The sequence below is a fragment of the Endozoicomonas sp. 8E genome, assembly GCF_032883915.1.
In the GTDB taxonomy this organism is placed as follows: Bacteria; Pseudomonadota; Gammaproteobacteria; order Pseudomonadales; family Endozoicomonadaceae; genus Endozoicomonas_A.
Genome location: NZ_CP120717.1, coordinates 345857 through 403527 on the forward strand (window position 1 = coordinate 345857; position 57671 = coordinate 403527).

At 50.3% G+C, this 57671-nt stretch carries 24 protein-coding genes and 1 pseudogene (2 of these 25 running past the window's edge); 7 read left to right on the plus strand and 18 right to left on the minus strand.

The features are described 5' to 3' along the window. The 3 genes from P6910_RS01435 to sbcD all read right to left on the minus strand — a co-directional run. Positions 1–185, minus strand: partial view of a type II toxin-antitoxin system prevent-host-death family antitoxin gene (locus P6910_RS01435; RefSeq protein WP_317144511.1) — the 5' portion only. It extends 49 nt beyond the left edge of the window; only the first 185 of its 234 coding nucleotides appear in the window; it begins with the start codon at positions 183–185; the stop codon falls past the left edge of the window. Between the two features lie 145 nt (positions 186–330). Continuing rightward, a complete protein-coding gene (locus P6910_RS01440) occupies positions 331–3993 on the minus strand; it encodes an AAA family ATPase (protein WP_317144512.1) in 3663 nt (1220 codons plus the stop codon). After that, the gene (sbcD, locus tag P6910_RS01445; protein WP_317144513.1) at positions 3990–5234 is read right to left on the minus strand and encodes an exonuclease subunit SbcD; all 1245 of its coding nucleotides are present in this window, start codon (positions 5232–5234) and stop codon (positions 3990–3992) included. Before sbcD ends, P6910_RS01440 begins: the two co-directional genes overlap by 4 nt. 290 nt (positions 5235–5524) lie before the next feature. On the opposite strand from sbcD, the gene nagB reads away from it, so the two are divergent. Next, positions 5525–6325, plus strand: coding sequence for a glucosamine-6-phosphate deaminase (nagB, locus tag P6910_RS01450; RefSeq protein WP_317144514.1), 801 nt, complete (start codon positions 5525–5527; stop codon positions 6323–6325). A 32-nt stretch (positions 6326–6357) separates the two neighbouring features. Here the strand turns inward: nagB and P6910_RS01455 are convergent, their stop codons facing one another. Beyond that, positions 6358–7200: a DUF5718 family protein gene (locus P6910_RS01455; protein WP_317144515.1), complete on the minus strand. Its 843-nt coding sequence runs from the start codon at positions 7198–7200 to the stop codon at positions 6358–6360. Between the two features lie 445 nt (positions 7201–7645). Between P6910_RS01455 and P6910_RS01460 the strand changes: the two genes are divergently transcribed. Continuing rightward, positions 7646–8488: a hypothetical protein gene (locus tag P6910_RS01460; RefSeq protein ID WP_317144516.1), complete on the plus strand. Its 843-nt coding sequence runs from the start codon at positions 7646–7648 to the stop codon at positions 8486–8488. 111 nt (positions 8489–8599) lie between these two features. On the opposite strand, the gene pntB is transcribed toward P6910_RS01460, so the two are convergent. From pntB to P6910_RS01475, 3 genes are all read right to left on the minus strand, one after another. Next, positions 8600–10000, minus strand: a complete 1401-nt coding sequence (gene pntB / locus P6910_RS01465) for a Re/Si-specific NAD(P)(+) transhydrogenase subunit beta (protein ID WP_317144517.1) — start codon at positions 9998–10000, stop codon at positions 8600–8602. 21 nt (positions 10001–10021) lie between these two features. Beyond that, positions 10022–11554, minus strand: a complete 1533-nt coding sequence (locus P6910_RS01470) for a Re/Si-specific NAD(P)(+) transhydrogenase subunit alpha (protein WP_317144518.1) — start codon at positions 11552–11554, stop codon at positions 10022–10024. A gap of 663 nt (positions 11555–12217) precedes the next feature. Beyond that, positions 12218–13813: an isocitrate lyase gene (locus P6910_RS01475; protein ID WP_317144519.1), complete on the minus strand. Its 1596-nt coding sequence runs from the start codon at positions 13811–13813 to the stop codon at positions 12218–12220. A gap of 697 nt (positions 13814–14510) precedes the next feature. Between P6910_RS01475 and P6910_RS01480 the strand changes: the two genes are divergently transcribed. After that, positions 14511–17591, plus strand: a complete 3081-nt coding sequence (locus P6910_RS01480) for a DUF4116 domain-containing protein (protein WP_317144520.1) — start codon at positions 14511–14513, stop codon at positions 17589–17591. A 176-nt stretch (positions 17592–17767) separates the two neighbouring features. On the opposite strand, the gene gorA is transcribed toward P6910_RS01480, so the two are convergent. From gorA to P6910_RS01495, 3 genes are all read right to left on the minus strand, one after another. Further along, complete coding sequence (gene gorA, locus P6910_RS01485) at positions 17768–19135, minus strand: glutathione-disulfide reductase (RefSeq protein ID WP_317144521.1); 1368 nt, start codon at positions 19133–19135, stop codon at positions 17768–17770. A 777-nt stretch (positions 19136–19912) separates the two neighbouring features. After that, positions 19913–21232: a dicarboxylate/amino acid:cation symporter gene (locus tag P6910_RS01490; protein WP_317144522.1), complete on the minus strand. Its 1320-nt coding sequence runs from the start codon at positions 21230–21232 to the stop codon at positions 19913–19915. Positions 21233–21762: 530 nt separating this feature from the next. Further along, complete coding sequence (locus tag P6910_RS01495) at positions 21763–23448, minus strand: NAD-dependent malic enzyme (protein ID WP_317144523.1); 1686 nt, start codon at positions 23446–23448, stop codon at positions 21763–21765. A 481-nt stretch (positions 23449–23929) separates the two neighbouring features. Here P6910_RS01495 and P6910_RS01500 point away from each other — a divergent pair, with 481 nt between their 5' ends. Continuing rightward, the gene (locus P6910_RS01500; RefSeq protein WP_317144524.1) at positions 23930–24262 is read left to right on the plus strand and encodes a metalloregulator ArsR/SmtB family transcription factor; all 333 of its coding nucleotides are present in this window, start codon (positions 23930–23932) and stop codon (positions 24260–24262) included. Positions 24263–24467: 205 nt separating this feature from the next. Next, positions 24468–25613 (plus strand): pentapeptide repeat-containing protein, encoded by a 1146-nt coding sequence (locus P6910_RS01505; protein ID WP_317144525.1) that lies wholly within the window; start codon positions 24468–24470, stop codon positions 25611–25613. Between the two features lie 8 nt (positions 25614–25621). Here the strand turns inward: P6910_RS01505 and P6910_RS01510 are convergent, their stop codons facing one another. From P6910_RS01510 to P6910_RS01520, 3 genes are read right to left on the minus strand one after another with little or no spacing between them, the layout of a single operon-like run. Continuing rightward, positions 25622–47392, minus strand: a complete 21771-nt coding sequence (locus P6910_RS01510; RefSeq protein WP_317144526.1) for a VCBS domain-containing protein — start codon at positions 47390–47392, stop codon at positions 25622–25624. A gap of 18 nt (positions 47393–47410) precedes the next feature. Continuing rightward, positions 47411–48940 carry an HlyD family type I secretion periplasmic adaptor subunit gene (locus tag P6910_RS01515; RefSeq protein ID WP_317144527.1) on the minus strand — a complete coding sequence of 510 codons (1530 nt, stop codon included), beginning with the start codon at positions 48938–48940 and terminating at the stop codon, positions 47411–47413. Between the two features lie 57 nt (positions 48941–48997). After that, positions 48998–51175 (minus strand): type I secretion system permease/ATPase, encoded by a 2178-nt coding sequence (locus P6910_RS01520; RefSeq protein WP_317144528.1) that lies wholly within the window; start codon positions 51173–51175, stop codon positions 48998–49000. Between the two features lie 202 nt (positions 51176–51377). Here P6910_RS01520 and P6910_RS01525 point away from each other — a divergent pair, with 202 nt between their 5' ends. Continuing rightward, positions 51378–52196 (plus strand): hypothetical protein, encoded by an 819-nt coding sequence (locus P6910_RS01525; protein ID WP_317144529.1) that lies wholly within the window; start codon positions 51378–51380, stop codon positions 52194–52196. A 90-nt stretch (positions 52197–52286) separates the two neighbouring features. Here P6910_RS01525 and P6910_RS01530 read toward each other — a convergent pair. Then, positions 52287–52421: pseudogene (locus P6910_RS01530) on the minus strand (phosphate transport system regulator PhoU); the annotation flags it as partial. Positions 52422–52542: 121 nt separating this feature from the next. Here P6910_RS01530 and P6910_RS01535 point away from each other — a divergent pair. Continuing rightward, positions 52543–53739 (plus strand): hypothetical protein, encoded by a 1197-nt coding sequence (locus tag P6910_RS01535; RefSeq protein ID WP_317144530.1) that lies wholly within the window; start codon positions 52543–52545, stop codon positions 53737–53739. 158 nt (positions 53740–53897) lie between these two features. Here the strand turns inward: P6910_RS01535 and phoU are convergent, their stop codons facing one another. From phoU to P6910_RS01555, 4 genes are all read right to left on the minus strand, one after another. After that, the gene (gene phoU, locus P6910_RS01540) at positions 53898–54623 is read right to left on the minus strand and encodes a phosphate signaling complex protein PhoU (RefSeq protein WP_317144531.1); all 726 of its coding nucleotides are present in this window, start codon (positions 54621–54623) and stop codon (positions 53898–53900) included. A 48-nt stretch (positions 54624–54671) separates the two neighbouring features. Then, positions 54672–55571: a phosphate ABC transporter ATP-binding protein PstB gene (gene pstB, locus P6910_RS01545; RefSeq protein WP_317144532.1), complete on the minus strand. Its 900-nt coding sequence runs from the start codon at positions 55569–55571 to the stop codon at positions 54672–54674. 91 nt (positions 55572–55662) lie between these two features. After that, positions 55663–57327 carry a phosphate ABC transporter permease PstA gene (gene pstA, locus P6910_RS01550; RefSeq protein ID WP_317144533.1) on the minus strand — a complete coding sequence of 555 codons (1665 nt, stop codon included), beginning with the start codon at positions 57325–57327 and terminating at the stop codon, positions 55663–55665. 15 nt (positions 57328–57342) lie between these two features. Beyond that, a protein-coding gene (locus tag P6910_RS01555; protein WP_317144534.1) for an ABC transporter permease subunit crosses the window boundary here: on the minus strand, positions 57343–57671 show its final stretch. It continues 1945 nt past the right edge of the window; the window shows 329 of its 2274 coding nt (coding positions 1946–2274); the start codon falls outside the window, past its right edge — the gene reads right to left on this strand; it ends in the stop codon at positions 57343–57345.

A 57671-nucleotide genomic window follows, 5' to 3' on the forward strand; every position in this document is an offset into this window, starting at 1 on the left:
AAAGAAATAACACTATCCTTCAAGAGTTCTTTCGGATCTTTTGGTGCATCTTCCTGATAAGGCTTGATAACCAGTGTTGGCTTTCCGTGAGAAGTGATAACAACCTCATTACCTGATTGCTCAACTGCTCTCATAATTTCGAGAGCCTGTGCTTTGAATACTGATTTGGAAACTTCAGTTTTCATTATTTTTGCCTATAGTCATATATCTATAGTCATATTTTAGTCGATAGATTGAAGTCCGTAAATTATGGTCAGGAATAATGGCAATACCTCCCACGACTTTTCTCAGGCTAATGTCTGACTCTTAGCCGAAGGCTAATGCCGTCTATCAGACGACGGCATAATGTTTCTCCAGAGAGCTGTACCCCAGCCCTGTCTCTTTCCTCACTTCAATACGTGTGGGAATCCTTTCTTTCAGTGATTCAATATGTGAGATGACCCCTACCATCTTTCCTGAAGCGTTCAGGTTATCCAGGGCATCCAGTGCTATTTCCAGTGTCTCCTGGTCCAGTGTGCCGAAGCCTTCGTCAAGAAACAGGGAATCAATGCTGGTTTTGTGACTGACCAGATCGGACAATGCCAGTGCCAGTGCCAGACTGACCAGAAAGCTCTCTCCTCCCGAGAGAGTTTTGATATCCCGGGCGGTATCCCCCTGCCAGGTATCAATGACTTCCATACTGAGGGCTTCGCCCGTCTTTCTGTGTAGCTGGTAACGACCATGCAGTCTTTGTAACTGCTGGTTGGCCAGATAAATCAGATGGTCGAGTGTCAGTCCCTGGGCAAATTTACGAAACTTGTCGCCTTTTGCCGAGCCGATCAGACTATTGAGATGTTCCCATACGGCAAACTGCTGTCTCTGCTGGCTGATTTCATCTACCCATTCAGACAACTGCTGACGTTTTTTCTGGTCTTCGGTGAGTGCCTGTCGAATTTCACCCAGTCGTTGATTGTTCAGGCTCAGCTCTGCTGTCTGTTGTTTCAGACAAGTCAGGATCTCTTCAGAGGCTTGTTCAGTCAGGGCCTCTTTCAATAGTTTTTCCAGAGAGGTTTCTGCCAGCTTGAAACGTTCGCTACTGCTGGCAATGTCCCTGTCCAGAGTGCTTTTCAATGTTTCCAGTTCGCTACGTTGTTCAGGAGCAAGCAGAGCCTGCTCAAACTGTTCGCTGGAATCAAAGGGGCTGTCTTCCAGGGTGGTCTGCCAGTGTGCTTCTTTTTCCTCCAGTTCTGACCGGTGAGTTTTCTGGTCATTGAGATGTTGCCGGATAGAGCCGGACAGCTCGCTGTCAGCGCGCATTGCCGTTTGCAATTCCGTTTCTGCGTTTTTAAGGTTTTGTTCAGCGGTGACTATGGCCTGCTCGATCCTGCTGCGTTCCTCGGTCACCTTCAGTTCGCCAAACAGCGTGAACCGCATGTCTTTGCGATCAGCCTGCTCTCTGTCAATCTGATCCAGTTGCCGGTTTAATTGATCGGCCTGCTGTCGGGACTGAAGCAGATTGTGCCCAAGCATTTGCATTTCATGATTGAGCGTTTGCATTGCCTGCTGTTGTTCAAGGCTCTGCTGATGGCATGTTTGCCAGCGATCTTTCAACGCTTTCTGGCTCATAAGCCAGCTGTCCTGGGTTTCCAGTGCCGGAAGCGCCGTTTCCATTGAGTGATGAAGGGCTGATTCCAGCTGGTTCAGTTCCTGTTCGTGCCGGGAGAGCTGCTGCCTTAGTGTTTTGATCTGTTCTGACACTTGACTCAGCTGTTGTTGCAAGAGAGCCAGTTGCGACTGTTTCTGATCAAGCTGCTGCTGTTCCCGGGTAGCTACCTTCTCGGCACTTTGCAGTTGCTGGTTGATTGCGTCCAACTGTTTGACCTGGTCATTAATGGCTACCAGCCTCTTTCTGGTGCTGTCCAGCCAGCTATGAACCGATTCAGTGTCAGAGATATTCAGTTGAATTTGCAGTGACTGACAAAGCTGCTGCCACTCTTTCTGCGTCGATGCCTGCCGGTCCTGTAACTCGAGAATGCGTTTTTCTGAAGTGTTGCACAGCGTTTTCAGTTCTGCTTCCAGCTGCTTTTTCCGGGTTCCCTGTTGTTCCAGTTCTGCCACAAGCCGCTTCTTTTCTTCCTGCCTATGTTGAGTGGAATCGACGTCTACCAGTTGATAACGCTGCACAGCAGGGTGTGCTGTTGAACCACAGAGTGGGCAGGCGTCGCCTTCTTTCAGGTGCTGACGATGTTCACTGAGACTAGCAATTTTTTGCTCTTGAAGTAGCAGGGTTTCCAGATCTTTCAGATGTTGAGCTTCTTTTCTGTACAGGTCCCTTTGCTGATTCAATTCTGCCTCAACAGTGGTGAGTCGCCGTTTGTTTTCGTCCAGTGTCGTTTTTTCTGTACGCAGGCTGGTTTGGCCTTCCAGATGATGCTCAAGCAGAGTTTTCAGCTGCTGGCATAAGGGTACTTTCTCCATCAGGGCGTGTTGTTGTTGCCTGAGTAAAGGCTCTTTCTGACCCTGAAGCCAGTGTTGTCGCTGAGCCTGTTTTTGCTCCAGCAGATCTTGAGACTGGGCTAACTTTTCCTTACTGACTTTTTGCTGTTCCAGCAACTGCTCGTGCCGGGTGCTGTCCTGCTTGTTCCGGGTATGGTGTTCCTGCAGCCTGTGTTTAAGCTGATTAATCTGCTCTATCAGAGACTTTCTCTGCTCAAACTGCGAATGCCAGAGAGGCAGCTGTTCTGCCAGCTTTTCATGATGAGTATGTTGAGCCAGATATTCAGAGGCCTGTTTTAGAGACTGCTGAAGCTGCTGGCGATTCTGTTGCAGTGTTGAGTGCTGCTCTTCCTGACTCTGAAGCACTTTACCAAGCTCTTTCTGTGCTTCATACAGCTCGGCCTGATTGCGTTGGGCCTCGGCTATTTTAAGATCCAGAGGAATGATCTGATCGGCGATCAGTTGCTCGGTTTCCACTTTTTGCTGTTTGACCTGCCTGAGGTTTTCCTGCGCACTTTTGCTGGCCTGCTCTTTTTCTGTCAGGGTTTGCTTGAGTGTTTGTTCTTTCTCAAGCAATTCATCCACCTGTTTTTGACGCTGAGCCGCCGCTGCCTTCAGAGACAATAACTGATCATAGACCGGCTTTATTTCCAAGGCAGGAATCGATTCCTCCAGCTTTTTCAGCGTTTCACGGTTGGCTTCCCGCTGTTCCAGATTTTGCAGGTGTAACTGACGGGATGTTTGCTTTTCTTGCTCAAGCTCAGCTTTCTTTTCCAGCCAGGTATGCTGTCTGTTCAGTTCATCCATCTGGCTCTGTATCTTACGGTTGAATTCCGTCAGGTCGCTCTGTTCTTCAGCGAGCTTTTCCAGAACACTGTCGTCCAGCAGCTGAACGCCTTCGGTTCTGGCCTGAAGCAGGTTGAGTGTTTCCTGCTCTGCCCGTGCCCGCTCAAACACCCGGCGGGAAATTTCTCCGTAGATATCCGTGCCTGTCAGTTCTTCCAGAAGCTCGGCCCGGTCATTGGCGCTGGCCTGGAGAAAAGCGGCAAATCCCCCCTGGGCCAACATCATGGACTTGGTGAAACGACCAAAGTCGAGGCCGGTAATGTCACTGACGATCTTTAGTTTGTCCTGGATGCGGCTGGTAATGATGGCGCCATCCAGTTTCGCCAACTCTACCTGTGGGCTTTGTAATTTACCGTCTGCCCTGCCTCTGGCCCGCCGCTGGGACCAGAAAGAACGATAACCCTGTCCCTGAACTTCAAACTCCACTTCCGCCAGTGATTCTGACGTATGACGTGTCATCAACTCGTTATCGCTGGCAGAAACCGTGCTAAGTCGGGGTGTCTGGTGATAAAGAGCCAGGCAGATGGCATCCAGTAGCGTAGTTTTTCCCGCACCTGTGGGACCGGTGATGGCAAAAAGACCGTTGTTGCGGAAGTTGTCTTCGGTGAAATCAATTTTCCACTCACCTTTGAGCGAGTTGATGTTCTTCAAACGCAAACTGAGGATTTTCAAGCTATCAACTCCTTCTCGTCCTCAAGTCTGGCGGTTTTGTTGTCATCATCCGGTTCATCCAGAGTGGCAAGGATTTCATTAAACGCCCGGTTGAGACTGGCTGTGCGTTGTTCATCAAGATCTTCGTCGTTCAGTCGCCGGGCAAACACTTCAGCGACATCAAGTTCGTCAAGTGTCTCTTTGCATTCGCTTTGTAGAGCAGCACTGTTGATTTCACGCTTTCGACGGACTCTTAATACTTCCAGATTTCTGCCCTCCAGCATGATCTGTATAGGCTTTTGCAGATCGGTGAGGTAGTCGTCAGTGCTGACTTCCAATTCCAGCCAGGTGGTGAGTGGAGAGTCGTCATTGATCTTGTCCAGCGCCTGCTGAATGGTCTTCAGGCTGCCTTTCAGGCTTTTCAGGGAACGAAAGGTGGGCACTTCCAGTTCTTTGATTTCTGGCGCAGTGCCAGGCTCAAGGTCAACCAGCACGACCTGTTTAGGGCAGGACGTTTCATCAAAGCTGAGCGGAATAGGGGAGCCTGAGTAACGGATATGTGCCTGATCCGAGACCTTCTGGGCGCGGTGAAGGTGCCCCAGGGCTATGTAGTCTGCCGGAGGGAAGGCGCTGACCGGAAAAGCCGACAGGGTGCCAATATAAATATCTCGCACCGACTCAGACATTTGTCCACCGACCGTGGTCAGGTGCCCTGTAGCCACGGTTGGCAGGTTTTTGTCAGAGGCCAGTTCGAAGACTTTCTGATAGTGTCTGGCAATCGCGTTCTGCAGAGCCTGTTGTTTATCGGTGTCACTGTCACCCGCCTGACTTTCCAGAACATCTCTGGGACGGATAAACGGTATAGCGCATACCACTGCGCCGGGTTCTCCCTGATGGTTCTTCAAAGTTACTATCTGGTCTTCCGGGTTTTCTGTAACGCCACCCACAACATGGGTATTCAGGCAGGCCAACAAATCTCTGGACTCATTCAGGGTTGAGACCGAGTCATGGTTACCACCGACAATAATCAGCTGCTGGCAGCAGGTTTTCTGCAGGTTGACAATGAACCGGTTGTAGAGTGTTCGGGCATAGCTGGGCGGCGTTCCGGTATCAAAAATATCACCGGCAACAATGATGGCATCCACAGAATTCTCGTCAACGGTTTCCAGCAGCCAGCGAATAAATGCCTGATGCTCAGGCTCTCGGCTCTTGCCTATGAAGTGCTGGCCAAGGTGCCAGTCAGAGGTGTGGAGAATGCGCATGTATTGAAGATTAACCAGAAAGAGAGGTGGACTGTACAGAATATACTTTTTGAGTCAGGACTGTCAGTTTTATTAGGGGGGGCGCTCGTGGCTTGGGAAAGTAAAGTATCCTGCTGCTCGAACTGTTTCAGAGAAATTCGTATCTTTTGGACGAAACATTGATCTGTGAGATAGGCCGATCTCTGTAGAAATGATAGTGTAACCGGTTACATCATGCCGAAAACAGGGTGACAAATGTTCATCGTCCGGCTAAACAGAATTCAGAAGGTCGACAACCGGAAGATTAAACTATGCGCTTAATTCCTCTATCCGCTAAATCCGACGTGGGCAAATGGGCCGCCAGGCACATTGTCAGACGGATCAACAAGTTCAAGCCAACGGCTGACAGACCCTTTGTTCTGGGTCTGCCAACAGGCAGTACACCTCTGGCTACCTACAAGAACCTGATTGAGATGAACCGTGCCGGCGAGGTGAGCTTTGAGCATGTAGTGACTTTCAATATGGACGAATACGTGGGCATTCCCGCCGATCATCCAGAATCTTACCGCACCTTCATGTTCAAGAATTTCTTTGAACATATTGATATCCGTCAAGGGAACATCAATCTGCTCAATGGAAATCCGAAAGATCTGGAAGCCGAATGCCAGCGCTATGAAGACAAGATCAAATCCTTTGGCGGCATTGATCTGTTTATGGGTGGAGTCGGTCACGATGGCCATATTGCCTTTAACGAGCCAGGATCTTCCCTGTCTTCACGTACCCGCATCAAGACCCTGACTGACAGGACCCGTCAGGCCAATTCCCGTTTCTTCGAAAACGACATCAATCAGGTACCCAAACTGGCTCTGACCATTGGTGTGGGCACACTGATGGATGCCCGTGAAGTCATGATTCTGGTAACCGGTGCGGATAAGGCTTATGCCCTCCATGCTGCGGTAGAAGGTTCAGTGAACCATCTGTGGACCATCTCTGCCATGCAGATGCACCCGAGAGCCATGATCGTCTGTGATGAAGATGCCACCATGGAACTGCGAGTGAAGACCCTGAAATACTTTGCCGAGCTGGAAGCTGAAAATATTCGCGGCCTGTGACTTTCGGGTGGATTCTGTGCCAGGGTAATTGGTTAACAGACTCGCTGGATCAGGGCAGAAATGCCGGTATCAGAGAAGTCACTCAGGGCAGCCATTTCCAGAATCTCTTCTTCGTGGAAGAGTTCACCGTCATAAACGACAACAATGCTGGTATCGCCTGACTGCAGGAAATGGGATTCGCCATATTCAGTGTAACGGGTGGCTCCGATGCTGATCAGCGCCTGTTCCGGATATTCAGCTTTGGCCAGAAGAGAGGCAATATCTTCTGCCGGTCCGTTATCCTGCTGGTGATTCATGCGGTCAATAATCCAGTCCAGCAGCTTCTGGTGAAAATAGCTATAGCCCAATGTCGGGCTGTCTTCACCGTAACGAAAGATATTGCCATCTTTTTTGTGGTAGCTGGCGATACGGAAGCGATCCAGTGTGCCGCCCTGTTGCAGGGTATCGAGTTCAAGAAGTGTACTTGCGATGCCTTTGGTGTGGGCACCCCAGTTTTTCTTTTCACTGATTTTATGGGCATTGGGTTTGCGAATAGAACAGTCGTTGTATGCTGCGAATTGTTTTGGAATCAGATCCGCCACCACTCTGTTACCCGTGTTTTCATTAAGGGCGTATTCGATGTTGCAGATCAGTGCCACTTCTGGTTCGATCTGAAGACAGCCTTCGGTTTCAGGCATAGTGATTTTGTCATTAGACAATGGATAGGTAGATAAAAAACCGGAGTTTTCAGAAGGGACATAGAAAGGAAAAATCGCCTTGGGCTGATTGTCTTCAGAGACCTTTAATGCCTGAAAATCAGAGGCTTCCCCCGCCTGTTCCAGGTGACCGGCAAAGTTACCGGCAACCCCCAAACCGATCATATTTCTGTAAGGCATGATTACTTTTGATCTTAAATTTTAAAATCTGAAGTCTACTCCGACTGAACCCTGCCTGTATATACCCATCCATCATGAATACTTCCTGTGTCAGTTGACAGCGATTGGACTTATATCCCGTTACGACAAATCACAACTGAAAGGTGGCTTATCAAAATATTTTTCACGGTAAAAAAAGCAGTTCTAGAAATGAGTATCTATAATTGAGCGGTGGTCTAATCCGGAAATTTCATAAAGTGTCGAGCTTCTCATTCTACCGCTCTTCGACTGACACGTTCTGTTGTCAGACGGAGATGAGCTGGTAAGAAGTAAACATGTGACGTTCGTTTATTCTTATACAGATCGATAAACGATGGCGCCAGTGTTATTGATGCGAACTTGATTCTGGTTAAAGCGACTTAATGATATTTCAGGGTTATCACATCAGAAGAGGCTTTTTTTAATCATGAAAGTTTTACTGGTTGTTCCCGTTAGTATATTTCTTTCCGGTTTTGCGTCTGCAGCAGATGTGGTGTTCAGAGATGAAACTGTAGGGATCGGTTACGGTTTCAGTGCCAAAGCTGATGGCTTTGAATACAGTGCACTGACACATTTCAGGAAGGTGAATGGCTTGTCGGTCACACTGGATTCTGTCGAAAAGTCTGGTGTTTACATTCCCGTCAATACCATTATCGGTTTACAGAATGTAAATGATGATGTTCATCCCACTGATGCCAAGCATCCTATGGGTAGTGTAGGTTGGTCTTTAGACAGTCCCGATGTGTATAAACCTACTTATACTTTTAGTGTGTTTGCAGGAGGTAGATTTTATTATCCTGATGAACAGCCATACCTGATTACACTGTCTGTAGATGGCAGGGAGTACGGTCCTGTGAAAACAGACAGTCAAAGTAGCTGGTCACCCACGTTCTTTAATAATGTGCCATTCGCAGAAAGTAGCAGACTGACTATCGTTCTGTCCCCGCTGCCTTTACACCCGTTATCTTCGCTACCGGAAGGTTCAGTACCTGAAGGTTCAGTACCCGAAGGCTCAGCACCCGAAGCCTCAGTACCCGAAGCCTCAGTACCCGAAGCCTCACCTGAAACCTTAGTTTCTGAAGCCCCAGTGTCTGAAGCCCCAGTGTCTGAAGCCCCAGTGTCTGAAGCCCCAGTGTCTGAAGCCCCAGTGTCTGAAGCCCCAGTGCCTGAAGCCCCAGTGCCTGAAGCCCCAGTGCCTGAAGCCCCAGTGCCTGAAGCCCCAGTGCCTGAAGCCCCAGTGCCTGAAGCTCCAGCGCGGGGAGCAATATGATGAGTATTAATTATTGCGGGTCGTGATTTCGGGCAATTAAAAACCCTGCTCTTTCGACGTCTGTTTTTACCCGGATAGAAGAATGGCTTTCTATCCGGGCGGGCGTACCGATCAGAACTGTTTAAGAATACCTTCGACGGTGCCGTGAGCATCTCCGAAAAGCATACGAGAATTGTCTTTAAAGAACAGAGGATTTTGGACACCTGCATAGCCTGTAGCCATAGAGCGTTTGAATACCACGACTCTTTCTGCTTCCCAGACACGAAGTACGGGCATGCCTGCAATCGGGCTGCCCGGATCTTCAGCTGCCGCAGGGTTTACAGTATCGTTGGCACCAATCACCAGGACAACATCCGTTTCAGTAAAGTTGTCGTTAATCTCATCCATCTCTTCAACGATATCGTAAGGCACTTTTGCCTCGGCCAGCAAAACGTTCATATGACCTGGCAGACGACCAGCCACCGGATGAATACCAAAGCGTACCTTAATGTTCTGGGCCAGCAACTTATTGACCAGTTCTCTCAGGGGGTGCTGAGCCTGGGCGACGGCCATTCCGTATCCGGGAGTGATGATCACGCTGGAAGCGTTTTTCAGCATTTCAGCGACTTCTTCTACATTGATCTCGGTGTATTCGCCCTGTTCTTCACCTTCCGCTACAGTACCACCTTCGGTGCCAAAACCACCGAGAATTACCGATATAAAGGACCTGTTCATGGCTGTACACATCAGGTAGGAGAGAATCGCGCCTGAAGAACCCACCATGGCACCTGTGATAATCAGCAGGTTGTTGCCCAGCATAAAACCAGTAGCAGCAGCGGCCAGGCCGGAGTAAGCATTGAGCATGGAAACCACAACCGGCATGTCAGCACCACCGATGCCCATAACCAGAGTGATACCAAAAATAAAGGCCAGACCGGTCATGATGATCAGAGCCAGAATGCTGTGCTGCTGTACGTAGACAATCCCCATCACAATAGCCAGAACAATCAAAGCCAGGTTGGTCCAGTGACCACCAGGCAATGATACGGGGCGGCTGTTGATGTTTCCATTCAGTTTCAGGCAGGCAACAACCGAACCACTGAAGGTGATTGCACCGATGATGATGCCGATGAAAATTTCAATGCTGTGAATCAGTTGATCAGTAGACGACATCAGCTTAGAAGTCGCCTTGAACAGTGATTCTGAAGATTCAATGGCGCTTGAAAAGCCGATCAATACCGCTGCCAGCCCACCAAAACCATTCAGGATGGCGACCAGCTGGGGCATTTCGGTCATTTCCACTTTCCTGGCCAGGAAGAGGCCTGTGGCTGTTCCCGCAATCATCATAATGGTGACAAAAGTAAAGCCTTCGAGGTGTGCATAACCCAGTGTGGCCAGAACGGCGATGACCATACCGACCATGCCATAGAGACTGCCGCTTTTCGCAGACTCCTGACGACTCAGGCCTGCCAGACTCATGACAAACAGCAGCGCTGCCATCAGGTAGGCGGACGATAATAATCCTTGTGACATTCCTGTTTACTCCCGCTGCGATTAATTATCTCTGATGAACATCTTGAGCATCCGCTGGGTCACAGCGAAACCACCTACAATATTGATCATGGCCACCAACAGGGCGATGCCCGACATAGCCAGAATAATATTGTTGTCACTCCCCATTTGCATCAGGGCACCGATAACAATAATGCCGCTGATGGCGTTGGTCACACTCATCAGAGGTGTGTGCAGGGCGGAAGTAACATTCCAGATGACGTAGTAGCCGATAATGGACGACAGAACGAATACAGTGAAGTGTTCCAGAAAGCTTGCCGGAGCTGAATGGGCAACCCATCCGAAGATGGCGGCCCCTGCAGCGATCAGGGCAGGTTTCAGCCAGGGGCGGGAAGGCTTCTCTTTCTTGACTTCATCAACCTTTGGAGTCGGTTTCGCTACCGGAGCTGCACTGACTTTAACAGGCGGTGGAGGCCAGGTAATGTTGCCCTCTTTCACGACAGTGAGACCACGGACTACTTCGTCCTCAAAGTCGATGACCAGGTTGCCGTCTTTCTCAGGTGTCATCAGTTTCAGCATATTCACCAGGTTGGTGCCGTATAACTGCGATGACTGGGTTGGCAGTCTGCTGGGCAGGTCGGTGTAACCGATAACAGTGACGCCATGCTTGACCACAACCTTGTCTTTTTCTGTGCATTCACAGTTACCACCGGTCTGGGCAGCCAGATCGACAATAACACTGCCCGGCTTCATGGCTTTAACCATGTCTTCCAGAATCAGCTTGGGTGCCGGGCGACCGGGAATCAGGGCGGTGGTGATAATGATGTCGACCTCTTTGGCCTGTTCCATGAACAGGGCCATCTCGGCATCAATAAAGGCCTGGCTCATTTCCTTGGCATAGCCGTCGGAAGAGTCTTGCTCCTCCTCGTAATCCAGCTCAAGGAATTCAGCGCCCATGCTTTCTACCTGTTCCTTAACTTCAGGACGAGTGTCGAAAGCCCGAACAATAGCACCCATGCTGCCAGCAGCACCCAGGGCAGCGAGACCTGCAACGCCGGCACCAATGACCATGACCTTGGCAGGTGGTATTTTGCCAGCAGCGGTAATCTGACCATTAAAAAAGCGGCCAAAGTGATGTGAAGCCTCAACAACAGCCCGGTAACCGCCAATATTAGCCATGGAACTCAGGGCATCCAGTGACTGGGAACGGGACAGGCGGGGTACGCTGTCCAAAGCCAGCACGTTGATGTTGCGCTGGCTGAGTTTGTTCATAAGCTCTTCATTCTGGCCGGGCCAGATAAAGCTGGCGAGGGTAGCGCCGTCTTTTAATAGAGCTATTTCGTCGTCTGTAGGTGCGTTCACTTTCAGGACGATATCGGAACTCCAGACTTCTGAGCGTTCTGCGATTTGAGCGCCAGCTTCTTTAAAAGCTGCATCATCAAAGCTGGCTTTGATACCAGCTCCACTCTCGATGATGACGTCATAACCGAGCTTTTGCAGCTTGCCTATCGTATCAGGCGTAGCGGCTACCCGGTTTTCGTTTTCCTGAATCTCTCCAGGGATCCCTATCCGCATGTCGGTCACCTAGTGTAGCTATAAAGTGTGGCTATAAAAATGTTCTGGCAGACGTGGGCTGCCGATCAGCAGTTGTGCCTTCACCGTCGTTCTTCATCGTACCCGGACAGAGCACGACAATGGCTAAAAGCTGTCTGTCTATACGGGAGTCGACGCTTGTCAGAACACTGTGTTTCTTCTGACCCTTATTTCATAACCTGGGCCTCTGTGATCCGGCTCAATCCGGACTTCATCCATGAGAGGTACTCGGACTTGAGTACTGATCACGTATAGTATGTGATTTTAAGTTAAAAGGGTAATTAACTATATGGGTGGTGTGTTTTCTGTGTAGAAATCTTTCGGGTTTTCGGTTTTTACGTGCATTCATGTTAGATTCTCTGTGGATGTGTGAAGGTTGTTATGGATAACTTTGAAATGAGAATATTTGATAATTTATTCTAAATAATGAATAAATTTTCTTTTTAAAAAGGGTGTTTCGCGTAAGAGTTTGGTAGGTTGTGTTAAGGTTTGATTTCAATGTCCAGCTTCTACGGACACTGTCCGGGGTGAGCTGATCCTAAGTCTACTCAATGAATCAGGGCTTTGCTTAGTCAAAATAAATCAGGGCAGCCAGAAGCTGCCCTGAAGGGTTGCGTGATATTTCACGCGGGGGAGGCGAACTATTTAGCCGAACTGGTTCATAGTATTGTCTTCACCAGCCGCTTTCAGTGCAGCATCACCAGAGAAGTATTCTTTGTGATCATCACCCATGTCTGAGCCAGCCATATTTTGGTGTTTAACACAGGCAATACCCTGACGGATTTCTTTGCGCTGAACGTTAGCAACGTAGCCCAGCATGCCCTGATCACCAAAGTACTCTTTAGCCAGGTTGTCGGTGGACAGCGCGGCAGTGTGGTAAGTTGGCAGAGTGATCAGGTGGTGGAAGATGCCTGCTTCACGGGCTGCGTCAGCCTGGAAGGTACGGATCTTCTCATCAGCCGCCTGGGCCAGTTCGGTTGCGTCGTACTCTGCACTCATCAGTTGAGCACGGTCGTAAGCAGAAACGTCTTTGCCTTGTTCGCTCCAGGCATCGAATACCTGCTGACGGAAATTCAGAGTCCAGTTGAAGGACGGTGAATTGTTGTAAACCAGCTTGGCGTTCGGGCAGGTCTCACGAATCTTGTTAACCATCTCGGCGATCTGGCCAACGTGAGGTTTTTCGGTCTCAATCCACAGCAGGTCAGCGCCGTTCTGCAGAGAAGTGATGCAGTCCAGAACGACACGGTCAACACCGGTGCCCTGACGGAATTGGAACAGGTTGCTGGGCAGACGCTTGGGACGAACCAGCTTGCCGTTACGGTTAATGATCACATCACCGTTTTTCATGTTCTCTGGAGTGACTTCTTCAACATCCAGGAAGCTGTTGTACTGGTCACCCAGGTCACCAGGCTGGTTGGTTACTGCCAGCTGCTTGGTCAGGCCAGCACCCAGGGAGTCGGTACGGGCAACGATTACCCCGTCATCTACACCCAGTTCCAGGAAGGCGTAGCGAACAGCACGAATCTTGGCCAGGAAATCTTCGTGAGGAACGGTTACCTTGCCGTCCTGGTGACCACATTGCTTCTCGTCGGAAACCTGGTTTTCGATCTGGATACAGCAGGCACCGGCTTCAATCATTTTCTTGGCCAGCAGGTAAGTGGCTTCTTCGTTACCGAAACCAGCGTCGATGTCGGCAATGATGGGTACAACGTGTGTCTTGTGATTATCGATCTGGCTCTGGAGATCTGCTTCTTTAGCGGTATCGCCAGCCTTGCGGGCAGAGTCGAGTTCACGGAACAGGCCGCCCAGTTCACGGGCATCAGCCTGACGCAGGAAAGTGTAGAGTTCTTCAATCAGGCCAGCTACAGACGTTTTCTCGTGCATGGACTGGTCTGGCAGAGGACCAAACTCGGAGCGCAGTGCAGCAACCATCCAGCCAGACAGGTAAAGGTAGCGACGATCAGTGTTGTTGAAATGTTTCTTGATAGAAATCATTTTCTGCTGACCAATGAATCCATGCCAGCAGCCCAGGGACTGGGTGTATTTTGCCGTGTCAGCGTCGTAAGCCGCCATGTCTTCGCGCATGATCTTGGCGGTATAGCGGGCAATATCCAGACCGGTCTTGAAACGGTTCTGCGCTTTCATGCGAGCAGCGTATTCGGGATTGATCGCTTCCCAGGAAGAGCCCTGAGTAGCTTTCAGTGAAGCAATTGCGTCAATATCATTCAGGTAGTTTGACATAATCAGTCCTTCCGTTTTCACGACGTTATCAGCGTGTTTTGATGATCAGCATTTTTAGTCAGAGACGTGCCGATCAGGTGACTGCATTCTGTGATTTGTGAACATTTGTGACAATCCTGTTGTTTTTATCTTTGCTATTTATTTTGTGAATAGTGGTGTTTTTTTACACGGCCTGAGAGAAGTGTTGACACTGAATAGCATTATTTTTCTGTTTGATTATTATAATAAAAACAACCGCTTATGTTTTTTTTCTTTGGGAGGATGGTAAAATATACGACTATAATATTATATGTGTCGGGTGTTTGATTATCTTGCAGGGATTTCTTGATAAAACTCCTTTTTCTGCTTTCGTTTGTGATTTTTTGATAATTGATATTTCAGGCGGGGGGTACTCCTTCAGCAGATATCAAAAAGTCACTCAATACCTGCTGTATAGAGCGATGCGGCAAAAGTCTCCTGTGGGTGGTGCTTTTCTGCACTAAGCACAGCCTCACGAAAGGCTGCGCGAGGGAACAAGAGCTCAAAGCTGCGAGCCGATGGCCAGAAATTCCATACAAGGCTGAGTCCCGAGGGCAATCTTGTCACTTACCTGCATGGTTCAGCTCGGATGTCTGGAACTTTTTACTGATTTGATAATCAAATCTAAGAATCAATGAAGATTTAGAAAATAACTATTTGTAACAAGGAGGTCAGCAAAATGAATGTTTCGGAGAGCCCATTTTTTCCCCCTGTTGATCAAAATTCTCAAGGTGCCCGGAAGGTTCATCCCCGGCAGGAGGATCATTCCAGCTATCCATCAGCTCAATCCTGGGGCAAATACCTTGTTAAAGAGGTTTCGCAGGGGCGCGAACAAGACGACTTAGCCGTCGGAAGTATGCCTCATCCTTCTGCCATTAACGAACATCCTATGGAATGGTCTTCTGTGCAAGCCTGCCCAGCTTCCACACCTGACTTACCACAAGGCAATCTTGATCATGAATTAAAAGAGTTTCTGAAAAGGTTTGCAGAGTGTATGAGCAAAGGGCAACCATTGCCGGTCAGTGACTATAAAGCATTCATCAAGTACTTCGGGAAGTTACCGCCCAATGCTGACCCTGATCAGCTTGATTCTGAAGATTACCTCCTGAAAATTAAAGAAGATCCTTATTATATAGAGCAGGTACCCCAGGAAAAGTTAACACCAGATTTGTGTGTGCAGGCATGCACGAAATTTAATTATGGGAATTTGCAGTATGTGCCTGAAAGGATTAAGACCGATGAATTCTATCGGGCTCTGGCACTTGAAGAATCTAATGCGCTTAACTACGTGCCTGAGAAGATAAAAAGACAATGGCTGGATGATGGTTTTTTTGACGTGCTGTTTGAAAAAGATGATGACGTTATTTGTTACATTCCCCGAGACGCAAAAACCGATGCCCATTTTGAAATAGCCTGCAGAAAATCGCCCACTGCGCTGAGCAGTTACCCGAAAAATAAACCCATTAGTGATCACCTGTTAGCCATTGCAATCGAACGCTTCGGGTCCCTGCAGTATTGCCCGGACCATAAGAAAACAGCAGAACTTTGTGAATTAGCCTGTCGATGCAATGGGTTAGCATTAAAGTACGTTCCTGAAAAACTGAAAACTGCAGCATTATGCCAAATGGCCGTTGATAAAAATGCCGACGCTTTTGAATTCATCCCGGAAGCGGTCAAAACATTCGAAATGTATCTGGCAGCCTCTAAAAGTGATCGCGTACTCAAGAAGCTTCCCGAATTTCTAACACAAGCACAACGAACGGAAATATATCGTACTGCCTGTACTTTTGGCATAACAGTATTGAATGATATTCCAAAGCAATTTATTACCGAAGAGTTCCTCAAGTCAGTCTTTACCAGCAAGGAACATGTAAACACCCCTCTTGCCTGTGCCGCACACATCAGACTTTCACAATTTGTTGAAGATGATAAAGTGTTTGAACTGTATTCCTTAGCCCTGAGCCTCTCACCTGATGCGCTGGAGTTTGTGCCCAAATACATAAGAAAGGGAGCAATCCTTCATGAGGCATTAAAACATGATGTGTCGGTATTGAAATATGTTCCTGTGGAAAACCTGAATTTTATTGAATGTTGTCTCAAAGCATCAGTTACAAAAGAGATGATGGATACATCGGATGCAAGCCTGGAAAAATGTCAGTTAAGATTAATAAAGCTTAACAAAATGCCTTATGTGCCAACCAATGTTCAGTTGATGTTTTTGTCGAATACCGATTCGACACTAAAAGAAAAACTCAGGTTAATTGAATCATTAGATGCTCCGAGTTACACCTTCCCGGAACAGGTATTAGCGGCACCACTGGTTTGCCAGAAGTCTCCTTTGCAATTCAGGTGTACCAATCTGTTTTTGTTACCTCTTATTTCAACTGCTCACCAGGTCACCGGATTTGCGCTGCCCAGGGCCGGTGATGGGGAGAACATCAACCGATACATTGCCGGGAATATGCCTTCATCGTTTGGGCTGCAGGATATACCTGAAGAACTGTGTCCGGCAAACGGCTCAGCAACACGGATTGTCGGTGGACGGACAATTCAATGTCTGAAGGCCGGTAGCCAGGCCGCATATTTTAAATTCCAGAGAGCCGGGGAACCCCTTGAAACATTGGCCAGGGAGGGGCTGCTTTATCAAGTCATCGCTGCTACTCCAGAGCTGGCATTCAAGAGCGAGTTGCCAAAGTACCAGGCTTTTATGCAACTCCCACTGGGCGAAGGTCTGCGGTGTTTGATTAGCCAGTTTGATGATCGTGTGGAGATTGTTGAAAGGCATGGTCAACAGTATGTCAATGTCTTTTCCTATACAGCACCTGCCGCCTATGCCCGGTATGCCCATTCGCCAGAAGCAGACGGTGACTGCCCCCGGGAGCGCCCGGAGCAGGGCATCCTGAAAGCCTGTCACGATGCCGGTTACATGACCAGCATGGGGCTGGTGCCGACCAGTATGCTGCAGTGCCTGCACGAAACAGATTACGGTCGGGGCTGGGTCGCCTTGCATGCGGCCATGAATCGACTGCATGACAATATTCACCCTGGCAAATTGGCGGCGTGGAATACTCTTGCGACTGACAAGATTGACTTTGGGCACTGCGGCATACGTGACTTGGGCGATTATGAAACCTTTGGCGATATCCAGAGCTGTTTACGGCAGAAAGACACCCTCGATCACTGTTATCCGCCCATAGTTTCACAGCGTGTTGCCCTGGCCAATAGCATTTGTGAGATCATTGTATCGGCGGTTCTGGTGCGGTCACGTTTACGCCAAAGAGATGACGGCTATCACTACAAAAACCCTCAGGCACTTAAGGAAACGGCCACATTTATTGAATCAGCCTGCAATCAATTCCTGACGGGACTGATGCCTCTGCCTGCCACACTTAATCACCTCCAATCCCTCCTGGGTCGAGAAGACCAGGAGTACCGGGAATGGCTGGGCCGGGTAGCGCAGGAGGTGCTCTACTGGACGGCGCTGCAGCCTTGTGAGTCAGGCTTTGATCAGCTCACCGGGGGTGAATATGACCCGGCCGACTGCTACCTGAATCATGTAAAAAATAATAAACGCCTCAGTGAAACACTCTATTCCTATGGTGCTGGCAAGCTTCTAAGCGAGAAAAATTTTTTAAATATTGATGATCAGTTAAATCTTGGAGCCTATAACTCCACCTTTCCACTGATATCGTTAATGAACGGGCTGACCAGGATGTGTACTGGTGTATTGGAGCAGCTTAACCGTTCAGGCAGGCGTTGAAATGTTGCCAGTTGTTTAAGATTTACGCTGCCAGTCGGGTAAAACTTACCTGACTGGAGAAAATCATAAGGTTTCAGAACCTATAGATGTGCAGAAGTCGCTTTATATCAAGCACTGGGCTACCTGCCTGAACCAGAAATGACCCACAGATTTTGCTGACGAGGCAAGAAAAAGGGTCACCTCATAGTGACAAACTCTTCCGCAGAGGTCGGATGGATAGCCACTGTATTATCAAAGTCCGCTTTGGTTGCCCCCATTTTCAGCGCCACTGCAAAACCCTGCAGCATTTCATCGGAGCCATGTCCGATGGTGTGAATGCCAACAATTTTCTCTTCTTCACCCAGGGTAACCAGCTTCATGCGGCTTGGCTGACGGTGACTGGTGAGCGCACTGTACATGGCAGTAAAGCCGCTGGTGTAAACCTTTACGTTTTCCTGGCCGTGACGTTCGATGGCTTCGCTTTCGCTCAGACCAACGGTGCCAATGGTGGGGTGACTGAAGACGACAGTCGCAACATTGTCGTAGTTCAGGTGTTCTTCCGGTTTGTTGTTGAAAAGTCTTTCTGACAGACGACGTCCGGCTGCCACTGCAACCGGTGTCAGTTCGATCTTGCCAATGTTGTCACCTACTGCATAAATACCAGGCACATTGGTGTTCTGGAACTTATCGACAGGAATGTAGCCACGCTCATCGGTTTCTACACCCGCTGCTTCCAGATTGATGGAGTGGGTATGTGGCTTACGACCTGCAGCCCAGATAACCGTATCAACTGTCAGGCTGTTGCCATTTTCAAGATGAATGGTCAGGCTGCCATTGCTTTTTCTGGTGATCTCTTTGGGTACAGAATGTGTGTGCAGGGTCGGGCCTTCCGCTTCCATGATCTCAACCAGAGTATCGGACAGCATGTCGTCGAAGTTGCGCAAGGGTTTGTGCTTGCGAACCAGCAGGTGGGTTTCACTGCCCAGGGCATGAAGGACACCCGCCAGCTCGACGGCAATGTACCCGGCCCCCAGAACGGCAACACGCTCAGGGCGTTCTGTCAGTTCGAAGAAGCCGTCAGAGTCAATGCCGAATTCTGCTCCAGGAATCGCTGGGACAGCAGGCTCACCACCGGTAGCGATGGTAATGTGATCAGCCGTGTATTGAACACCGTTCACTTCAACGGTGTTGGCATCCACAAAACGACCGTAACCTTTTATGACGGTTACTTTGTTGTTACCCAGTACCCGGTCATAGGACTGGTGAATACGGCTGATGTAGGCCTCACGACTTGCAACCAGTTTGCTCCAGCTGAAGTTTTTCAGGATTTCTTCACGGTTCAGATCAAAACCGTAATCCGGACCATAGTGGATGGCATCGGAAATCTGTCCTGCAAACCACATGGCTTTCTTGGGAACACAGCCAACGTTTACACAGGTGCCGCCGAGGTGTTTGGCTTCAATAAGGCCAACATTTGCGCCGTGCATGGCAGCCCGATTAGCAGTACCTATGCCGCCGCTACCACCACCAATGACCAGGTAGTCAAAATGGGTATCTGTATTCATGATTATTCCTGATAAATTCCAAGTGCGATTAAAAGACACTATATGGGCAATCTCTCGAATTTAAATCTCCCGGGGGCAAAATCCGCGTTGCCCGGGGTATTCTCAGCTTGTGAAATTCTGTAAGCGTTACGTCAATATCTCATTGTTACGGGACTACTTCCCACAGGTAACACATTCAGGCTGGATAAAAATACCTATCGTGATGGGGTCTTGTGTCGGATTGTACGTATTTCAGGGGGTGTGAGCATTTTTCAAAAAATTGGCACGCCGATTGTATATATAGGGTCGAAAGCAAGAAAAACTGCCGAAAATAAAAACAATAATGAGGCAGATGAATCGACTGATAATAACAATAATAAAAGTCGGTGACCGTACAAGCGGATTGGTTTATAGGGTGTTTTTTTGTGGTGTAGCAACCAACAGGGAAACCGGAGCTGAGAAGAATTGCAGAAGCAACGCGGGCATCCGGATATACACGGAAGGATAATAAAGCCATTATCCACACAGCCTGTAAACCAATCCGCTTATTTTTATATTCAATAGCTTTCCGCTAAAACTCTCTATTCCATCATCTCCTTATTTCTGACTGACGACTGTTATATGTCCGCTCGTTAAATGCTCTGAATTTCTATTGTCGAACAGTACTTTTGATGAGTCAGGCTTATAGGCGATTGGCCGCTGAATTGCTGAACTGTGCAGCAAGGATAGGGGTAGGTAAGTTGAGAAGGTAGGAAGAGCGCAGCCGCCAGGCTACGCTCTGTTGTAGTCAGTCATCAATCAGGCAGTCCGGACCTGCTGCTCACCGATGTGGTGGAAGTCGATGTTCTCATCGCTTTCACCGGCTTCAAGATCGTTATAAACCTTCAGATCCATCTCGCCTTCGCTCTTGGCAACGATACAGGTTACAACACTGTCGCCTGTTATATTGACAGCGGTACGTACCATATCCAGCAGGCGATCTACACCCATGATCAGGGCAATACCTTCCAGAGGCAGGCCTACCTGCTGCAGAACCATCGCCAGCATAACCAGACCCACTCCGGGTACACCCGCAGTACCGACAGAAGCCAGAGTGGCTGTGACGATCACCATCAGATAGTCACCCATGCTCAGGTCAACACCAAAGGCCTGGGCGATAAAGACCGTCGCGGCACCCTGCATGATAGCAGTACCGTCCATGTTGATGGTGCTGCCCAGGGGGATGGTGAAAGAGGCCACCTTGTTGCTGACACCCATACGACGAGTTACGCCTTCCATAGTGACCGGGATAGTGGCGTTACTGGAGGCTGTGGTAAAGGCAAACATGAAGGCATCCTGCATTTTCTTCAGGAAGATGCGCGGACTCAGACCTGTAGTGATTTTTAACAGACCACAGTAAGTGATGAACAGCTGCAGAGCCAGACCTCCCAGGACGACCAGGAAATACTGAATCAGGTTACCGATAGCACCCAGGTCAATTGAATAGAACAGCTTGGCCAGCAGACCCATCACACCGTATGGTGCCAGGTTCATGATCAAAGTAGTCAGCTTCATCATGACTTCGTTCAGAGCCACAAAAATCTTGACGATAGGCTCAGCAGGTTTACCCGCAGCAGCAATGGCAATACCGAACAACAGGGCAAATACGATGATTTGCAGTGTGTTACCGGAGGCCATGGCTTCAATAGGGTTAGCCGGGAACATGCCGATGATGACTTCAGACAGCGAAGGTGCGGTGGAGGCTGCATAAGAAGAAGCGCTTTCCAGGTTGGCACCTTCACCCGGGCTGACAAGCAGAGCCAGACCCATAGCCAGACTGATGGCAATACAGGTCGTAAGCAGGTAGAAAGCGACTGTTTTTCCGCCTAGACGACCAAGAACTGTTACGTCTTTGAGGGAGCAGGTACCGCACACGATGGAGGTGAATACCAGAGGTACTACTATCATTTTCAGAGCGGTCAGAAATATTTGACCTATGACGTTGAATACGCCATTTACCAAGTAATGCTCAATAAAAGTATTACCTGTAAACTGACGCATTATCAGGCCAAGAGCCAGACCTGCCATCATGCCGATCAGCACTTTGGCTGTGAGTGAAAGTCGAATCCACTGCTTCATATTTATTTCCTATGTTACCAAACACGTCTCTCTCTTGGTTCGCTTGTCTTTGTGATGCGAGAGAGAATTATGCGGGAGGCATGTCAGATCAGACTTTCTTGGAGGTGTTATTGCTGAGCAACCCAAGCGATTTCTTTTAACGCTTATGGAATTAAACTGACCCGCCGGGTTTTTTCGGCAGGGTTGTACCGATCAAAAAATTGAACCGGAGTCCCCGATTTCTTTTACAGCTTAAGTTTGTTTGGCACGAAGCAGGTTTGATATAGATCAATAAAGGGATAAATAGTGATAATAACCCGCTATTTATAACACTATTTCTCGATTTATATTGAATATCTGGTGGATATAACTACCTCTTAGCGGCTTTTTTAAAGTGTTATCAGTCTGGTCTGATTGGGCCTTGAAATGAGCATCCAGCCTTTCAGGAATCTTATGATGGCGATAAAAGGCAGAGTAATGGGATAAACAGAGATTGATTGCACGTCTTTCGACGTGCAATTAGAGGGTGATGCTATCAGCAGAAGAGCATGCTAGCAGAAAGACATCCGAATGCGACGGTACTCGGGGCTCCAGCGTTTTGTTCTGATCTTTTGTTCCAGATCAGTCAACTCAGTGACCGGGGCCAGACCGTCCTTCTGGGCTTGAAGAGCAACCGCGAGAGCAATATCGTTGGTGACATGCTGAATGCGATCTAACAAAGGCAGAAGAGGTGCTTCTCTGCTCACCAGAGCAGGAGAAGCCAGTGCCAGTGTTTCTACAGCAACGTCGAGCATCTTGTCGGTTATGCGACCAGCGCCGGAGGCCAGCACACCCAGACCCAGACCGGGGAAAATATAGATATTGTTACACTGGGCAATCGGGTAGGCGCAGTCATTGAACTGAACCGGCTCAAACGGGCTGCCAGTAGCAATCAGAGCCTTGCCATTGGTCCATTTGATAATGTCTTCGGGCAGAGCTTCTACCTGACTGATCGGGTTCGACAGCGGGAAGATAATTGGCTGCTCGTGGTTGACCGCCATGTTCTTAATAATTTCCTGAGTGAACAGGCCGGGTTGACCGGAAACACCAATGATGGCGTCTGGCTTGGCAATGCGAACGACATCCGCCAGCGACACTGTGCCCTCGGCGGACCAGCCTTCAATATCAGCAAAACAGTGAGCCAGCTTCTGCTGGAATGGACGGAGACCTTCCATCTGGTCGTGTACCAGACCGTCACGATCAACCATGTAGATGCGCTTGCGGGCTTCCTCGTCAGACATTCCGCGACCCACCATCAGACGGATAATTTGTTCAGCGATCCCACAGCCCGCAGAGCCTCCACCCAGGAAAGCAACGCTCAGATCTTCAATGGATTTGCCGGCAGCCTTGGCTGCAGCCATCAGGGTAGCAGCGGTAACACCGGCAGTGCCCTGAATGTCATCATTAAAGGTGCAGAGCTGATCACGGTACTCCTCCAGCAGAGGCGTAGCGTGGTTGATAGCGAAGTCTTCAAATTGCAGCAGGGCGTTTGGCCAGCGACGTTTAAGTGCTTGAATAAACATCTCGACAAATTCGAAATAATCGTCTTCACCGATGCGCTCATGCCGCCATCCCAGGTAATTAGGGTCTTCCAGCAGCTTCTTGTTGTTGGTGCCACAATCAAGAGTAATGGGCAGTGTCAGGTTGGGCGTAATGCCACCCACGGCAGAGTAGAGAGATAGCTTACCAATGCAGATGCCCATACCACCAATACCCTGGTCGCCCAGACCCAGGATACGCTCACCATCCGTCACTACGATGACTTCAATGTTGCGCTTGAAGTTTGCTAGCATGGCGTCAATCTGAGCGCGCTCAGGGAAAGAGATATAGAGGCCACGGGGACGACGATAAAGATCGCTGTATCTCTGACAGGCCTGACCTACCACAGGGGTGTAGATGATAGGCAACATTTCCTGAAGATGACGCTGAACCAGAGCGTAGAAAAGCGTTTCGTTGGTATCTTGCAGTGAGCGCAGGTAAATATGTTTGAGAATAGGCGTGGGCTTGATCGCAAAAGATTTATAGGCGCGGCGGCATTGCTCTTCCAGTGTTTCTACACGGGGTGGCAACAGACCATGGAGGTCCAGTTCGCTGCGTTCTTCAAAAGTGAAGGCAGTGCCCTTGTTCAGCAAGGGATTTTCAAGAAGCATACGACCTGAAAGGCCAGTATGAATGCTGTTGGAATCTAGGTCGGTCATTATTCGGTTCCAGTGGTGGTTCTGGAGAATGCATCAGATGTTAAACCCACGATGAAATTATCTGCACTTCATGCAATGTGTGGGCTATGACGGGCAACCCCTGGATTCTGGACTTTATACCAGCTTGCAAGGGTGTACATCACTGTCAATAACGGCCGCTTAGGATAAGTCTTGATCTAAATCTTAAATAGACAGGAAAAGCCGAAGTCACCATGCGTGCTTATTACAGGATTCGCCTCTGTCTATCGCTGTTATAAAGGAGTAGGTGGTTTATTACCGATAAAACGCTATTCAGACGGGCTAAAGACAGTGCAAATTTGAGATTCAGGACTCTGCAATTATGACCGCACATTGTTTGGTTGACCTTTGGCTCAGATCTGAAATATCAGTCGATGGCTCTTATTGTATTAATTCGGCGTGAGCTGATATTTTTAGCCCATGGCGGCTTAAACTCAATCTACTTTTTGCAATGTAACTCCATATGACTGAATTTCATCAGCCCTGTTGTACTGAATTACCAGAAATGTCTTCCGAGCAATTGGCCAGGCTGGCCTCACTTTTTAGACTTCTGGGGGATGAAGGGCGCCTCAAACTGGTTATGGCCTGTATTGATGAACCACAACCGGTCTGCTGCCTGTCAGAAATATCAGGTATGTCTCAACCACTGACAAGCCATCATCTCAAAGGGCTCAGAGGAGCCAGAATTCTTAAATCTTCCCGTCGTGGTAAACAGGTATTCTATGAGCTTGATGACCATCATATACGGCATGTTGTGTTGGATCTTGCCAGTCATGTTATGGAGCCTGCTGACTAATAGCCTGGAGTTTTACTACCCGTTTAACAGCACCCAATAGCCATACTGCATCCGGCGAACAGTGTCTCTGGATAGCCGCATTCTAAACTTTACCGTTCATCGGGCGACTCTAATAGACAGCCGCAAGCGAAGACAATCATCCCTGCATTCATGGCGATGATGTCCATATTTGATCGCAGGAAATATCAGCCAGGGAGGCGCAGTGGTGTCCGATTCAGGTAAAAATAAAGATACCCGTCAGAATGCACGGCAAGGATTGGGCAGGTTTGATGTACTGGATACAGGGGGAATCAGAACCTCAGGTCTTGATGGAAAAAGTGCCATCCTGTTGAAAGGTTTGGGTGAATACAGCATTGCTATCGAGTCGGCCAGAGAAGCTCGAGTCGTGACTAATGCCCCGGCATCTGACGATTTGGCGAGTGAACTTCTTGATCTTTTACATCCCGGTATGAACTTGCCTCCCAGACAGGTACTGAAAGCTGCGGTGCTGGAAGGCAGAGATCTTGAAAGGGTCTGTTTTAATCAAACGGACCTGAAGGGCAGTAACTTCAAAAAGGCGCAGTTGCGGGGAGCCCGATTTAAAGGCTGCGATTTATCCGGGGCTGATTTCAGAGGTGCTGATCTGAAGGGGACCATCTTCGAAGATTCTTCCCTGGAAGGTTCTGATCTGAGGCATTGCCGACTGGATGAGGCGCGTCTGGTGGATTGCAATCTGTTTGCTGTTAATTTTGATCAAAGTTGTCTGGATAATGCTGTCATTGATAGCTGTAATATGGGGGCTCAAAGTTTTCATAACAGCTCATGCATGAGTTTAAAGATGTATAACAGCCGGATTATTCACGGATTTCTTGATGATGCCAACTTTACCGGCTCCCAGCTCAGGAATATGGAGTTCAGGGATTGCACACTAACAAGCACTCACTTCAATAACGTTTTGATGGAAGACTGTCAGTTCAGAGGTTGTGACAGTTTTCAGGAAGGGCCGGTGTTTTCGGGTGGCACTCTGAACAAGGTGATTATGAGCGACTGCGAATTTAATGTTCCCAAGCTGGTCAGGACCCGGATTTCGAACAGTTATTTTACCCGGGTCGATATGGATTCAGCCCTAATGGAAGGTACCCAGTTCAATGAGGTGATTTTTGAACAGGGTCAGTTCAGGGAGTGCTACAGCCTGGAAGAAAGTCCATCATTTATCCACTGTCGTTTGGATCATGTTACCATTGATCAGGCAGAGTTCAATCATGCAAGGTTTGATCGCAGCTCTTTTATTGGTGCCATGATTCGGGATTCTGATTTTGGAGCCTGGACCATGAACCACACAGGTCTGGATGGAGAAACTTTAATCGAATGACTGTCGAATCAATCGATTTGAAGGTTGCCGTCGTTGAGCAGGTTGTTCAGGATTTGCGCCTCGGTGCTGCCTCCCCCGTAGCTTGAGAGATCAACGCCTTCCAGCTTGATCTTCTGGGTCACACTGCCGTCAGCGCCCGGCATCACTTCGATGGTGGTGTCGCCGTTACTGAAGTTCAGGTTCAGGTATTGATCCAGAGAAATTGAATCATCCACCAGAATATCACTCAGATCGATAATGTCTCCGCCGGAGCCTGTGGTAAAGTCCTTGATGACATCCTCGGCAGGAGTAGCCACTGATCCCAGGTCAGAAGAGAGCCAGACAAAGGTATCGCTATCATTACCCCCCGTTAGAATGTCATCGCCTGCTCCGCCTGTGATGATGTCTTCACCATCACCACCAAAGATCAGGTCGTCCCCGGCATCACCAAGAAGGGTGTCTGCACCCCCTTCACCTTTGAGAGTGTCGGACTGCGCTGTACCATCAATAATTTCTCCGGAATTGGTACCCACCAGATCACCAACCTTTATAGTCACTTTCGAGTTATCAATGACAGTCCCGAAGTGGCCAGACCACTGTTCGCTACTTTTACCACCGTGTTCAAAATAAACATAACGGGCACCGGCACCATAATTACTGAAATTATTAGTAGCTTCCTGCCAGTTATCGTTTGCGGTCAATACACCAGTGTCGTAGGAGGCAATGACATTATGGCTGGCATCGCGCAACTCAACTTTCAGGTAATATTGATCGTTGTGTAAGGTATCTCTAAACCAGTCACTGACACTGATTTCGGGAGCAGAATCCAGATACTTTTCGCTAAAGCCTTCAGCCAGAAGGTCTACCGTTTGTGATTTTTTAGCCCAGGCGCTGGACGTAATCCAAGCCTTATTGTCGCCATCATGGCTGGTGACTGTTGTAGCCCAGCCATCAGCACCGTTTTCAATAATGTTCCAGTCAGCGGTGAAATTTTGGCCACTGCCATTGGTCAGGAGGTTATCAGAGTAGGCACCTCTGACATTAAGAGTAAATGTCTGTGGATCACTGGAAAGACTGCCGTCGCTTACCGTAAAACCAAAGCTGGTGCCAACATCCGGATCAGTGGCTGGAGCGGTGTAGGTCAGATTGCCAAGGTCTGCTGCGGTAATAACCTGATTGGCTGTCACGGCAGCACCATTCAGCGTTAAAGCGCCGGAAGCAGGCAGAGAGGTGATGGTAATGGATTGCAGGGTGTCACCGGCATCACCATCGATGAAGCTGAAATCTTCGCTACTGAATGTGTAACTGTCCGTCTGTTTTAATAAAAGGCTGTTGTCTGATGATACCGGCTTGTCGTCTATCGAGTTGACCCTGATGGACAGGGTTTCACTGACAGACGAACTCTCACCGTTACTTTCTGTCGTGGTGGCTGTGAACGTCAGATTCATGGTATCTGTGCTGTTTGCCGGTGGTGTTATCTGCAGGTTAGCGTAGTCCCAGCCGGAAATGTCGACAGCGGTGCCATCTGCTGTTATCGAGTGGCTGCCATCAGTGAGCACTGCTCCGGCTGGCACACCATCTGCAGAAACGGTCAACGTTTCAGAACCGTCGGTGTCGACCTGGGTGATGCCGAGATCCGGCAGAATGAAAGCGTTATCCTCATCCGTAGCACGCACTTTGGTGATCCGGATATTGTCCAGATAGAATATATTGAGATCTTCGTCGAATCGCAGCTCTGTAGTGGGATTACCCGTTGCGTTTAACAGGATGGTTTTGGTCGATGTATGGGTACCTGAACCGGGAGCTTCCGTGTAGGTTGCGACTGTCTGTCCATTCCATTTCACCCTGATGTTGGTGGTATTGTGTAGATTTCTCTCATGGTGAAGAATGAAGGTTAATTCGTACGTCTGAACAGAGCTGTCACTGGTATCAATGTTTCTATAGCTCTCAGTTGAATAATAGTTATTAAGCCGATTATTCTTAACCAATGAATGGCTGATGCCATGAGGGTTGGTTCGCTGCCAGCCATCAGTGTTGTTGCCATCAAAGGTACTATTCAATACTTCAGAGCTGATATTATTCATAGTGACGCTGTCCGCCACCGCTGTAACATCAAATGTCCGGGTGTGCTCACCAGAATAACTACTACCGTCGTGTACCTTAAAGCCGATAGACGTGTAGTTATCACCGGCTTCGTTACTGTCTGGCTCAAATATAAGAAGGCCTGCTTCAATATCCGCTTTGCTGATGACCTGATTTGCCGTCACAACAACGCCATTGAGCTTCAGGGTTCCCTCGTCAGGTAAAGTGGATACCTTGATTTGGGTCATTGCATCCGCTTCCTGGTCGCTGCTACTCAGGTCGGTCAGAGTCAGGGTATAGTTTGTATCCTCATTGGTAGACAGCGTGCTGCTGTTGACATAAACCGTATAGTCGCGAGTACTGCTGAGCTGGCCATCACTCACCTGCACCCTAATGGTGTGAGAAGCGTTGCTGTCATGATCCAGCTGAGTGCTGTCAGCCACGGAAATTTCACCGGTTGCACTGTTGATGGTGAAGCGGCCACCGGCATCGTTGGTCAATGAGTAAGTCAGCTGATTACTGGCACTATCAACGTCCGTTGCCGCTACTGAACCCAGGACAGTGCCGTTGGCACTCTGCTCGACTAAGTGGAAGGCATCGCTGACGAGATTTTCTACGGAGTCAGCTTGATAGACGGCTTTGACCTGATGAGCGCCCAGGTCCGTGTTGAAAATAGCCAGATCGCCTATTGAACCGTCCAGATCGCCATCATTCCAGTGACTTTTACCGATATAGTTGCCTGATCTGACCATCTCCGGAGGCGCAGCCCCGTTGAGATTCTCCCCGGCCAGCTCACCATTTTTATAGACCCGCATTACCCCATTATCATCAACAGTAGCGGTCACATGAACCCACTCGCCCGCGGTAAAGAAGTTGTTGATATGGAGCTGTCCTTCCAGAGAGCCACCATCAAAGATTTCAAACGCCAGTGTGCTACTGGTGCCAACATGGGCAAGGAGAATATTGTTGTTGGCAGCACCATCAGCAAAGTCCACTATCCTGGACCAGTTCTGGCTCAGGCTGTCGTATTTCACCCAGGCAGAAATGGTCATGGCGCCACCCACTTCTAGCCCTGAGATTTCACCACTGCCGGAGCTGCCATCCATTTCAAAGGCCTGACCACCGTTACGTCCGCTGCTCAATGCGGCACTGCCACTAAGAGTCAGGTCGTTACCGTTACCTGATAGGTCTGTGTTATCTGAGAAACTGTAGGCTGCCTCAATTCCGTCGATGAGAGGGCTGCCCGATAATTCAGGGGCATCGTTGACAGCGGTGACATCCAATGACCAGTAAACATCCGTCGTCTCAAAACCATCCGAAACCGAAATCTTGATTGACAGGTTGCCAACATCAGGATCGTCAGGTGTTCCGCTGAAGGTTCGGGTTGCGGCATCGAAAGTCAGCCAGGCGGGCAGAGGATTGCCATTGGCCAGGCTGGCACTGTAGGTCAGTACGTCGCCATCATCATCGGAAAAGGCATTGGCCGGTGTGGTGTAACTGAAAGCAGATTCTTCCGCCACAGTCTGATTATTAAGGCTTCCAACCAGTTCCGGAGCATCATTTGTATCGCTGAGCTGTATGGTGTAGTTCTGTTGTGACGTTAGTTGACCGTCACTGACCTCAACGGTAATGGCGTGGCTGCTGGATGTTTCATAATCCAGCAGACTGCCGTCGGCAACAGTAATCTGCCCGCTAGCGCTATTGATAGCAAATCGGCCGCCTGCATCATCAGTCAGGCTGTATACCAGGTTATCACCTTCTACGTCGGTTGCTGTGACAGAGCCCACTACGGTTCCATTTGAGCTGTTTTCAACGGAAGAGAAAGGATCAACGTTTTTGCCCGTGGCAGAATCCAGGAATCCGGAGACAGCACTACCACTGTTCACGGCTATGTCACTGATGCCATAGCCAGTATCACTGTTGGACGACGCTACGGATGTCGCTGTACCGGCTGTTTCAAAGTAGCTAGCTTGCTGTGCGCTACTGAGGCTGTTCCAGGTGACCAGGTCGGTGTATTTGGCTTCAATGGCTTTGAAGTTGAGAGTACCGTCCTGATTCTCGGAGATCTGGACTTTGACCCCTTTGCCGTGACTTCCGTCTGTTTTGGTCAACCAGACAGAGTCACCCAGCTCGAAGCCATTCGGCAAATTAAGAGAATCAGCAGACTTGTTGGTAATGGACGCTCCACCCCAGACAAAATCTATTTTTTCAACTTCGGCCGCAGGTGCAATGGGTGCATCATTAACCGCCGCAACATTAATCTTGAATTGGTCTGAAACACTGAGGACCCCGTCGCTGGCAGTCACTTTGACGATGATTTGTCCAAGATCCGGGTCATCGGGTGTTCCGGAAAAAGTGCTATTGGCTGGATCGAATGACAGCCATGCGGGTAACGGACTGCCATCACTCAGTGTGGCGGAATAAGTCAGGTTGTCACCGTCTATGTCGGCAAAAGCGTTTGAAGGGACCTGGTAGCTGAATGCCTGTTCTTCGGTTGCAGACTGATCGGCCATCCCCGCATCAATAGTCGGACCGTCGTTGGTGCCGTTAAAGGTAATAACGATATTGTGGGTGGTACCGTCCAGAGACTTTACTGTCAAGGTCTCGGTCAGGGTGTCACCATCGCCCAGGGCCTGAATGTCGGCATGGCTGTTGCTGGCCGAATAGCTCCAGTTACCACTGGCATTAATGGCCAGTGAACCGTAGCTGCCGGTGATGGTCTCTGCAGTGAAACTGGCTTCGCCGCCATCGGCATCGGTGACACTCAGGGTGCCGGAGGTGGTCAGGGTGTTGCCGGCGTCCTCAGTGACGCTGCCACTGTTATCGCCTGTAATGACCGCCGCATCGTTGGTGCCCGTGATGGTGATCGTTACCTGCTGATCGACCGTACCGCCCTCGCCATCGTCGACGGTGACGGTGTAGGTCTGGGTCAGGGTTTGACCGGCGCTCAGGTAATCCACATCAGCATCGTCAACACTGAAGCTCCAGTCGATGCGGCCACTGCCGTCGCCCTGGGTGTCATCGGCGACGGTGGCCGTCAAGCTGCCCAGATAGCCATTGGCTGCTGCAGTGACGCTGACGTTCTGCTGATCTGAAAGATCCACATCCGCGATGGTGAAAGAACCGGTGTCGGTCAGGGTGTTGCTGTTCTCCCCGGCGGCGCCGTCAAGGATCTCGGTTACCGCTCCGGCGACATCAGTGGCACTGCTGATGGCAGGGGCGTCGTTGGTGCCGTTAAAGGTAATAACGATATTGTGGGTGGTGCCGTCCAGAGACTTTACTGTCAAGGTCTCGGTCAGGGTGTCGCCATCGCCCAGGGCCTGAATGTCGGCATGGCTGTTGCTGGCCGAATAGCTCCAGCTACCATTGCCATTAATGGCCAGTGAACCGTAGCTGCCGGTGATGGTCTCTGCAGTGAAACTGGCTTCGCCGCCATCGGCATCGGTGACACTCAGGGTGCCGGAGGTGGTCAGGGTGTTGCCGGCGTCCTCAGTGACGCTGCCACTGTCATCGCCTGTGATGACCGCCGCGTCGTTGGTGCCCGTGATGGTGATCGTTACCTGCTGATCGACCGTACCGCCCTCGCCATCGTCGACGGTGACGGTGTAGGTCTGGGTCAGGGTTTGACCGGCGCTCAGGTAATCCACATCAGCATCGTCAACACTGAAGCTCCAGTCGATGCGGCCACTGCCATCGCCCTGTGTATCATCCGCTACGCTGGCGGTCAGGCTGCCCAGATAGCCGTTGGCCGCTGCAGTGACGCTGACGTTCTGCTGATCTGAAAGATCCACATCAGCGATGGTGAAAGAACCGGTATCGGTCAGAGTGTTGCTGTTCTCACCTGCTCCGCCATCGACGATTTCGGTCACGGCGCCAGTTACATCATTGGCACTGCTGATGGTGGGGGCATCATTCACTGCGGCAACATCAAATGTCCGGGTGTGCTCACCAGAATAGCTACTGCCGTCGTATACCTGAAAGCCGAAAGACGTGTAGTTATCGCCGGCCTCGTCACTGTCTGGCTCAAATACCAGCAGGTCTGCTTCAATATCCGCTTTGCTGATGACCTGATTTGCCGTCACAACAACGCCATTGAGCTTCAGGGTTCCCTCGTCAGGTAAAGTGGATACCTTGATTTGGGTCATTGCATCCGCTTCCTGGTCGCTGCTACTCAGGTCGGTCAGAGTCAGGGTATAGTTTGTATCCTCATTGGTGGACAGCGTGCTGCTGTTGACATAAACCGTATAGTCGCGAGTACTGCTGAGCTGGCCATCACTCACCTGCACCCTGATGGTGTGAGAAGCGTTGCTGTCATGATCCAGCTGAGTGCTGTCAGCCACGGAAATTTCACCGGTTGCACTGTTGATGGTGAAGCGGCCACCGGCATCGTTCGTCAATGAGTAAGTCAGCTGATTACTGGCACTATCAACGTCCGTTGCCGCTACTGAACCCAGGACAGTGCCGTTAGCACTCTGCTCGACTAAGTGGAAGGCATCGCTGACGAGATTTTCTACGGAGTCAGCTTGATAGACGGCTTTGACCTGATGAGCGCCCAGGTCCGTGTTGAAAATAGCCAGATCGCCTATTGAACCGTCCAGATCGCCATCATTCCAGTGACTTTTACCGATATAGTTGCCTGATCTGACCATCTCCGGAGGCGCAGCCCCGTTGAGATTCTCCCCGGCCAGCTCACCATTTTTATAGACCCGCATTACCCCATTATCATCAACAGTAGCGGTCACATGAACCCATTCGCCCGCGGTAAAGAAGTTGTTGATATGCAGCTGTCCTTCCAGAGAGCCACCATCAAAGATTTCAAACGCCAGTGTGCTACTGGTGCCAACATGGGCAAGGAGAATATTGTTGTTGGCAGCACCATCAGCAAAGTCCACTATCCTGGACCAGTTCTGGCTCAGGCTGTCGTATTTCACCCAGGCAGAAATGGTCATGGCGCCACCCACTTCTAGTCCTGAAATTTCACCACTGCCGGAGCTGCCATCCATTTCAAAGGCCTGACCACCGTTACGTCCGCTGCTCAATGCGGCACTGCCACTGAGGGTCAGGTCGTTACCGTTACCTGATTGGTCCGTGTTGTTTGAGAAACTGTAGGCTGCCTCAATTTCGCCGATGAGAGGGCTGCCCGATAATTCAGGGGCATCGTTGACGGCGATGACATCCAATGACCAGGACACATCCGTTGTTGCTGAACCATCCGAAACGGAAATCTTGACTGACAGGTTGCCAACATCAGGATCGTCAGGTGTTCCGCTGAAGGTTCGGGTTGCGGCATCGAAAGCCAGCCAGGCGGGTAAGGGACTGCCATCACTCAGTGTGGCGGAGTAAGTCAGGTTGTCACCTTCTATGTCGGAAAAAGCGTTTGAAGGTATTTGGTAGCTGAATGCCTGTTCTTCAGTTGCAGACTGATTGGTTACACCCGCATCAATAACCGGACCGTCATTGTTGCCGTTAATGGTAATGACAATATTGTGGGTCGTGCCATCCAGGGACCTCACCGTCACGGTCTCGGTCAGGGTGTCACCATCGCCCAGGGCCTGAATGTCGGCATGGCTGTTACTGGCCGAATAGCTCCAGCTACCATTGGCATTTATGGCCAGTGAACCATAGCTGCCGACGATGGTCTCTGCGGTGAAACTGGCTTCGCCGCTGTCCCCATCGGTGACACTCAGGGTGCCTGAGGTGGTCAGGGTGTTGCCGGCGTCCTCAGTGACGCTGCCACTGTCATCGCCCGTGATGACCGCCGCGTCGTTGGTGCCCGTGATGGTGATCGTTACCTGCTGATCGACCGTACCGCCCTCGCCGTCGTCAACGGTGACGGTGTAGGTCTGGGTGAGGGTTTGACCGGCGCTCAGGTAATCCACATCAGCATCGTCAACACTGAAGCTCCAGTCGATGCGGCCACTGCCATCGCCCTGTGTATCATCCGCTACGCTGGCGGTCAAGCTGCCCAGATAGCCATTGGCTGCTGCAGTGACGCTGACGTTTTGCTGATCTGAAAGATCCACATCGGCGATGGTGAAGGAGCCAGTGTCGGTCAGGGTGTTGCTGTTCTCCCCGGCGGCGCCGTCAAGGATCTCGGTCACCGCTCCGGCGACATCAGTGGCACTGCTGATGGCAGGGGCGTCGTTGGTGCCGTTAAAGGTAATAACGATATTGTGGGTGGTACCGTCCAGAGACCGAACCGTCAATGTCTCGGTCAGGGTGTCACCATCGCCCAAGGCCTGAATGTCGGCATGGCTGTTACTGGCTGAATAGCTCCAGGTACCACTGGCATTTATGGCCAGTGAACCGTAGCTGCCGGTGATGGTCTCTGCGGTGAAACTGGCTTCACCACTGTCACCATCGGTGACACTCAGGGTGCCGGAGGTGGTCAGGGTGTTGCCGGCGTCCTCAGTGACGCTGCCGCTGTCATCGCCCGTGATGACCGCCGCGTCGTTGGTGCCCGTGATGGTGATCGTTACCTGCTGATCGACCGTGGCGCCCTCGCCATCGTCGACGGTGACGGTGTAGGTCTGGGTCAGGGTTTGACCGGCGCTCAGGTAATCCACATCAGCATCGTCAACACTGAAGCTCCAGTCGATGCGGCCACTGCCGTCGCCCTGGGTGTCATCGGCGACGGTGGCCGTCAAGCTGCCCAGATAGCCATTGGCTGCTGCAGTGACGCTGACGTTCTGCTGATCTGAAAGATCCACATCCGCGATGGTGAAAGAACCGGTGTCGGTCAGGGTGTTGCTGTTCTCCCCGGCGGCGCCGTCAAGGATCTCGGTCACCGCTCCGGCGACATCAGTGGCACTACTGATGGCAGGGGCGTCGTTGGTGCCGTTAAAGGTAATAACGATATTGTGGGTGGTACCGTCCAGAGACTTTACTGTCAAGGTCTCGGTCAGGGTGTCACCATCGCCCAGGGCCTGAATGTCGGCATGGCTGTTGCTGGCCGAATAGCTCCAGTTACCACTGGCATTAATGGCCAGTGAACCGTAGCTGCCGGTGATGGTCTCTGCAGTGAAACTGGCTTCGCCGCCATCGGCATCGGTGACACTCAGGGTGCCGGAGGTGGTCAGGGTGTTGCCGGCGTCCTCAGTGACGCTGCCACTGTTATCGCCTGTAATGACCGCCGCATCGTTGGTGCCCGTGATGGTGATCGTTACCTGCTGATCGACCGTACCGCCCTCGCCATCGTCGACGGTGACGGTGTAGGTCTGGGTCAGGGTTTGACCGGCGCTCAGGTAATCCACATCAGCATCGTCAACACTGAAGCTCCAGTCGATGCGGCCACTGCCGTCGCCCTGGGTGTCATCGGCGACGGTGGCCGTCAAGCTGCCCAGATAGCCATTGGCTGCTGCAGTGACGCTGACGTTCTGCTGATCTGAAAGATCCACATCCGCGATGGTGAAAGAACCGGTGTCGGTCAGGGTGTTGCTGTTCTCCCCGGCGGCGCCGTCAAGGATCTCGGTTACCGCTCCGGCGACATCAGTGGCACTGCTGATGGCAGGGGCGTCGTTGGTGCCGTTAAAGGTAATAACGATATTGTGGGTGGTGCCGTCCAGAGACTTTACTGTCAAGGTCTCGGTCAGGGTGTCGCCATCGCCCAGGGCCTGAATGTCGGCATGGCTGTTGCTGGCCGAATAGCTCCAGCTACCATTGCCATTAATGGCCAGTGAACCGTAGCTGCCGGTGATGGTCTCTGCAGTGAAACTGGCTTCGCCGCCATCGGCATCGGTGACACTCAGGGTGCCGGAGGTGGTCAGGGTGTTGCCGGCGTCCTCAGTGACGCTGCCACTGTCATCGCCTGTGATGACCGCCGCGTCGTTGGTGCCCGTGATGGTGATCGTTACCTGCTGATCGACCGTACCGCCCTCGCCATCGTCGACGGTGACGGTGTAGGTCTGGGTCAGGGTTTGACCGGCGCTCAGGTAATCCACATCAGCATCGTCAACACTGAAGCTCCAGTCGATGCGGCCACTGCCATCGCCCTGTGTATCATCCGCTACGCTGGCGGTCAGGCTGCCCAGATAGCCGTTGGCCGCTGCAGTGACGCTGACGTTCTGCTGATCTGAAAGATCCACATCAGCGATGGTGAAAGAACCGGCATCGGTCAGAGTGTTGCTGTTCTCACCTGCTCCGCCATCGACGATTTCGGTCACGGCGCCAGTTACATCAGTGGCACTGCTGATGGTGGGGGCATCATTCACTGCGGCAACATCAAATGTCCGGGTGTGTTCACCAGAATAGCTACTGCCGTCGTATACCTGAAAGCCGAAAGACGTATAGTTATCTCCGGCCTCGTCACTGTCTGGCTCAAATACCAGCAGGTCTGCTTCAATATCCGCTTTGCTGATGACCTGATTTGCCGTCACAACAACGCCATTGAGCTTCAGGGTTCCCTCGTCAGGTAAAGTGGATACCTTGATTTGGGTCATTGCATCCGCTTCCTGGTCGCTGCTACTCAGGTCGGTCAGAGTCAGGGTATAGCTTGTATCCTCATTGGTGGACATCGTGCTGCTGTTGACATAAACCGTATAGTCGCGTGTGCTGCTGAGCTGGCCATCACTCACCTGCACCCTGATGGTGTGAGAAGCGTTGCTGTCATGATTCAACTGAGTGCTGTCAGCCACGGAAATTTCACCGGTTGCACTGTTAATGGTGAAACGGCCACCGGCATCGTTGGTCAATGAGTAAGTCAGCTGATTACTGGCACTATCAACGTCCGTTGCCGCTACTGAACCCAGGACAGTGCCGTTAGCACTCTGCTCGACTAAGTGGAAGGCATCGCTGACGAGATTTTCTACGGAGTCAGCTTGATAGACGGCTTTGACCTGGTGAGCGCCCAGGTCTGTGTTGAAAATAGCCAGATCGCCTATTGAACCGTCCAGATCGCCATCATTCCAGTGACTTTTACCGATATAGTTGCCTGATCTGACCATCTCCGGAGGCGCAGCCCCGTTGAGATTCTCCCCGGCCAGCTCACCATTTTTATAGACCCGCATTACCCCATTATCATCAACAGTAGCGGTCACATGAACCCACTCGCCCGCGGTAAAAAAGTTGTTGATATGCAGCTGTCCTTCCAGAGAGCCACCATCAAAGATTTCAAACGCCAGTGTGCTACTGGTGCCAACATGGGCAAGGAGAATATTGTTGTTGGCAGCACCATCAGCAAAGTCCACTATCCTGGACCAGTTCTGGCTCAGGCTGTCGTATTTCACCCAGGCAGAAATGGTCATGGCGCCACCCACTTCTAGCCCTGAGATTTCGCCACTGCCGGAGCTGCCATCCATTTCAAAGGCCTGACCACCGTTACGTCCGCTGCTCAATGCGGCACTGCCACTGAGGGTCAGGTCGTTACCGTTACCTGATTGGTCCGTGTTGTTTGAGAAACTGTAGGCTGCCTCAATTTCGCCGATGAGAGGGCTGCCCGATAATTCAGGGGCATCGTTGACGGCGATGACATCCAATGACCAGGACACATCCGTTGTTGCTGAACCATCCGAAACGGAAATCTTGACTGACAGATTGCCAACATCAGGATCGTCAGGTGTTCCGCTGAAGGTTCGGGTTGCGGCATCGAAAGTCAGCCAGGCGGGTAAGGGACTGCCATCACTCAGTGTGGCGGAGTAACTCAGGTTGTCACCTTCTATGTCGGAAAAAGCGTTTGAAGGTATCTGGTAGCTGAATGCCTGTTCTTCAGTTGCAGACTGATTGGCGACACCCGCATCAATAACCGGACCGTCATTGCTGCCGTTAATGGTAATGACAATATTGTGGGTCGTGCCATCCAGAGACCTCACCGTCACAGTCTCGGTCAGGGTGTCACCATCGCCCAGGGCCTGAATGTCGGCATGGCTGTTACTGGCCGAATAGCTCCAGCTACCATTGGCATTTATGGCCAGTGAACCATAGCTGCCGACGATGGTCTCTGCGGTGAAACTGGCTTCGCCGCTGTCCCCATCGGTGACACTCAGGGTGCCTGAGGTGGTCAGGGTGTTGCCGGCGTCCTCAGTGACGCTGCCACTGTCATCGCCCGTGATGACCGCCGCATCATTGGTGCCCGTGATGGTGATCGTTACCTGCTGATCGACCGTACCGCCCTCGCCGTCGTCAACGGTGACGGTGTAGGTCTGGGTCAGGGTTTGACCGGCGCTCAGGTAATCCACATCAGCATCGTCAACACTGAAGCTCCAGTCGATGCGGCCACTGCCGTCGCCCTGGGTGTCGTCGGCGACGATGGCCGTCAAGCTGCCCAGATAGCCATTGGCTGCTGCAGTGACGCTGACGTTCTGCTGATCTGAAAGATCCACATCGGCGATGGTGAAGGAGCCAGTGTCGGTCAGCGTGTTACTGTTCTCGCCTGCCCCGCCGTCGACAATCTCGGTGACTGTGCCAACTACATCGGTGACACCGCTGATGGTGGGAGCATCGTTGGTGCCAGTGATAGTAATCACTACATTCTGGGGAGTGCCGTCCAGTGCGCTGACGGTGATAGTCTCGGTCAGGGTGTCGCCATCACCGAGAGCCTGTATCGCTGTCAGGGTGTTGTCGGCGGTGTAGGTCCAGCTGCCACTGGTGTTGATGGTTAACGAACCGTAGGTGCCGGTCGTACTCCCGGCGGTAAAGCTGGCCTCGCCGATGTCGGCATCGGTGATGGTCAGGGTGCCGGAGACGGTCAGGTTGACGGCGGCGGCATCCTCAGTGACATTACCGGTGTCGGTACCGCTTATCACCGCCGCGTTGTTGCCGGCGAGTGTAATTGTCGACGAAGCCGCCGTGACGTTATTAGCGCTGTCGGTTTGGGTGACGGTGAGCTCAAGGTCACCATCCGACAGGGTGCTCACATCAACTTCGTTACCCGCCAGACTCCAGTTGCCATCGGCATCGACAGTCACGGTTTCTGTCACCGTGTTATAGATTGACTCAACTTCGTAGGCCGTCAGGCCCTTGTTAAATATCTCCAGCCCGGCAATGTCACCCTCAAGAAAATCCTCACCGTATCTATCGGACTTGCCGATAGTGATGCTGGACTGCCAACTGAACGATGAACTTGAAAATGAGCCAGAGAGAACCTCTTCGCCGTCAATATATAATTTTTGAACACCAGCATCGCCACCAAAGGTGTGGGTAATATGGTGCCATTCACCATCGTTGTAAGTCTCTGTGGTGGTCAAATGTTCATAACCACCGTCATAAACATTAAATTTGATCTGACCATTCTCGATATAAAGCGACCGGTCCTCGTCGAGACTGTCTTTTACGGCAAACAGCCCGCCTGAATTATCCGTTGTCTTAAACCAGAATGAGACAGCATATTCGTTTTCCGATACATCTATGGGCGCAGTGAGCTGGTCATCAATACCATCCAGATGAATCGCTTGAGCCCCTGAAACAGGACCATTTGTATAGCTGGGTGAACCACCAGTAAAGGTAAGGGATGAAGAGCCGGATAAATCACCATCAAATGCCCAGTTTTCCTGAGGCTGAGGTATTGATGCTTTCCTGGATGACGGATCGGTCAGCTGTGAATTCCTAAGGGTTACCGTGACTTCAGCGCCTGGTTCGCCGACACCGGAGACCAGAACAGCGCCTTTTTCAGCAGCACTGATCCGATTGTCGCCCATCACGGTGTCAATGGCGAGGGCTCGGGTCAGGATCAACTGACCATCACTTTGTAGCTGATCAATAATTTCCTGATCCGTATTCCCCAAGGGCGACAGGTCGGTGTTTTCCAGCACAATCTGCTGCACCACATCACCACCGGCAACGACGCTGACATCAATAACGGTATTGCTGCCTTCTGTGCGGAACTGGATAAACTGATCCGCCGTCGTATTTTCCTCACCCCTGAGCAGAGCGTGCAAATCGAGAATATCGCCACCGGCACCGACAGCAAAATCCGCAACGTGATCAACCGCCGGAGATCCGGCAGTACCTTCATCGCCAGCCTCCCAGACCAGCCGGTCCTGTCCACTTCCCCCCTTTAACAAGTCATTGCCTTCGCCACCGGTCAGAACATCAGCGCCTGCTCCACCATGGATAAGGTCAATACCACTGCCGCCCGCCACGGTATTATCCTGGGCATCTCCCAGGCTTATATCCGCACTGTAAGTGGTTGCTGCACTGGCAATACCACCCGTTTCCGTCGAGGTAACACTGATATTCAGTGGATCACCGTCGTTCAGTGTCAGTGAGGGCGTAAAGCTCCAGTGACCATCACTGCCAACCGTTGCACTGTAGCTGTTACTGTTAATGGTAAAGTTCAGGGTGGCATCCGGCTGACCGGTACCGGTGATCACCGGCTGGAAACTGCCATCGAGCACCACCAAATCAATTTTGGGCGGTGTATAGAAGTCAATGGTATAGGCACTGCTCTGCTGTGTACCATCACTCACCTTGAAGCCCAGACTGCCGTGGTGGCTACCATTGATGCTGGCATCGGCGGTAAAAACCAGGTTGGGAATATCACTGGCACTGACGACCTGGTTGATGGTGACAGCGCTGCCGTTCAACGTCAGGCTCCCAGTGGCGGGCAGGGATGTCAGAGTAATGGAAGCCAGACTATCCCCTGAATCTACATCGCTGAACCCGAACTCAGCATGGGAAAAGGTATGCTGCCCCGCCTCGCTGAGGCTCAGGTTGTTGTTTGCAGCAGTCGGTGCATCGTTGGTGCCGTTAATGGTAATGTCAATATCATGGGTCGTGCCGTCCAGAGACTGAACCGTCAGGGTCTCGGTCAGGGTGTCGCCATCGCCCAGGGCCTGAATGTCGGCATGGCTGTTACTGGCCGAATAGCTCCAGCTACCATTGCCATTAATGGCCAGTGAACCGTAGCTGCCGGTGATGGTCTCTGCAGTGAAACTGGCTTCGCCGCCATCGGCATCGGTGACACTCAGGGTGCCCGAGGTGGTCAGGGTGTTGCCGGCGTCCTCAGTGACGCTGCCACTGTCATCGCCTGTGATGACCGCCGCGTCGTTGGTGCCCGTGATGGTGATCGTTACCTGCTGATCGACCGTACCGCCCTCGCCATCGTCGACGCTGACGGTGTAGGTCTGGGTCAGGGTTTGACCGGCGCTCAGGTAATCCACATCAGCATCGTCAACACTGAAGCTCCAGTCGATGCGACCACTGCCATCGCCCTGTGTATCATCCGCTACGCTGGCGGTCAGGCTGCCCAGGTAACCATTGGCCCCGGCACTGACACTGACGCTCTGCTGGTCTGCAAGATCTGCATCGGCGATGGTGAACGAGCCGGTGTCAGTCAGGGTGTTGCTGTTCTCACCTGCACCGCCATCGACGATTTCGGTCACGGCGCCAGTTACATCAGTGGCACTGCTGATAGTGGGGGCATCATTAACCGCGGCAACATCAAATGTCCGGGTGTGTTCACCAGAATAGCTACTGCCGTCGTATACCTGAAAGCCGAAAGACGTGTAGTTATCACCGGCCTCGTCACTGTCTGGCTCAAATACCAGCAGGTCTGCTTCAATATCCGCTTTGCTGATGACCTGATTTGCCGTCACAACAACGCCATTGAGCTTCAGGGTTCCCTCGTCAGGTAAAGTGGATACCTTGATTTGGGTCATTGCATCCGCTTCCTGGTCGCTGCTACTCAGGTCGGTCAGAGTCAGGGTATAGCTTGTATCCTCATTGGTGGACAGCGTGCTGCTGTTGACATAAACCGTATAGTCGCGAGTACTGCTGAGCTGGCCATCACTCACCTGCACCCTGATGGTGTGAGATGCGTTACTGTCATGATCCAGCTGAGTGCTGTCAGCCACGGAAATTTCACCGGTTGCACTGTTGATGGTGAAGCGGCCACCGGCATCGTTCGTCAATGAGTAAGTCAGCTGATTACTGGCACTATCAACGTCCGTTGCCGCTACTGAACCCAGGACAGTGCCGTTAGCACTCTGCTCGACTAAGTGGAAGGCATCGCTGACGAGATTTTCTACGGAATCAGCTTGATAGACGGCTTTGACCTGATGAGCGCCCAGGTCCGTGTTGAAAATAGCCAGATCGCCTATTGAACCGTCCAGATCGCCATCATTCCAGTGACTTTTACCGATATAGTTGCCTGATCTGACCATCTCCGGAGGCGCAGCCCCGTTGAGATTCTCCCCGGCCAGCTCACCATTTTTATAGACCCGCATTACCCCATTATCATCAACAGTAGCGGTCACATGAACCCATTCGCCCGCGGCAAAGAAGTTGTTGATATGCAGCTGTCCTTCCAGAGAGCCTCCATCAAAGATTTCAAACGCCAGTGTGCTACTGGTGCCAACATGGGCAAGGAGAATATTGTTGTTGGCAGCACCATCAGCAAAGTCCACTATCCTGGACCAGTTCTGGCTCAGGCTGTCGTATTTCACCCAGGCAGAAATGGTCATGGCGCCACCCACTTCTAGCCCTGAAATTTCGCCACTGCCGGAGCTGCCATCCATTTCAAAGGCCTGACCACCGTTACGTCCGCTGCTCAATGCGGCACTGCCACTGAGGGTCAGGTTGTTACCGTTACCTGATTGGTCCGTGTTGTTTGAGAAACTGTAGGCTGCCTCAATTTCGCCGATGAGAGGGCTGCCCGATAATTCAGGGGCATCGTTGACGGCGATGACATCCAATGACCAGGACACATCCGTTGTTGCTGAACCATCCGAAACGGAAATCTTGACTGACAGATTGCCAACATCAGGATCGTCAGGTGTTCCGCTGAAGGTTCGGGTTGCGGCATCGAAAGCCAGCCAGGCGGGTAAGGGACTGCCATCACTCAGTGTGGCGGAATAAGTCAGGTTGTCACCTTCTATGTCGGAAAAAGCGTTTGAAGGTATCTGGTAGCTGAATGCCTGTTCTTCAGTTGCAGACTGATTGGCGACACCCGCATCAATAACCGGACCGTCATTGCTGCCGTTAATGGTAATGACAATATTGTGGGTCGTGCCATCCAGGGACCTCACCGTCACGGTCTCGGTCAGGGTGTCACCATCGCCCAGGGCCTGAATGTCGGCATGGCTGTTACTGGCCGAATAGCTCCAGCTACCACTGGCATTTATGGCCAGTGAACCGTAGCTGCCGGTGATGGTCTCTGCGGTGAAACTGGCTTCGCCGCCATCGGCATCGGTGACACTCAGCGTGCCTGAGGTGGTCAGGGTGTTGCCGGCGTCCTCAGTGACGCTGCCGCTGTCATCGCCCGTGATGACCGCTGCATCATTGGTGCCCGTGATGGTGATCGTTACCTGCTGATCGACCGTACCGCCCTCGCCGTCGTCAACGGTGACGGTGTAGGTCTGGGTCAGGGTTTGACCGGCGCTCAGGTAATCCACATCAGCATCGTCAACACTGAAGCTCCAGTCGATGCGGCCACTGCCGTCGCCCTGGGTGTCGTCGGCGACGGTGGCCGTCAAGCTGCCCAGATAGCCGTTGGCCGCTGCAGTGACGCTGACGTTCTGCTGATCTGAAAGATCCACATCGGCGATGGTGAAAGAACCGGTGTCGGTCAGGGTGTTGCTGTTCTCACCTGCCCCACCGTCCGCAATTTCACTGACTGCGCCAGCTACATCGGTGACACCGCTAATGATGGGGCCATCGTTTGTGCCGACGATAGTAATAGTTACATTGTGGTTGTCACCACCTGCTGTAGTGACTGTGAAGGTTTCACTTAAGGTATCGCCGTCACCTAGACTCTGGATCGCCAGAAGTGTGTTGTCAGCCGTATAAGTCCATTGTCCGCTGGCATCAATAACAAGATCACCATGGGTTGCGGTCAGCGTTTCAGCTTGAAACCGGGCCTCATTCTGGTCAGCATCAGTGACTGTAAGGGAGCCTGAGGTTGTCAGGGTACTGGCATGACTGTCTTCAGTGACGGTTGCCGTATCAAGACCTGTTATATTTGCATTGTCGTTTGTGCCGGTGATAACCAGAGTGGCGGTCTGGGAAACTGAGCCACCATTGCCGTCTTCGATGTCATAGCTGTAGACAATGGTTTCAGTCACTCCGTTGGGAAGATAGTCATAGGCACCGGGGTCAACGGTAAGGGTGTTGCCATTGACGGTGATACCAGAATCATCACCAGATGAGAGGGTTATCCGGGTAACCGAGAGGGTATCACCAGTGTCAACGTCTGCAGCAGACTCAAGCAGGTCAATGTTGACTGAAGCCGAGTCTTCAACAAAATTTTTCGCAATGGCAGAGCTAACCGTTGGATCATCGTTGACCGGTGTAATGCTGAAGTCAAAAGTCGCTGAAGATGAGAAGAGGTGGCCATCACTGACCTGAAATTCAAATGAGGCGTAAAGATTTCCATGTTCGTTTTGAGCCGGCTCAAATTTCAACCGGCCTGCTAACAGCTCATTTTTTGTCACTTCCATACCCACAGTGACAGCTGATCCATTAAAGAGCAACTCACCTGCCAGGGGCAACTGAGTGATTTTGATACTTTGCAGTGTATGTCCGGCATCCGGGTCTGAGAAGGTGAAGTCGGATGTACTAAAGATATAAGGTGTATCTTCGTCGGACGTCACCAGGGTACCTGCCGTAACCGGAGCATTATTAACGGCAGTGGCTATGATGGTGCTGGTGACTATCTGACTGCTGTTATGACCGTCATCAACACTGAAGCTGACGGTACGATCAGCGGTAAAGGGTGAGCCGGAACTGTTTGAGTAGGTGACTGTTCTCAGTGCTGCCTGATACTGCGCGACCGTTGCGGTTCCAGAGAGCGTCATGGTACCGGTTGATGAGTCCCAGCTTCCGGAAATCCCGTTGTGATTGGTGAAAGCCAGACTGTCTTCAGCTGGCACGAAATTGTTGCTGATCGTGATCGTGGCGCTCTCTAATGTGACAGAGTCAATATCTGAAAGAGTGATATTACTGTCTATTACTTGATCACCGTCGTTTTTAGTGTAGGCAAGAGCGCCACCTGCGGTGACTAATGGCGCATCATTGGTGCCATGAATAGTGGCAGTGACAATATGCTGCGTACCATCCGCAGTCTGCACCGAGAAACTGTCTGTTAGTGAGTCGCCGTCTTCCAATGTCTGAATGGCGCTCTGACTGTTATCAGCGCTGTAAGTCCAGCTGCCATCAGCGTTAATGGATAACTGTCCATGGTTTCCTGAAAGTATTTCAGCCTGAAAAACAGCTTCGTTGGCATCAACATCTGTAACGGTCAGGTTGCCGCTGGTGGTTAAAGTGGCGTTATCGTCTTCCGTGACGGCGCCGGTGTCAACTCCGGCAATCACTGCCGCATCATTGACAGAAATGACGTCAAGAGTCGCTGATGCTGTGGCTTCATCGCCTGAGGTTCCATCAGAAACAGTGAAGTTAAAAGTAACATCGTCAGCGAAGTAATGGGCAGTGGGTGTGTAGCTCCAGGTGCCGTCATGATTGTCCGCCAGACTACCTGTGGCAGGGTCGGCCAGGGTGACGGATTGAATAGTCAGGCTATCCCCATCAACATCACTGGCTGAAGCCAGAAGGTCAGAAGCCTTGATGACGTAGGAGGTATCTTCCGGGGTTGATCCCAGATCAACATTCCCCGCAACGGGAGCATCGTCTAACGGATCAACACTGATCGAGAAAGTTTGGATATCAGAAGACAGGGCACCACCGCTTACCCGAAAGTTGAAGTAGGTGTAGTTGTCTGCACTTTGATTGGCCTCTGGAAGGAAGGTCAGTGAGCCCGCGGCAATGTCAGCCCGACTGATGGTGTCACCTTTGGATATCTGAGTGCCATTGAGTTCCAGTGATCCACTGGCTGGAAGAGTCTCAATGACTACCGCTGCCAGCGTGTCACTGTCGTCCTGGTCACTGTAGGGGAAGTCATTCAGGGTAAAGCGATAGAGGCTGTCTTCATCAATGGTGGTCGAGCTGTCCGAAGAGACGGGTGCTTCGTTGATGTCACTGACTTCAAGGGTAAAGCTCTCTGAATAGGCGGCACCATCAGCATCGGTTGTGGTCACCTCAATATCGATGGATTCGTCAGTTTCGTGATCAAGGGCTATGCCCTCTTTCAGTTTGAGATCGCCGTCAACTACTTCAAAGCGATGGTCATCGACAGTGTAGGTGTGATTATCAGAAAGGTCTTTGTCTGTGGTAGACAAAGTACCCACAACCGCACCATCCTGATTTTCATCAATGCGGGTACCAGAGAGTTCAATATCTTCCGGATTATCATTGATGCCCTCAATGGTAATGGACGCACTTTGGCTGACAACGCCACCCTGCCCATCCTCTATTTCATAGCTGTACTCGATGACTTCAGATTCGCCCGCAGCCAGATGTCCATAAGCAGAAGCATCCACATCAAGACTGTTGCCATCGTCAGCGATAGTAATACCTGAAGGATCCCCCGCTGTTATCCTGAGAGAGACGGCATTCAGGTTGTCTGATGAATCCAGATCGAACGCACCCGCCAGGAGGTCAACGTTAAAGTCATCGCTGTTCTTATCGAAAGTCTGAACGACGGCTTCCCTTACCTGAGGCTGATCATTGTTGCCAGAGAGCGTAATAGTGACAGACTCTAAAACGGACTCCCCCCGGGAATTCGTGACCAGGTATTCGTAGGTCAGGGTTTCTGTTTCGCCAGCAGCCAAATATTTATAGGCTTCGGGGTCAATACTGAGGCTGTTGCCGTCCAGACCAATACTGACACCGGCCTCATTGCCCTCAGTCAGGCGTAACTGAGTCACCGACAGGGCGTCAGGATCCTTGTCAAAAGCCTGGGATAGCAGATCGATGGTCGTTTCTTCATCGCTCTGAACAATCTGGGCTAATACTGTCTTCGCAGTTTCCGGGGTATCCTTGTCGCCTTCGTTGTTGTCACCTGTGATGGTGATATCGACAGAAGCCCTTGAACTGGCACCGTTGCTGTCCATGGCTTCAAAGATAAAAGTAACAACCGTTTGCTCACCTGCTGCAAGGTAATCGAAGTCACTCCCGGGCAGGAAGCGAAAGCTGCCATCGTCATTGAGTATCAACTGTCCTGAGTCAGGAGTCGTGACCAGACTGAATTTCAGAGCTTCTCCGGTGTTGGCGTCGAAGGCCTGAAGCTTGCCTTCAAGCTCTGTCGCGCTCTCACTGCTTCCCATAATCATGTTTTGAGCAGTGGGCGCATAATTGACAGGAGAGGAGCTGGCTAATTCTTCATTGTTCTTTTCGGGTGCAAGCAGTGGTTGGATGGATTCAAGCGGTTGTTTAATTTCTTCTGATGATTCCGATAGCGGCTCAATCGCTTTTTGTTCTTCTAATTCTGTAGCATCTCTCTCCAGAACAACGGCTTCACCGGATAAGCCATTGCTTGCTTCCGGGCTGGGGTCTTGAGAGGAACTTTCAGGTTCGTCTGATGAAGCAATTTCAGAAACTTCAACAGGGTTAACTTCAATAGGGGCAACTGCGGCAGAATCTGCCCTTTCTGCAATAGCATCCAGTATTTCTTCCGCTTCTGATGGGTCATCAATATCAGATGACGATTCAGGTAGAAGCATATTCTGCAGCATAACAAGCTGAGACTGCCCCCCCAGCTCAATGACTTCGCTATTAACAAGAAGAATATAGACAGGGCTGCTGGATTCAGAGACTACTGTGTCATTGAGATAGAGGGGATCCCCTTCCTGAAGAGCGCGTTTGCTGCCATCAGGGGCGATGGCAAATACATAACCATCGGTTTTTTGAACGTGGCCGATTACAGGCTTGGAACCATCCGAGTTCGACAGCATATTCGCTTCCTGAAGCGTCTATCGCTCAGTCAGAGCATTTTGTCTGGCCCTGAGAATTGGCTTCATCAAATATTCCATCAGGGTTTTCTCTCCGGTGATAATATCGATGTTAGCCTTCATACCCGGGATGATTTCCAGTGGTTTTTCGGGGTTGCCAAGCTGATTTTCATGGGTTCTGACGCGAACGATGTAGAAACTTTCTCCTTTATCATCCTTTATTGTGTCAGCGCTTATGTGCTCTACCAGGCCTTCAAGTCCACCATAAACGGCAAAGTCGTAGGCGGTTAACTTAACGACAGACTTCATGCCTTCCCTGAGAAAGCCTATATCTTTAGGAGCGATCTGGGCTTCAACCAGCAGGGATTCCTCTACCGGGACAATTTCCATGACATCCATTCCGGGCTGTATAACTCCGCCTACGGTTTTAACATTGATCTTTTTAACAATGCCTTCCACCGGTGAGCGAAGCAGTGTCCTGACCACCTGATCTTCCAGACTGGTTTGTGTTTCAGAAAGTTGGTCCAGTTTGACTTCAGCGTCTTTCAGTTCCTGAACCACTTCTTCCCGGAATTTGATAGTAAGTTCACGCTTACGTGCCAGAGCCTCCTGATAAGCTGCCTTAAGCTTGGGAATGGACAGTTCTGTCATCTTCTTTTCAGAGGCCAGATCATTGACTCTCTGCCTGAGCTGAAGCATTTCTACATGGGAAATAACGCCTTGATCAGCCAGAGGTTCGGTCAGTTCCAGCTCCTCTTCTCCCAGCTCCAGACTGGTGGTTAAAAACTCCAGCTGTGACTCGGAAGCGGCCAGTTCGTGTTTGGCCTGAGAAGCTTGTTTGTTGACAATATCAAGCTCGGCTTTAAGACCGGCATCTCGTCTCTGGAAAATCTGTATCTCCCGATCAACATAATCCTGATAATTACTTAATTCGGGAGGAAACTTCACTGAATTGCCAAACAGTTCAGCCTTGAGTCTTGCGGCTTTTGCCAGCTCACTGTAATACTCAACAGCGCTTTCCCTGAAAGTGGACTTGAAGCGGGTATCATCCAGTTGCAGCAATGGCTGCCCTTCCCTGACCAGCTCACCCTCCTGGACAAAAAGCTCTTCCAGTATGCCGCCTTCAAAGTTTTGAATGACCTGCAGATGAGAAGAGGGAACGACCTCACCCATGCCCCGGGTGATTTCATCCAGTGGTGCCAGACTGGCCCAGGTGATGGCTGAGCCAATGGCCAGCAGCATGGTGTAAATAAGCAGCCTGCCGCCTCTTGGGGCTTTCATTAACATGGCAGCGCTGGTATCAGACATGTACTCCAGATCTTCCGCACTGACGTTCTCTTCCAGTGAAGAAGTATTCTTCAGGTTTTCATCTTCTTCAATCTGCCTGTCCAGTTCTTCCAGCATGGCTTCTTCGGTCAGAACTTCCTGATCATCAGAACTCACTTCATACTCTGCCTCTCTGGACGGAGTTGTTGATTGAGTCTTTGAAGTCTCATGGGGCTGATCTTCTGGTATTTCAGAAGTGTTTTTATCGTCCTTGTACTCGCTCATTGCACGATCCTGTTCAATCCATTCAAGGTCATTGGCAGCTCATTGCTGACTGCAGGGTTACTCGATTTTGAGTTTGCCCTGCTTAAGGGCTGCGTGAACCTGATCCTTGGGTCCGTCCGCAACAATCTTTCCGTTATCCACCAGGATCAGGCGATCAACCAGCTCCAGCATGGAAGCCTTATGAGTGACCAGAACAATGGTTTTATCCTTGCATTGCTTTTTCAGTTGTTCTTTGACTCGCAATTCGGTGGTGTTATCCATGGAGCTGGAAGGTTCATCAAGAACCAGAATGGGCGGGTCCATCAACAGAGCTCTGGCTAAGGCGATACTTTGTCGCTGTCCACCTGAGAGGTTTTGTCCCCTTTCGCCTACGATCATATCCATGCCGTTTGGATGCTTGTTGGCGAATTCGGTAACACCGGATATTTCAGCCGCTTTCAGCAGAGCAGCGTCGTCAACAAAGCTGGCACCGAGGGTGATGTTTTCCTTGATACTGCCATAGAACAGGGTGATGTCCTGAGAGACACAACCAATGCTGCTTCGAAGGTCTGAAGGGTTGATCTGTCTCAGGTCAATACCATCGACCCGGATGGCACCTTCATTGGGCTCATAAAGGCCAAGAATCAGCTTCTCTATCGTGGTTTTTCCTGAACCGATGCGACCGATAATGGCTACTTTTTCACCGGGTTTGATGTGCAGATTGATGTTTCTGAGGGCCTGGATCTCCTGACCCGGGTATGTGAAATCAACACCATCAAATTCAATACTTCCGGCCAGCTCAGGACGATTAACATAGTCACGGTCTGCCGGACGTTCTACCGGCATATCCATGATATCGTTAAGCCCATCCAGAGCTGATTTAGCCTGGTTGTAGCGAGTGGCAAGGCCGGCTACCTGAGCCATGGGAGCCAGGCATCGGCCTGACAACATAACGGTTGCAATCAGGCCACCCATACTGAGGTCACCCTCAGAAATCAGGAAAACACCGTAGCACACCAGCGCAATGTTACACATCTGTTGAACATAAGCGCTGACAGTGGATGCGGAAGAGCTCAATAACTTGGTTTTGATACTCCAGGTGGCTATGTGGCCGACTGCTTTTTCCCACTTGTACTGAATCTCGCTCTCTGCCTGGGCAATTTTCAGGGCTTCCATGCCTGAAAGGCTTTCAATCAAGGTGGCGTTCTTCTGTGAGTTGGAGCGCAGGGTTTTCTCAACGGAACGCTTGAGAGGCCCTTGAATAGCAAAACTGTAAACGGCAATCAGGGCCATACAAAGCAGGGGAATGTAAGCCAGTGGTCCACCCAGAATTAAAATCACCATCAATATGATCAGGGTGAAAGGGAGGTCCACCAGGGCAATCACCGTTGATGAGGTGATAAATTCCCGGATGCTCTCAAATTCCTGAAGGCTCTTGGCAAAGGAGCCGACCGAAACCGGTTTGGCCGACATGCTTAATCCCAGGACCCGTTCCATAACCCGGGATGAGAGCAATATGTCCGATTTTTTGCCGGCAAGATCAATAAAATAACTTCGAATCATTTTCAGTACGAAGTCGAAGCTGAAGATAATAATGGCACCTATAGCCAGCACCCAGAGGGTATCAAAAGCCTGGTTAGGCACCACTCTGTCGTAAACATTCATGACAAACAGCGGGCTGGCCACCACAAAAATATTGATCAGCAGGGAAGCCAGCAGGACATCTCTATAAATTCTCCAGGAGCCAAGAATCGTGCCCCAGAACCAATGTCGGGAGCGAATATTCAGCGTGGTGGGAGTCCGCTTGTCATATCGATGCTTTTCACGAACATAAATGGTGTAGCCGGTGTAGTACTCTTCGAGATCCGGGAGGTTGATGTTCCTGACACCTTCTCCGGCTTCAGGAATAATCACTCGGGCATTACCTTCTTCATGATCAATATCAATCAGAATGCAGGCTTTACGCTCCTTCAGAAATAGAACAGCAGGCGTGACCAGAGGAGAGATATCTTTCAATGCTCTTTTGTGAGTTTTCGACGCAAGGCCCGCTCTTTGGGCTGCACGGGAAAACAGTTCTGCGGTCAGCTTGCCATTTTCCAGAGGTAATCCGGCACGGAGGGAGTCGTGAGAAAAGGGCTTTCCATAATGCTTGGTGAGAATACTGAGGCATTCCAGTAAAGGATCAAACTCCTGTTGGTCGCTCTTGGGTATTCCCCACTCTTCGTTTGCATCTTCTGCAGCTGCACTGTAATTCATAGTTCATTGCCAATGAAATAAAAAATAAATAACAGAGGTACAGCTTTTTCTGTTAAAAGGTTTCTGAATTAATACTAGCGCAGTTTATTGGTCTTAAATGATTAATAAGAAAGTAATTAAAGAGTGTCTTATATCTGACGTTTGATTGTTGTTGATTACATAAAATACTAAATATGATGCTTTTTCGGCATGGAGGCGATTTGTGAGTCTTGAAGGAATTAAATCTTTTGCTGCAAGTCATTTAAGCCTTTCAGGTTTTAAAAATGATTGTAAAAAAATATATGGGAAAATTTTTGGAAAACTGGTTCACGTTCTTGAAGCGTTAACGACGGCTTTGGATAAAGTCAGAAAATCCTCAAGGACCGGATTGTCATTTAATAAGTCTATTTATAAACGCAAAACCACTCCCCGGAGTTTGGGGGGCAAGCCTCAATACCTGAGCCTTGAAGGAAATGAGCAGAAAGCAAGATGGTTGATGGTTGACTTTCTGGAAAAACTGGTTGAAAGAGGTGCTGGGATCGAAGACCTTTCCTCCGATAAGGCTAAAGCATTGACAAGTGAGTTATTGGAGATCCTTCTTGAACTGGACGCTACTGTTTTTAAAGCAATTTCCATTGCTAAAGGTCGTAAAGTCGGATCAGATGCTATGGGCCGGGCAATGGGCGCTCTTTTTAACGAGGTTGAAGGTTCAATAGTTGGTAACGAAAAATTAAAAGCGCAATTAGGTGAAAAAGGCTTTTTATATCAATTTGTTCGTGCCTGTGCACAGCTGAATGTTATTGAGGTGGATGTGAAATCAGACGATGATGAACTATTCAAGGCTCCTGCAATCCATTGCTTGAGTATAAAAGGTTGCAACTTTCTGCATAATACTATGCTGCTTTACTACGAGATGACGGGCAGCGAGCTTCATGATGAAAAAGAATCATTACAAAAACAAGTTGATAAAGTGTCTGCCGACGATAAAGATCTTTGGGGCATGAGTGAGGTCATTTTTAACAGACTTCGTTTGGAAGATTGAGTCGGTTTCGATGGGTGCGGTGTTACCTTAAAAAAAACCGAGTTCGTAACGCCTCGGTTTTTTTTCAATGGGATTCAGAGATTTTAGCGATCAACTCTTATCGAACACCTCTTCCTGAATTCTTTTAATACCAATGTGTCGTACATCTCTGCCTTTCACCAGATAGATAACGTATTCCGCCAGGTTGCGGGCATGATCGCCAATCCGTTCCAGTGATCTTAATACCTACATAATATTCAGAACCCAGGTACTGTTAGAGCTCCAAAAAAAATGTCATATGAACTGATTGATCTATTCTTAACTCCCATTCTTTAATATTTGATGAATTTTAAATAGGGAGTTGACAATGGAAAAAAATGTCAGATTGATTATTTTATTCCTTCTCTGCTTGCAATCATCTTATTCAAATTCAAAAGATTTACGCTTTAATTGGAAGCTGGAACATAACGGTAATTCACTACTAAGTGGTACAACTGTAACCTCCACCAGGACCATTCATAGCGATGCGCACACAGCAGGCGATCATTCATCGGTGTTAGATGATTACAACCCATCCTGTAATGTTTGTACAGTGGATGAATATGTCATTTATGACATCATCTCTTCCACTCTGATGGTTATTGATCAGAACAACCTTGGTCATACTATGCCGCCACCTTTTGATACTTTATTGGGGAATTTGCAAACTGGCAGTTATTCTATTCAACATAGCTTTCATACTCAATACACACTGAGAAGTCAAACGACAACAGCAGCAAATGTGGCTGCTCAAGCATTCTGTTGCGTGCTCTGTTTTCCTATATATTTGAAGATCTGGACAAAAAACGCGCCTCTTAGATCATACCATGAGTTGGACAGAATCAGAGTAATGAGAGCAGTAATACCAAAGGATTTGCCGGAAGATGTCTCTATCCAAAAATGCTCTTTATCTCATAAGGCTGTTAGCAGTGATAACCAAATATTTTCATCGCCAAACACACTGGTTACAGACAGCAAGACCAAAATATTTGACCTTTTCCTGGATACTCCAGAAACACAAAAATGGATAATAGAGCATCTAAAGCCATCGACCAACAAGAGGTTAGACTTGATAATACCTCAGATATCCCGTACAGCTGTACCGGCTGTAATTCTTGTACGAGAGCAAAACACCGCAAATAACAGACGAAACAGACGAAGCCGGAAACCATCACATTTTATAACAGTAAATTTAACGAATGGAATCAAAGTAGAATACCACTTTAATCGAGTATCCTACGATGGCATTCCGGTATTGGCGATTGTGGTTAGCGCTCATGGTTATACGCTGACACTCGCGGTTGATAATTACGATGTTATCGCTAACCAACCCCCTCCACATTATGAAGAAATAGATGTTGTAGCTAACGAACCCCCTCCACAATATTCAGAGTCAGCAGAATCCTGTCATTGTAACGGCGCATGTAATTGTGCTGGTTCAAGGGAAAATGATACCGAAGATTCAGATGATCAGATTCATATTAGTATTCTGAATCAAGATCTTTTTTTCTCAAACAGCCAATAATGAGCCTGTAAAAAAGTATCTGCCGACGATAAAGATCTTCGGCCCATTACTGACCTCATTTACGAGAGATTTCGTTTGCCAGATTGAGTAATACCTTAAAAAACCCGAGTTCGTAACGCCTCGGGTTTTTATTCAATGGGATTCACAGATTTTAGCGATCAATTCTTATCGAACACCTCTTCCTGAATTCTTTTAATACCAATGTGTCGTACATCTGTACCTTTCACCAGATAGATAACGTATTCCGCCAGGTTGCGGGCATGATCGCCAATCCGTTCCAGTGATCTTAAAACCCACATAATATTCAGAACCCGGGTGATGGATCTTGGGTCTTCCATCATGTAGGTGACCAGTTCCCGTGTGGCACTTTTGTATTCCCGGTCGACGGTTTTATCTTCCTTGGCAACCGCCAGAGCAAGATCGGCATCGAAACGGGCAAAAGCATTCAGTGCATCCTGTACCATCTGTCGTACATGGTTACCAATGTGGCGGGTCTCGATATAACCTTTGGGCGCTTCTCCCTGTTCACTGAGGCTGATGGCAAAACGGGCAATTTTTGCCGCCTCGTCACCAATCCTCTCCAGATCGGTCGCGGCCTTGGAGCAGGAAATCACCAGACGCAGGTCACTGGCCGCTGGCTGGCGTCTGGCCAGAATGCGGGAACACTCTTCATCAATGGCCAGTTCCATAAAGTTAATGTCTCTGTCCTTCTCGCAGACCACCACAGCTCCTTCGCTGTCAGCATTGATAAGGGCATTGATGGCATCGGATACCTGCTTTTCAACCTGCCCACCCATAGACAGGAGATTATTTCGCAGCTCCTCCAGTTCATGATTGAATTGCTGTGAAATATGATGGCTAAGAAGTTCGCTTTTGGTATCCATGAGTTTTCCAGGTGCTTTCTTGGCTATGGCATTTTTTGGCTACGGCATTTAGCCGTAGCGGCCGGTTATATAGTCTTCAGTTTGTTTCTGTTGTGGGTTTGTGAACAGCGTGTCCGTATCATCGAATTCGATGAGCTTACCCATATACATAAATGCTGTGTAATCAGAGACGCGAGCAGCCTGTTGCATATTATGGGTAACGATAGCAATGGTGAATTTGGACTTGAGCTTGTTAATCAGCTCTTCAATTTTTAATGTTGAAATAGGGTCCAGGGCTGAAGCCGGTTCATCCAGCAGCAGAACCTCAGGCTCTACAGCAATGGTTCGGGCGATCACCAGACGCTGTTGCTGACCACCGGACATGCCCAGGGCGCTTTCATGGAGGCGATCCTTAACTTCATCCCAAAGTGCTGCACTGCGCAGGGCCCACTCTACGACTTCATCCAGAACACGCTTTTTGTTGATACCCTGAATGCGAAGACCATAGGCGACATTTTCATAAATACTCTTCGGGAAGGGGTTTGGCTTCTGGAATACCATGCCAACACGACGGCGGAGGTCCGCGACATTGACGCCCTTCTGATAGATATTCTGGTTATCCAGCTGGATTTCACCTTCGACGCGGCAGCCTTCCACCAGATCATTCATTCTGTTCATACTGCGCAACAGAGTGGATTTACCACAGCCTGATGGACCAATAAACGCGGTGACCCTGCGTTTCGGGATGGTCAGAGAGATATCGTGCAGTGCCTGCTTCTCACCATAAAACAGGTTCAAATTTCTGATATCCAGACATTTTTCTTCCTGCTCCAGGCTGAGCTTGCGACGGTTGCGTCCCAGGCTGTCGAGATTAAACGCCGGTGTTGAGCTGGTCTCCTCGGGAGTGACTCTACTCTGTTGGTTGTCTGTCCGGGTGGGTGTATTCAAGTCCAGTGCCTCATCCAGCATGATGTTACCTTTAATACGTAATTAAACCGTCCTGGCTCAGTCAGGGAAACTTTTTTGTGGCTCAAGGCTGTTTTTTTGTAGCGAATTAATCTCACGCTTCCAGACTCTTGTATTTTTCACGCAAATGGTTGCGAATAGCTACTGCTGAAAGGTTAAGAACCGCAATGACAATAACCAGCAGCAAAGCGGTTGCGTAAACCAGTGGTCTGGCCGCTTCTACGTTAGGACTCTGGAAGCCGACATCGTAGATATGGAAGCCCAGGTGCATGAATTTCTGATCCAGATGCAGGAATGGATAATTAGTATCCAGAGGCAAGCTGGGAGCCAGCTTCACCACGCCAACCAGCATCAGAGGTGCAACTTCGCCAGCGGCACGGGCAACAGCCAGGATCAATCCTGTCATCATGGCAGGGCTGGCCATGGGCAGAACGACACGCCAGAGTGTTTCTGCCTTGGTCGCCCCCAGCGCCAGACTGCCCTCACGGACAGAGCTTGGAATGCGTGATAGCCCCTCCTCGGTGGCAACAATAACAACAGGCAATGTTAATAAGGCCAGAGTAATCGATGCCCAGAGTAACCCCGGTGTACCAAAGGTCGGTGCTGGCAGTGCTTCCTGGAAAAATAACTGGTCAATCTGGCTGCCGGCAAAATAGATGAAGAAACCAAGACCAAATACACCGTAGACAATGGAAGGAACGCCCGCCAGGTTGTTCACGGCCACGCGAATAGTTCGGGTCAGCCAACCCTGATTGGCGTATTCACGGAGGTAGACCGCCGCTATTACACCAAAAGGGGTCACGATGATCGACATCAGAATCACCATCATGACCGTACCGAAAATAGCTGGGAAAACTCCCCCTTCCGTGTTCGCCTCTCTGGGGTCCTCAGTGATAAATTCGCCGACCTTATCGAGATAGAAAAACATTTTCTGGGTCAGGGTCATGGCATTGGGTTTATAGGCCCGGACGATTTTGCCAAAAGATTGCTCAATCTCTGTGCCATCAATAGTTGTAGCCACCAGACTATCACGATTGAAAGCCACATAAAGATCACCCAGTCTGGCTTCCATCACCTTATATTCAGCCTGTAATACCTTGCGTTGTGCTTCGATATCGGCGAGGGCCTGAGGAGTGTCTGTACCATTAAGTTCGAGGGCTCGCTGTTCCAGACGGAGGCGCTCCAGCTTGGCGTTGACTGAACCTATTTCGTGCTTTTCGATGGCGTAGATTTCGTCGTAGATAGACAGGGCTCTGTTCAGTCTTTTCTGGAACTCTGGCCAGGCTGCTTCACCCTCTACAACCACTTTGCCATCCTGTTTGATGTTGTTCAGATAACCGTAGAAGTTACCCCACTCCCTGCGCTCCAGAGCAATGATATTTTCAGGGTAACGGCGATTCTCAAGCCAAAGATCAATGACCCAGGCAAAGTCTGAGCCTGAAACATCCCTGTTACCCACTTTAAGCAGGTCACGGGTCAGTGTTTCCATTCCCTCGGGAACCGGGAGGCCTGCAGCCTCAAGGCGGGTTGCAGAAACGGTTTCAGTGTCTGCTATTTCTCCAGCGATTAAACGGGCTTCCTGGCCGGGAGGGGCATAGTCTGCCACCAGAATTTGTCCTGGCCAGAAGTGACCCAGCCCCCGGATTGCAATCAAGCCCAGAAGGCCGACAACAAGAATTACACTGATGGCGACCGCTCCGGCATTGAGCCAAACCCAGGGAGAGCCAGTTTGGTACCACTTGGTTATTTTATTACTCATGTTCCGGCTCCTTCCTTAAAGCGAACTGTACTTCTTGCGCAGTCGATGACGAACCATCTCGGCAGCAGTATTAACGACAAAGGTGAACAGGAAAAGCACCAATGCAGCAAGGAACAGAATTCGATAGTGGCTGCTGCCGACTTCGGATTCAGGCATTTCAACAGCAATGTTGGCAGCCAGGGTTCTCATGCCTTCGAAAATATTGGCGTCCATGATGGGTGTGTTGCCGGTAGCCATCAGTACAATCATCGTTTCACCCACGGCACGGCCCATACCAATCATTACGGCAGAAAATATGCCCGGGCTGGCGGTCAGCAATACCACCCGAATCAATGTCTGCCAGG

What these genes read in the sequence shown, in the direction of transcription:
- sbcD (WP_317144513.1), bottom strand. Translation starts at nt 5,234, where the DNA reads ATGCGCATTCTCCACACCTCTGACTGGCACCTTGGCCAGCACTTCATA.
- nagB (WP_317144514.1), top strand. Translation starts at nt 5,525, where the DNA reads ATGCGCTTAATTCCTCTATCCGCTAAATCCGACGTGGGCAAATGGGCC.
- P6910_RS01455 (WP_317144515.1), bottom strand. Translation starts at nt 7,200, where the DNA reads ATGCCTTACAGAAATATGATCGGTTTGGGGGTTGCCGGTAACTTTGCC.
- P6910_RS01460 (WP_317144516.1), top strand. Translation starts at nt 7,646, where the DNA reads ATGAAAGTTTTACTGGTTGTTCCCGTTAGTATATTTCTTTCCGGTTTT.
- pntB (WP_317144517.1), bottom strand. Translation starts at nt 10,000, where the DNA reads ATGTCACAAGGATTATTATCGTCCGCCTACCTGATGGCAGCGCTGCTG.
- P6910_RS01470 (WP_317144518.1), bottom strand. Translation starts at nt 11,554, where the DNA reads ATGCGGATAGGGATCCCTGGAGAGATTCAGGAAAACGAAAACCGGGTA.
- P6910_RS01475 (WP_317144519.1), bottom strand. Translation starts at nt 13,813, where the DNA reads ATGTCAAACTACCTGAATGATATTGACGCAATTGCTTCACTGAAAGCT.
- P6910_RS01480 (WP_317144520.1), top strand. Translation starts at nt 14,511, where the DNA reads ATGAATGTTTCGGAGAGCCCATTTTTTCCCCCTGTTGATCAAAATTCT.
- gorA (WP_317144521.1), bottom strand. Translation starts at nt 19,135, where the DNA reads ATGAATACAGATACCCATTTTGACTACCTGGTCATTGGTGGTGGTAGC.
- P6910_RS01490 (WP_317144522.1), bottom strand. Translation starts at nt 21,232, where the DNA reads ATGAAGCAGTGGATTCGACTTTCACTCACAGCCAAAGTGCTGATCGGC.
- P6910_RS01495 (WP_317144523.1), bottom strand. Translation starts at nt 23,448, where the DNA reads ATGACCGACCTAGATTCCAACAGCATTCATACTGGCCTTTCAGGTCGT.
- P6910_RS01500 (WP_317144524.1), top strand. Translation starts at nt 23,930, where the DNA reads ATGACTGAATTTCATCAGCCCTGTTGTACTGAATTACCAGAAATGTCT.
- P6910_RS01510 (WP_317144526.1), bottom strand. Translation starts at nt 47,392, where the DNA reads ATGCTGTCGAACTCGGATGGTTCCAAGCCTGTAATCGGCCACGTTCAA.
- P6910_RS01515 (WP_317144527.1), bottom strand. Translation starts at nt 48,940, where the DNA reads ATGAGCGAGTACAAGGACGATAAAAACACTTCTGAAATACCAGAAGAT.
- P6910_RS01520 (WP_317144528.1), bottom strand. Translation starts at nt 51,175, where the DNA reads ATGAATTACAGTGCAGCTGCAGAAGATGCAAACGAAGAGTGGGGAATA.
- P6910_RS01535 (WP_317144530.1), top strand. Translation starts at nt 52,543, where the DNA reads ATGGAAAAAAATGTCAGATTGATTATTTTATTCCTTCTCTGCTTGCAA.
- phoU (WP_317144531.1), bottom strand. Translation starts at nt 54,623, where the DNA reads ATGGATACCAAAAGCGAACTTCTTAGCCATCATATTTCACAGCAATTC.
- pstB (WP_317144532.1), bottom strand. Translation starts at nt 55,571, where the DNA reads ATGCTGGATGAGGCACTGGACTTGAATACACCCACCCGGACAGACAAC.
- pstA (WP_317144533.1), bottom strand. Translation starts at nt 57,327, where the DNA reads ATGAGTAATAAAATAACCAAGTGGTACCAAACTGGCTCTCCCTGGGTT.